We start from the raw sequence: 53956 nt of genomic DNA on the forward strand, positions 1-53956 counted from the left end.
CTCGCTCGCCATGTCGACCGACGCCTTTGCCGCCGCCGTCGGCAAGGGCGCGGCGCTGCACAAGCCGCAATGGCGCGAAGCGCTGCGCACCGGCCTGATCTTCGGGGCGATCGAATCGATCACCCCGCTGATCGGCTGGGCCCTGGGCCGCGTGGCCGCGCCCTATGTGGAAGCGTGGGATCACTGGATTGCGTTCAGCCTGCTCGGCATCATCGGTTTGCTGATGATGCGCAATGCCCTGTCCGACAACGATGAAGAAGAGGAACCGGCGCGCAGCCACTCCTTCTGGGTGCTGGCCATCACCGGCTTTGCCACCAGCATCGACGCCATGGTGGTCGGCGCCGGCCTGGCCTTGCTGGGCGCCAACATTCTCGTCACCGCCGCCGCCATCGGCTTTTCCACCTTTGTGATGGTTACCCTCGGCGTGATGCTGGGCCGCGTGCTGGGCACGGTGGCCGGGAAGCGTGCCGAACTGCTCGGTGGGCTGATCCTGATCGTGATCGGCTGTCTGATCCTGTACGAGCATCTGGGTCATCCTGCCGCCTGAGCCTTAATGTACGCAAACGCACACAACCGGCCGGGCAGGCGTGCTAGATTCATGTCTGGATCGAACATGCGAGGAGACCATTATGGAAACGCTGGAACTGCTGTTTGCGTCCCTGGTCAGGGAAACTGCGCAAGCAATACGGGACAGCCACGTGCCGTTTGCCATCAAGGATGATGAGGCTGCATGTTTTGCCTGGATGGATACGCATCCGATTTCCGGCTATGTGCAGGAAGCGTATCGCGAGATAGAGGAAACGGCCTTGCAGATCCGCGCGATACGCGCGGGATAAGTGTGGCGACTTGTTTCCTGCTATGCGCCTTGCGGCGCAAGCAGGCAGTTTCACGCGGCCTGGCGCGATCGCAAGCGGCCAGGCCAGGTCATCCTCAACCATTCTCAGCGCATCGGCGCGCTGTCCGCCAGGCGCCAGCCGATGGACAAGGCGACTTGCTGCGCCTCTTTTTCGTTGCTGCAATCATCATAATCGCAGGTGTCCTCATACGCGCCGCAGGCAAGATTCTGGCTGATAAACGAACCTACCCAGCGGCCGTCGCGGCGCTGGGAAGCGGTTGCGCTGATCGTGAATCCTTTGTGGATGGTGGGATTTTCCAAAGACATCATCATAGTTCCTCCGCTTAAAAGACGTCAGCCACCTGACTTGCGTCCAGTGTGCCGCATCGCAGCATCATGGTCTGTACGCTTGACCACACTGGCCGCATCGCCGATTGAATCGGGTATCATCGCGCCATGTGCGGACGATTCGATCAAAACGACACGGCGCGGGTGCAGGCCTCGCATTTCGGCTGGACCGATGCGGTCTTTGACAGCCAGGCCCAGCCGCAGCTGAACGTGTCGCCCGGTACCTGCCGGCCTGTGCTGCACGTTGATCAAGGCGTGCGCCGAGTCGACGATGTGTTCTGGGGCTACCGCCCTGCCTGGGCCGCCGCTGCGCCGGCGCCGGGCAAGAAGCAAATCCCGATCGCCATCAACGCCCGCCTGGAAAAACTGGGCGGCAGCTACTGGAAGCGGCTGCTGCGCGGCGGGCGCGGCATCGTCTGCGTGCACGGCTGGTATGAGTGGAGCGGAGAAAAGGGGGCCAGACAGCCCTGGCATATCCACCGAAAAGACCGCGAACCGCTGTTCCTGCTGGTGCTGGCCCACTTCGGCCCGTTCCGGCAGCACCGCGAGGAATCGGGTTTCGTGCTGGTGACGGCCGACAGCCTGGGCGGCATGGTCGATATCCATGACCGGCGTCCCGTGGCCGTCAGCGTGGCAGATGCGCAGCGCTGGCTGGCGCCCGAGTTGACGCCCGACGAGGCGCTGCACCTGGCGCGCACCGGCATGCTGGACGCCGGCCTGTTTGAATGGCATGCGCTCGACAAGCCGCTGATGCCATCGGCGCGCGTCAAAAAGACGCCGGCGCCACCGGCCGAACAGGCCTCGTTCGACTGGAATGCCGACTGATCCTTGCCGCTTACTGCGCCAGGCGCCGCCACAAGGCCTCGACCGGGCCTTGCCTGAAACGCGCCAGCCACCAGCGACTGATCAATATCTGCCCCGCCATGATGGCCAGCGCCAGGCCCAGCATCTCGACCGGGCGCAAGCGTGCGCCCCAGGCCAGTCCCCAGCCATGCAACAAGAAGGTGCCGAGCACCGATTGCGTCAGATAGTTGGAGAGCGCGAGGCGGCCGACCGGCGCCAGCTGCCGCGTCAGCGCCGCCATCATGGCGGGCCCGGCCAGCATCAGCGACGCCACATAGCCGGCCGCCAGCAACGGTCCGCCCGCATACAGCAGCAGCTCAAACAACATGCTGTTCCACTGCGTCTGATATGGCTCAATTGTCTGGCGCAGCATCGCCGTGGCGGCCAGCAGGTTGAACGGCAAGCCCAGGCCCAACCCCACCGCGCAGACGCGCAGCCACACCTGGCGATGGCGCCGTGGCTCCGTCAGCCAGCCCAGGCGCACGGACAGGATACCCAGCAAGAACAGTACGATGATATGCGGCAGCATGACGACGACGAACAGCATCTGCATGCCATAGTCGCGCACGCGCAAGGCCGCCACCGCCTGCAGGCTACCCTGGGTGTAGATGGCGTAGCGGCCGGCAAATTCCTGCAGCTGGCGCGTGGTGTCCGCCGCCGTGATGGCCGGGCTGACCGGATACAGCAAGGCCATGAACAACAGGAAGCCGCCGGCCAGCAGCCAGGCCAGGTTGCGGATGCGGGCAAGTCGGCCTGGCGCCAGCCGCAGGATCAGCATGCCGCCCAGCGCGTAGGAGGCAAGCACGTCGCCGCTCCAGATAAAAAAGCCGTGTATGAGGCCGAACAGCAGCAGCCAGCGCAGGCGCCGCCGGTAGGCCGCTTGCGCTGCCGGCCAGCTGTCCAGCTGCCGCCGCAGCGAGCGCGTATGCAGCGCAAAGCCGGCGCCGAACAGAAAGGCGAAGATGGGATAGAACTTGAACTCGGCAAACGCCGCCACCAGGAAAATGGCGGCCTGGTCCTGCCATGGCGCATGCGCAGGCAAGGTGCCATAGCGCACTGACAAAGTGCCCCAGGCGTAGCCCCAGATATTGACCAGCAGGATGCCAAACACGGCGATGCCACGCAGCACATCGAGTTGCGCCAGCCTGCCCGGCGGCGAGTTCATCGGCTGGCGCGCGCCAGGGTCGGATAGTCCTGCACCTGCAAGCTAAAGCCGGTGTCGTTCGAGCTCAGGCGCGCATGACCGCCAAACGGCAAGGTGACGCGGCGGCGGATATGGCCGAACTCCAGGCCCGTCAGCACCGGCACCGGCAGGCGCTCGCGCACATAGGCGAGCATGGCGTCGAAATCATAGCCATTGTCTTGCGGACTCAATTTATAGGCAGAAAAGTCGCCCAGCAGCACAGCTTGCTGGCGACCAATCACGCCCGCATGCAGCAGTTGCAGCAGCATGCGCTCGACCCGGTACGGGTGCTCGTTGACGTCTTCGAGGAACAAGATGCCGCCCTCGATGCCGGGGAAATACGGCGTGCCAAGCAGATGCACCAGCATGGCCAGGTTGCCGCCCCACAGTTTGCCGCGCACATCAACCTGTGGATTGCCTGCAGCCACACCGGTTACCGTATGCGTGGGCCCTAGCAGGCAGGACCATAGCTGGTCGAGCGTGAACTGTTCCGGCTCGTCGCGCAGGAAATCGTCACAGATCATGGGACCGGCAAAGCTGGCGCGGCCCGTTCTGGCCATCAGGCCCATGTGAAAGGCCGTGAAGTCGCTGTAGCCGACAAACAATTTGCCGCTGTCGGCCATGGCCTGGAAATCGATCTCGGGCAGGATGCGGCTGATGCCATAGCTGCCGCGCAGGGCCAGCACCACCTGCACGTCGGGGTCCCGGGCGGCGGCGGTCAGTTGCGCCAGTCGCCCAGCTTCCGTGCCGCCGAAGCGCTGGAACTTGTGCGCGGGATCATAGTAATTATGGACAGTGGCGCCTTGCGATTGCAGACGGACAATGGCGCGCGCCAGCGCCGCCTCGTCGGGCGCGTAGCCGCCGGGTGCCACGATGGCGATGCCGATTTCAGGAGGATTCAATAGTATGTTACCGGACAGGGTGAGGAATGTTCTGCTCAGGCAAGCTGCGAGCGCATCTGTGGCACCATCTTACCGTGCAGATGAACATCGATCAAGGCGAGGATGCGCTCGATCAGCTGCGGCGGCAAGTCGTGGCCCATGCCTTCAATCACTTCCAGCCGCGCGCCCGGTATCAGCGAGGCCGTATCGACGCCGCAGGCGAGCGGGATCAAGGGGTCGGCCGCGCCGTGGATCACGAGCGTGGGACAGCTAATGGTGGGCAACAAGGCCACCCGATCGCCCGAGGCGCCGACGGCCACCATCTGGCGCACCACGCCATCGGGACAGTAGGCGCGGGCCAGGGCCAGCCCGATACGCTGGTGCAGCAGCTTGTCGGTCACCGGATAGGCGGGGCTGCCCAGGGCGCGCACGGTGGCCACCATCTGCGTCACCAGGTCGGCCTGGCTGGCGTGGGCCTTCGGGCGTTTCATCAGGGCGTTGCGCGCCAGCTTGCTCGGGCCGGGCAAGCCGCGCCGGCCGCTGCTCGACATGATGGACACCAGGCTCATCACCCGCTGCGGCGCACGCGCCGCCATCACCTGCGCGATCATGCCGCCCATCGACACGCCGATCAGGTGCGCCTGGGCCACGCCCAGGGCCGACAGCAGGCCCAGCGCATCTTCCGCCATGTCATCGAGGGTATACGAACTTTTCAGGGGCCAGCCTATTCTGGTTTTCAGATAGGCCAGCGGCAGGCTGGGTTTGCCCGCATGCGTCATCTTGCTCGACAGGCCGACGTCGCGGTTGTCGAAGCGGATCACGCGAAAACCTTGTTCGACGATGCCATCGATAAAGTCATCAGGCCAGGCGACCAGTTGCATGCCCAGTCCCATGATGAACAGCACGCAGGGATCTTGCGGATCGCCATGGCTTTCGTAAGCGATATTGAGGCCGTTGGCCTTGGTGGTTGCCATGATTGCCTTTCCGGTCAACGGCCGCGAGCATCAGCGCCGCAGCCGTGCAATGAGCATAGCATTTTATGGCTGGAGCGGCATTACCTGACGCGCGGCAGGCTGGCGGCCAGCAGTTCGCTGGCGAAGAAGAAATACTATTTTAATAATAATGACTGCCATTTGTGAATGGCAAAACGTCTGGCACGGAGCTTATTTGCCGGCTCGACACCAAAAGTTACCTTGAACAGATACGCATGGTCAGGGTTTTACGTTATCGTGAGCGACAATCCATGGATAGGGAGTTTTTCTTGAATAAACGTTTCATGCAGTATGCAATGGCGCTGGCCGGTTTGCTGATCGGCGGCGCCGCCTTCGCGGCCGACACCTTCAGTCCAGTCGTGACCGGCGCAGTCAGTTACAGTGGCGACGAATGGCAGGTGGCCACCACGTCAGCCGGGCGCCCGGTAACCTTCCTTGGCGGCGGCCGTTTCAAAGTCGGTGGCGGCGTATTGTGGCAGTCCAGCCAGTATCCGGTGCAGGCCTCGGCGCTGGTCAACTACCATTACGATCCGCGGGCGGGCGGCAGCGGCAGCGCGAAATTTTCACGCATTCCCCTGGAAGCCATGGTCTATTACACGGGCCTGGAAACAGTACGCTTCGGCGTGGGACTCAGTTACGTGCTTGCGCCGAAGGTGACGGCGAGCGTCGATGGCGCTGAACAGAGCATCAGGTTCAAGAACGCGCTTGGTCGCTCGTTCGAGATCGGCTACGCCCTGACGCCCAGGCTGTGGACCAATCTGCGTCTGAGCTCGGAAAAATACAAGGCAAAGGTTGCCGGTGCGGCGCAGGACGCCGACGTCTCGTCGCTGTCGGTCAACCTCTCTTACCTGTTCTGACGGCTGGTCAGCGCCTCGGCCCTGAAGTCCTGCCGGGTTTCAGGGCTGGTGCACGGCGGCCAGCTTGCGCGCCTCGGCCTGGGTCCGGCGGCGCTCGACAAAAAAGGCCCGCAAAAACGCGCCGCATTCGTCCGCCAGCACACCGCCCACGATGGCGCTCTGGTGGTTCAGCGCCGGCTGTGCGAACAGATTGACGACCGAGCCGCAGGCGCCCGTCTTCGGGTCGGCCGCGCCGAACACCACGCGCGACAAGCGCGCATGCAGCATGGCGCCCGAGCACATCACGCAAGGTTCCAGCGTGACATACAATTCACAGCCGGGCAGCCGGTAGTTGCCCAGCTTTTCGGCCGCCGCGCGCAAGGCCATAATTTCCGCATGGGCGGTCGGATCATGCCGGCCGATGGGCTGGTTGTAGCCCACCGCGATCACGACGCCATCCTTGACGACGACGGCGCCAACCGGCACTTCGCCCAGGTCCCAGGCATGCCGCGCCTGGGACAAAGCCAGGCGCATGAAGTGTTCATCCGTGTCCGGCACCGGCGTATCAGTCATCGGTCACTTCAGCCCAGCAATTCGGGGTTTCATGCAGCACCAGTTTATGCAGATGCAAGCCGGTACCGAAATGGTCGGTAAAAGCGGCTTTCAGGATCTCGAAGGCGATGCGCGCCAGGTTTTCCACGGTGGGAATACGGTCGATGACGACGGTTTTATGGTCGGGCAGGCTGGCCAGGAAGTCGCGCACGGCCGTATCCTTTTCATAGACCAGGAAGGCGTGATCCCAGACATCGACCAGGTGCTGCTTGGCCAGGGTCTTGACGTCGGAAAAGTCCATGATCATGCCGTTGTCGGAATTGCCTTCCGCTTCGATGACCTTACCGACCAGGGTGATTTCCACCGTGTAACGATGGCCGTGCAGGTTGCGGCACTGGCTTTTGTGATCGGGAATGCGGTGGCCTGCGTCGAATTCGAGCTTGCGTGTGATAGTGAGCATAGTTTTTTGTTAAGGTATTTGCAGGAGTTTGTGGGTTTGCAGGCTCAGCTTCCATTTCGGATTGCTTTTGCACGTCTCGATGGCCAGCTTCATGTTTTGTGCGGCCAGCAGGCCGTCCATGGCTTGCACATAAAAGTTGTCGAAGTCCAGCTGCTCATAGGCCGCCAGGTCTTGCTGGAACTGCGGAATCACCACCTTGATTTCGTTGCCCTTGTGCACCACCAACGTGGAGCCCATCTTCGGGCTGACGCAGATCCAGTCCACGCCGTCGGGCACCGGCAAGGTGCCATTGGTCTCGATGGCAATGGTAAAGCCGACCGCATGCATGGCATCGATCAGCGCGGTATCGAGCTGCAACAGCGGTTCGCCGCCCGTAAACACCACGTATTTGCTGGCCGTGTGGCTGGCCGGCCACAGGCTGTCGATCAGCGCGGCCAGTTCCTGCGGCGTCCTGAACTTGCCGCCCAGTTCGCCATCGGTGCCGACGAAGTCCGTATCGCAGAACTGGCACACGGCGCTGGCGCGGTCGCTTTCGCGGCCGGTCCACAGGTTGCAGCCAGAAAAGCGGCAAAACACGGCGGGACGACCCGCATGCGCACCTTCTCCCTGCAGGGTGTAAAAAATCTCTTTGATGCTATAAGTCACTGTATTTCCTAAGAGCGGGCCGGCGTCCGCGCATGGGCGGGCAAACCTGGCCTGGGCCGCAAAAGCCGATTGACAACCCTCTATTATATCCGCGCGAGGCGCTCTCCGTGTAAAAGCCGTGCTTGCCATGGCCTGGACGCGGAAACAACACTCACGACCTTGCAGTGCAGCATTTTGCGCCCGGTTTGCGCTGGCGCAAGCCCCGCCGATCCCGGCAACGGTATTTTCAGTTATCAATATTGCCGAATGGAAAACACATTGCGTCCGGGGAGAGCCATGCCTGCCGCCAGCGAATCAGCGCATTACCTTGTCAACCTGCTCAGCATCTGCGCCGGGCTGCTGGGCGTGATCGCCCTGCTGCTGCTGTGGCGCCTGCGTGGCCTGTACGCGCAAATGCAGAATGATCAGTTGTCGCTCCAGCAGGCAGAACACGCGCTGCAGCTTGCCCGGCGCCAGATTGAGCAGATGCGCTCTGACAGGCAACACATCCAGGATCAGGAGCGCCGCCGCCTGGGCCGCGATTTGCACGACGACCTGGGCCAGTATCTGCTGACACTCAAAATGGATGTCGCGAACTTGCAAGCCAATACTGGCGGCGGTACGACCCGCCTGGTCCAGACCTTGCAGTTCATGGCCAGCAATATCGACCAGAGCATCGCGGCCCTGCGCTGCGTGATCGCCGGCCTGCGCCCGCCCGCGCTGGACCAAGGTCCGCAAGCCGCCCTGCATCAACTGCTGGCCGATTTCACGCGCGCCACCGGCATTCCCGTCAAACACGCCTTCGTGCTGGCCGACGCGCACCTGGCCAGCCTGGACCTGGTAGAGACCGTGCTGTACCACGCACTACAGGAGGCGCTGGCCAATATCGCGCGCCATGCGCAGGCAACGCAGGTGCATGTGCGCCTGCAATGCCAGGGCGCCTTGCTGCAACTGTACATCGCCGATAACGGCATCGGCATGAAGGATGTGACTGCGCGCAAGGGCTTTGGGCTGGCCGGCATGGAAGAACGCTTGCGCGACGTGGGCGGCGTACTGCGCATGGGTAGCCGGCCCGGTCGTGGCACGACGTTGCAGCTGTCGCTGCCGATGAAGGCCAAGCCCGGCGCGGCACCGGCGCGAGTCGCCTGACTATTGCTATTTATTGCCATTTGTCAATAACTATTGCCTGCCGCACTCCATCATGTACTCCTGCCCACTCCCGTTCACCATCTCTCGCAAGGAAACATCCATGCCGGACTCCCACGCAAACATGCACGCGGCGCCAACTGCTGACGCCGCCTCGCATGACTTTGCTGTCAAGATGATGCAATTGCTGGTCGTGCCGACCTTTGTACTTGATGCCGCTGGCAAGGTGATGATCTGGAACCGCGCCTGCGAACAGCTGACGGGCGTGCCGGCGGCCGAAGTAATCGGCGGCAACCAGCACTGGCGCTGCTTTTATGCCCAGCAGCGACCCACCCTGGCCGACTTGCTGCTCGCCGGGCACGCCAGCGCGCCGTACTCTCCGGCCGGCACTCACGCCTGCCGCAGCGGTACCGGCGACAATCTGTGCGCCGAAAACTGGTGCGACATGCCGCGCACGGGCCGGCGCCGCTATCTGGCGGTGGACGCCAGCCCCATCTATGGCAAGCACGGCGAGCTCGCCGCCGTGGTGGAAACCCTGCGCGACATGACGGACGAAAAACGCGCGCAAGCCGCGCTCGAACGCCTGGCCACGCACGACAGCCTGACGGGCCTGGCCAACCGCCGCTGTTTCGACGACACCGTGCACGCCGAATGGCAACGCGCCCAGCGCCAGCAGCTGCCCCTGTCGTTGCTGATGGTCGACGTCGATAATTTCAAGCAATACAACGACAGCCATGGCCACCTGCGGGGCGACGACTGCCTGCGCAAGGTGGCCGGCGCCGTCGCCAGCGAAATGCGCAGCAACGACCTGGTGGCGCGCTACGGCGGCGAGGAATTTGCCGTGATCCTGCCGAACCAGTCATTGAAGGGCGCCGCCATCGTTGCCGAGCGCATCCGTCACCGCGTGGAACGCCTGCAACTGCCGCGCGAACATGCAGGCGGACTTTACGTGACGGTCAGCATCGGCGCCGCCACCGCCCTGCCCGGCCCCGGCACGCAACTGGCGCAACTGATCCATACGGCAGAAAGCGCCCTGTACCGGGCCAAGCACCTGGGACGCAATCGGATCAGCTTGCCGGAGGTGGCAAGCTGCTGAAGCACCACAAGACCAAATTTGGTGTATATTTGGTCCTGTCGATTTCTCAATATCAGGGGAGCCAGCATGGAAGCCACCGAACGCATCAAACCCATCTCGTATTTGAAAGCCCATACTACCGACATCGTCAGCGGTTTCGATGGCGGCCAGCACGATCCCATCATCATCACGCAAAATGGCGAAGCCAAGATGGTGGTGCTGTCCATGCACGCCTACCAGGAAAACAAGCGCCATTTGCGGCAATTGCGTGAACAGCACGCGTTCATGAAGCTGATCGCCATGGGCAATGCAGAGATCGCGCGTGGCGACGTCTTGACGGAAGAAGCATTCCTGGCCCGGCTCGACCAGGATTGAGATGACCCGCATCGTCATCTTGAAAAGTGCCGAGCTCGACTTCAGGGACCTATGCAGTGACTTCAAGATCCATCATGGCGCGTCGGCCTATGCCAGGTTCAAGGCCGCCTTCAAGACCTTGCTGGCAGACCTGAAACAGTTTCCCGACAGCGGCGCACCCATCGAAGAAGCGCGGCAGGTCGGGCTGCTGATACGGCAACGCCTGTGCGAGCAGGTACGCGTGGTGTATCACCATGACAAGGCCAGCGAGACCATTTATATCCGCATGTTCCTGCCGACGCAGCGCAACTTCCTCGAACACCTTACCAACCGCATTCTGCGTCCCGGATTCTGATACCCCACTTCCCCTATGCACGACAGTCCGATTATTCCAAGCGGCGGCGGTGTTTGCCAGGTAAAACCGGCCTGGCGCCAGTTGCCACCGACCGGCCGCTTGTGTGTGCGAGATAATGTCGCAAGCAGCGGCAGGCAGGCGACAGGATCGTTATTCCCAGGCCAACGGCGTGCCGGCCGCCAACTGCGGCCGTGCGGGCCGTCCCCGGGCCGGGCCGGCCCTGACGGCGGCGGAGACGGACCCGCCCATGTCGCGCAACTTGAAGATCGACAGCACCTGGCTCAGCTGACCGGCCTGGTCGCGCAACGATTCGGCTGCCGCCGAGGCCTCTTCCACCAGCGCCGAGTTTTGCTGGGTCATGCCGTCGATGCTGGCGATGGCCAGGCCGATGCTCTCGATGCCCCCGGTTTGCTCCCTGCTGGCGGCGGTGATGTCGGACATGATAGTGGCCACTTTCTTGACGGACTCGACAATGTCCCCCATGGTCGCGCCGGCCTCGTCGACGAGCCTGGAGCCGATGCCGATCTTGGACACCGAGTCGCCGATCAGTTCCTTGATCTCCTTGGCAGCGCTGGCGCTGCGCTGCGCCAGGTTGCGCACCTCGCTGGCGACCACGGCAAAGCCTCGCCCCTGCTCACCGGCGCGCGCCGCCTCGACCGCCGCGTTCAGCGCCAGGATATTGGTCTGGAATGCGATGCCGTCGATGACGGCGATGATCTCGACGATTTTCCTGGACGAGCCGTTGATCGCGCCCATGGTCGCGACCACCTGCTGCACCAGGTCGCCACCCTTGGTGGCGATGGTCGAGGCGGTCAAGGCCAGCGAGTTGGCCTGGTTGGCATTGTCGGCGTTTTCGCGCACCGTCACCGTCAGCGTCTGCATCGAGCGCGATGTCTGGTCCACGCTGCCGGCCTGCGACTCCGTGCGCGCCGCCAGGTCGGCATTGCCGGCGGCAATTTCTTCGCTGGCCACATTGATGGTTTCGGCCGAGCTCTTGATCTCGGCGACCATGCCGCCGAGCTTTTCGCGCATCTCCTTCAACGCCAGCAACAGGCTGCCAGTGTCCTTGGGATCGGTCTCGATATGCATCGATAAATCGCCGTCGGCGACCGCGCGGGCAATCTCGCGGGTATATTCCGGCTCGCCGCCCAGTTGCTGCCAGATCGTGCGCACCACGAAGAATGACGCGCCGGAGAGGGTGGCGATGACTACCAGCGCCACCACGATGCTGCTGTAGAGGACGCGGCCAACCACGGTATCGCTTTGCACGATGCCGGCGCTGAAGCGCTTGCGTGCGTCCTCATTGGTTTTGACCAGGTCGGCGTTGAGCGCTTTGAGCGCGCTTTGCATGCTGGCCACCGCAGCCTGCGGGTCGCCCTCCTCGATCTCTAGCATGATGCGCGCCGAGCGCAGCGCCGGCGTGAGATAGGCTTCAAACTCGGCGCCGAGGCGCTCCGCTCCGGCACCCTGGCCGCCGAGTTCGCCGATTTTTTTCAAATTGGCGCGCACCTTGGCGGCCTGTTGCGGGATCTGTGACAGGCGGTTCTTGTCCCCCTCGGCAACGGCGTCGCGCAAGCCGTCGGCGATGGCGCCGATGTCGAGCGTGAGCGTCTTGGTGGCGTCGAGCACCGGGTAATCGACACTTTCGGTATTGTGGATCGACTTGCGCGCATCGAGTACCAGCGAGGTGCTGACCGCCAGTCCCAGCGCGAAAACGACCGTGGAAATCACCGGCAAGGCCCAAATTTTGGTTTTGATGCTCATCGAGAGCCTCTTCTGGAAATAACGGGGTTCTTCAATATCGCGCGCGGCAGTTGCGCCGCGCGCGGCTGGCATTACTTGACAGTCAGCAGGACTTTCACCGTGGCGTCGACGGCGCTCCTGTCGATGTAGCCGATCAGATTCGGATTGCCAGCCACCGCCGCCTTGACGGCGGCGCTGTCGCCGGCCTCCTTGGGCGCCTGGCCCTTGCCGGTGAAAATCTGCTTGGCCCAGTACGCTTTCATCTGGGCGGCGGTCTTGCTGGACACCTTGGTGTAGAACTGGTCGCGCAAGGGCGAGCCATCGGCCTGGTCGACCGGGGTTGCCGGTCCGCTTCCGGGCAGCGCGGAGTTCTTGCCAAGGAAAATATCGGACGCCTGCTCCTCGGTCAGCGCGGTGGCGGCGTTCTTGGCCGAAACGATGACGACCACCTCGGCCGAGGCGGACTGCGCCAGCAGCGCCAGGCCGGCGGCGATGATGGCGGTGTGGATTTTTTTAACCATGTACATGACGCCCCCCTTCAGAAGACAAAATCAACCGCGAGGCCGAGCAGCCGGAAATTGCTGCTGTCGAGCCCTGGTCGTGCCCTGATGAAATAACCGGCGCTGCCAGTCACCGGCCGGATCTGGTCGAACTGGAGCTTGACAGCGATGTTTTTCATGGCGTCCCAACGTACGCCGAGCGTGTCGGTGCGCTGGTCGTAGGTGGTCAGCCCCACGTCGACGTTGGTGGACCAGCTCCTGGCATGGATGGCGTAGGGCGTGAAGTTGCCCAGCCGGTAGCCGCCCATCACGTAGGCGCCTTTGACGGTCGGCGTGATCCCGGGCAGCTTGACGCTGGTATATTCACCCTGGACGAACCAGGTGCCCGGATCGTAGCTGGCGCCGGTCGCCACCGAGCGCTGTGCCACATCCAATATCGTGCCCCCGCCCAGGTCGAATGTGACCGTCGACTGCATATAGCTGGCGCGCACGGTCCAGGCGCCGAACTCGACGGAGTTGGCGAGGCCTCGCGCACGGCGGATTTTATTGGTCGGCAGTTCCTGGCCGGCGCCGTCGATGGTTTTGATGTCGGTCCTGCCGGTAAACAACTGCAAAGTGTTGATGACGCCGCCAAAACGGCTGCGGTAAGTCAGGTCCACGCCGTCGAGGTTGGTCATCGGGGTATCGCTGTAGATCTCTACCGGCGGCCGTATCCAGGGATTGGCATAGCCTACCAGGCGCGTGTCGGACGCCAGGAACGTGGCCAGCGCTGTGCGTCCCACGCGCACCTTGAAGTCCGGCGTGAACGCGTATTGCAGGTTGGCCCATTCGAACCTTGGCTCGAACGTGTTGTCGCTGCGCGCTGCGGACACCAGCTGCACCACAGCGGTCAACTGGTCGCTGATCCTGGCGCTGACCTGGGCGCCGAGCTTGGTGTCGGTGTTGATGTCCCAGCTGCGCGAGACGCCGGGGCCGGACGGTTGGTACAGGGTGCTGACATAATCGCCCTTCTTCGACGACGAGTGCGTCGCGCCGACGGTACCGAAGCCGCTGTATGAAAACATGCTGTCCGCGTCCTGGGCATGCACCGCCCCCATCGCCAGCATCAGCGCCAGCGGCAGCGCCTTGACGGCACCGTCATGCAAGCGGGGTTTCCCATTGTTCATCTTCTTCATTTCTTTCTCCGTTGTCTGACCCGTGGCTTGAGCCAGGGACGTTATGGTTGTTTTTCCGGCGTCAGCAAGCAGCGCCCTGCTTTTTCGATAAAAAATAACAACAATTCATGATCAGGTATTACTGTAAGTTCCAAAAAGAAACATTAACGTCGGTGCCGTGTTTCGCCGCCTGCTACCCAAAATAAACGGGATCCTGTTTGCGGTGCCGCAGCGGCAGGCGGCTACTTTATCGACAGCAACACTTTCACGGTCGCGTCGACGGCGTCCCTGTCGACGTAGCCGACGATGTTCGGATTGGCCGCCACCAGGGCCTTGACGGCCGCGCTGTCGCCAACCTCCTTGGGCGCCTGGCCCTTGCCGGAGAAGATCTGCTTGGACCAATAGGCTTTCATTTGCGCGCTGGTCTTGCTCGACACCTTCGTATAAAACTGGCTGCGCACGGCGGACCCTTCGCTCTGGTCGACCGGGACGGCCATGCCGCCTCCGGGCAGCGCATTGATCTTGCCGAGGAAGATGTCGGACGCCTGCTCCTCGGTCAGCGCCGTCGCGGCACTCCTGGCAGAAACAATGACGACCGCCTCGGCCCACGCGCACGGCGACAGCAGCACCAGGCCGGCGGCGATGATGACGGCGTGGATATTTTTATGCATAAACATGACTCCCCTTAAGAAAACGAAATTGACCGCCAGACCGGGCAGACGGACATTACTGCCGCCGAGTCCGGGTCGTGCCTTGACGAAATGACCGGCCATGCCAGGCACCGGGCGTCTCTGGTCGGCCTTGAGCCAGGCAGCGATATGTTTCATGACGTGCCAGCGCACGCCGTGCAGCAATTCCATCAAAAATTCAAAAATAAATACATACAATTAACTAAATAAATATAAACGTTTTTTTGTTTAAATCATGATATTTGATAAGCATAAACAAATCCAGTATTTCTTTGAATTTGTTGTTTTTGTGAAATACCGGTACAGCGCGGGCAGCGGCAACATGCATAACCCGGTTGAACCGGCATCGGCATACGGCGGCCAGCAACTGGCCTGCCCTTTCCACACCACCTGGCATGCGGGTCCGCACCAGGCGGTTCGAGTAGTTGAGGTGATGAGAGACGGGGCACGCCGAGGAGATGTCAGGTCGGCCCGATTTGCATTTCAGGAGAACAAGGTGCAGAATTGCCATATTGATCACATTACGGTGACCGCCCCTACCCTGGAAGCAGGTGCGCGCTTCGTGCGGCAGGCGCTCGGTGTCGCGCCGCAGCCTGGCGGCCAGCATTTGCGCATGGGCACGCACAATCTGCTGCTGCGCCTGGGCAGCAGCCTGTTTCTCGAAGTCATCGCACCCGACCCCACGCTGTCCAGGCCCATCAGGCCGCGCTGGTTCGGACTGGACGATTTGCTGCCCGATGCGGCGCCGCGACTGGCCACCTGGGTGGTGCGCACCAGTAATATCAAGGAAAGCAGCGCCGCGTGCCCGGAAGTGCTGGGGACGATAGCCCCCATGCACCGCGGCGCGCTGGACTGGCTGATCACGATCCCGGAAGACGGTGCACTGCCCTTGGATGGCGTGGGTCCTGCGCTGATCGAGTGGGCGCAGGCGGCGCACCCGGCGGCCGGGCTGCAGGACCATGGTCTGTCACTGGGCAAGCTGGAGCTGTTTCATGCCGAACCGCAGCGCATTGCGCGGCTGTTATCCAACCTTGCCCTGGAGGGACAAGTCGAGGTGCACGCGACCAGGGACGGCCAGGCCGCGCATCTGGCCGCGCAAATCCATACCCCGCAAGGGCCGCGCTGGCTGTAACCGCGTTTGCATAGTCAGGCACCGGGCTCGCCGTGTAAACATTCCCAGGCCGCGTCTTCGATGTCCTCGATAACGTTGCCGGCCTCGTCCGTCACCGTAAACCGCTGCTGGCAACTGCCCAGGCTGGCTGCACCATCCAGGCTCAACTTCGGTTCTGAGTTCATTGCAGTGGCCTGCAAAGGTGGCGCCATCCATGTTGTCCCCTGGCTGCCTACTCGAAGGGATTGTCGACCGACTTCACCTCAGGCGGCGGCAGCTGCCTGGGCAGTTCGCGCTTTTCCAGTTCCGCCACGATGTCGCCCAGCAGCTTTTGCAGCTGTTTGGCCAGCGCCAGGCCTTGCTGGTCCAGGGTCAGGTCGAGATCGCCGCTGAGGCTGATGCGGTCGAGGCGGTTTTCAATCGAAAGACCGCCGAGATGGAGCACATCGCTTTCATTGGCGTAAGGGACGAATTTTTTTGCACACATGGCATGGCCTTATTTGACTTATTTGACTTATTTGACTTATTTGACTTATTTGACTTATTTGACTTATTTGAACTTCTTGCTGTTAATCTTGGGCAAGCTCAGCACGCGCAGCTTCTGCTGGCGCGTCAGCGACGGTAACAAATTGATGCCGAGCTTGTCTTCCAGTTGGGCGATGCTCAGCACTTCATAGTCTTTGGTATCCGTGTTGGCAATGAAGTAGGCGGCACCGGCGCCCTGGCGCGGGCTGTAGACGGCCTTGTACAAGTGGCTGGGCACGATCACCCGGCCTACCTTGCGCAAGTTGCCGCCGATAAAGGCCGGCCCCGTGATTACATACAGGGCGCCCTCTTTTTTGGCCATCTTGCGCACGGCGCCTTCGATGCCGGCCCACACATAGCGGTTGTTGCGCGCATCTTGCGGCACCATATTGGCCAGCGTAAAGCTGTCCTGCTGGCTGCGCCGGTCGGGCATGTCGCCGTTGGGCGCCATATGGCCGCGGTCAAAACCGCTGCGCGCGTAGTCGGCCAGTTCGGCGCGCTGGCCGGTAGCCAGGCGGGGTTCGGCATGGAAGGAGTTTTCACGCGAGAGATCCTGCGCCGCTTGGACATTGCTGGCAGTGAGGTGCTCGGCCGACCATAACGGGGTGCGCGTGACACCGGAATGCATGACGCCAAAAACGGTATAGCACAGCTCGGTGGTCGAGACGTCCAGCTTGGGATTGGTGATTTCGGGCGGCTGTCCATCGACATAATGTGCGGGACAAGCGGCGGCCCAGGCCGGGTTCGCGGCCAGCGCTGTCGCCAGCAGGCCGCACGCCAGGCCGAGCCTGGCGATGGTAGATTGAATCATGATTGCCTGGTTTTAAATTCTTGCAAAGCAGCATTCTAGCGGACGCGAGCCGGCCCCGACAAACGACATCTCCAGCCGTGCGCGCTTCTGCTAAGATTGAACCGATTTGCTGGTATCCCTCTCAAGCACTGGAGCGCATATGATCAAGAAAACCTTGCTGCTGATTGCCATCTTCGTTGCCGGGGTGCTCGGCTTTGCCACCACCAAGCCGGACACCTTCAGCGTACAGCGTGAAGTGAGCATCAAGGCGCCGCCGCAAAAGATCGCCGCGCTGCTCACCGATTTCCGCCAGTGGCCGGCCTGGTCGCCATGGGAAAAGCTCGACCCCGGCATGGCGCGCACCTACAGCGGCGCGGCCAGCGGCCAGGGCGCGCGCTATGCATGGCAAGGCAATGACAAGGTGGGTGCCGGCCGCATGGAAATCGTCGAAGCGGCGGCTGCCGAACGCACCGTCATCGAGCTCGATTTCCTGCAGCCCTACGTCAGCCACAACACCACCATCTTCACCCTCAAGCGTGACGGCGACGCTACGCGGGTGAACTGGACCATGACCGGTCCCAGCCCTTATGTCAGCAAGGTGATGAATGTGTTTGTCAGCATGGACACCATGATCGGCAAGGATTTCGACAAGGGATTGAGCAATTTGAAGGCGGTGGCGGAACAATAATTGGCCGCCGCCACGGGACGATCAGAACTGCTCGATCCAGGCCGCCAGGTGATCGGGCGTGAGCGCCGGTTCGGCCTGCATCACCTTGCCCTGCAAGCCCTGCTCGCCGGCGTCGACCTGCAGCGACCAGCCGCGCCGCGCCAGCCACAGCAGGCTGGCCAGCCAGAAAGCATGAATGGCCGAGACCGGCTTGCCGGTCGGCGTTTCCAGAAATTCCGTCAACAAACGGCTGTCGAGAAACAGCACCGTGCCGCCCGCCTCGCGCATCGCTGCGCCGAACACGGGCAGCAACAGGTCGACGGTCTGCGCTACGCCGCGCCCGGGATGGGCCAGCTCCAGCGCCTCGAGCTGGCGCCGCACGTCGGCGCCAAAGGCGGTGCTGCGGAACGCTTCCGAGGCAACCAGATCGGCATAGTCCATCAGCAGCCAGTCCGGTTCGGGCGGTGTCACGCCGGCCGTCAATGCCGCCGACAGATACGCTTCCACCGGCAGTTGCTGTTCCGGCCCGGCCAGGCTGGCGCACAGGCCGTACAGGCAGCCGATGCGGTTGGCGATGGCCTGGCGCTGGCGCACCAGCATCTTTTCGCGCAACAACTGGGCATGCTCGTGGCGCAGCTGGGCCAGCGCCAGCGCCTGCTTCAATTCCATGCGCAGCGCCGCGATATCCCAAGGTTTCTGGATATAGCGGTGGATCTGTCCCTGGTTGACGGCTTCGACCGTATGCTCCATCTCGGAATAGGCGGTGGTCAGAATCCGCACGATATGCGGATAGCGGTCCCAGGCATAAGACAGCAATTCATTGCCGTAGGCGCCAGGCATGCGCTGGTCCGACACCAGCACGGCGATATGGGCAGCGTGGTCGTCGAGCACGCGCTTGCCCTCCTCGACCGACATGGCGGTCAGGACATGGGCCAGCGGCGACATGGCGCGCTGAAAATACTTGAGGGCATTGGCCTCGTCATCGACGTACAGTATCGTCGGCAAGGCTTGCGCCGGCTCGCGCTGGGCCGGTATAGGCAGGGAGGCGTCAATCATGCTCGTTCCTTATAGGTACTGGAAAATTCAGGGTGACGGTGGTGGAACTGCCATGCTCGGTGGCGACCTCGATGGTACCGCCAAACGACTGCATCATGCGTTTGCAGAAAATCAGGTTCCAGCCTGGCTCTTGCCGGCCGCTGCTGGCCAGCGGGTCGCGCAGCAGATCCCCGGCCCTGGCGCCGTCGGCGCCGCCATCGGTATTGCCGCGCACGCTGATGCGCCGCTCGGCCAGCGTCAGCACGATGGCCGGGCCAGCATGGTGCTCGAGCGCGCGCAAGGCGTGGCCGAGCACCGAGGACAGGATCAGCGAGACGCAATGGGGCGACTCGGCAATCGTGAAGTCGCCCGCTTGCGCCACCGTGATGCAGGCGCGCTGCTGCGGCGTCATCGGGTAGCCGTCGAGCAGGCCGGCCAGCAATTGGCGCGCGCTGGTTCCTGCGCCGGTCCCGGTCCCGGTCCCGGTACCGGTCCGCCGCGGCGGCACGCCCGGGCCGCTGCCGGCCAGGCGCACCGTGTCGACAAAGCTGGCCAGCACCGCCAGGCAATAGCGGGCGTTGTCATGCATCAGCGCCGCCGCTTCGGCGATCGCGGCCTCGTCGCCATGCAATGAACTGGCGCGCCGTTCGATGCCGCGCGCAAAATTGGCCACCGCCGCCAGCGGCGTATTGAGCTCATGTTCCAGGAAGGCCAGTGATTCGTCGATCGCGCTCAGGCCCAGGCGCCGCGCCGCGCGGGCGCGCCCGGCCTGCACGGCAAGTTCCAAAGCGCCCAGCAGTTGCGCCGTTGCCAAGGGTTTTTCCAGCAGGCGAAACAACGAGCCGGCATTGATCAGTTCCAGCAGCACCTGCTTGTCGGCATAGGCGGTGACCAGCATGCAGACGATATGCGGGTGCTGGCGCTCGACTTCCGGCAGCAGCTCGCTGCCGGGACGCCCCGGCATGCGGTAGTCGGTCACCAGCACGTCGATGCCGCCGCCGCATTCGTCCAGCAAGGCCAGCGCGTCGTCGACGCTGGCGGCCGTCAGCACGCGGTAGCGCGGCGTCACAAGACGGGCAAAATACTTGCGCGCCAGTTCCTCGTCGTCCACATACAGCACCGTGGCGCGGCTGTCGGGCTCCATGCTAGCGGCCCTCCCAGTCGGAGCGCTGCAGGTCGAAATTCATGCTGGCCCAGGAGCCGAACACACTTTCGGCCGACAAGGTGCCGCCGTGGCGCTTGATCACGCCATAGCTGATGCTCAGGCCCAGGCCCAGCCCCTTGCCCACTTCGCGGGTGGTAAAAAAGGGCTCGAACACGCGCGTCAGGTGTTGCGGTTCGATGCCGGGGCCGTTGTCGCGCACGCTGACATGCAGGCGCTCGGCTATCCATCGGGCACTGATGCGAATTTCGAACGGCGGCACATTGCGCTTGCGCATCGACAACACGGCGTTGCCCAACAGGTTGATCAACACGCCGACGATGGCCGCCTCGTCGCCGCGCACCAGCGTGTCTTCGGGCAGCGCCTGGCTGATGTCGACATTCTTGGTTTCATGGCCGACCAGGCGGATGGCCGATTCGAGCGCGCGCTGGAACTGGAAGTGGCCGCGCTCCAACTCGTCGCCGCTCTTGCGGTAGGCGAAGGTCTTCAGGTCCGAGACGATATGCTGGACCCGCTGCATGCCCTGCTTGGCGTCGACCAGGCATTCGTTGATCAGCGCGTTCTGCCGCGCGGCCGGTTCCTCCATGGCGACGTCGATCGCCATCATGCAGAAATTGACGGGATTGTTGACTTCATGCAGCAAGCCGGCGGCCAGGGTGCCGATGGCGGCCATCTTTTCCTGCTGCAGCATCTGGCCCTTGATGTCGGCCAGGTCCTTGTTGGTTTCTTCCAGTTGCAAGTTCTTTTGCGCCACTTCGGCCTTGAGCTGGAACAACATGAAGCGCGCACGCTCGTTAAAGTAGGTAAACACGGCGCTGATGCTGGCCGACATCGCCAGGAACAGGCAGTTGACGACGAATGCGGGCGACAAGGGCGCGGCGCGCGCATGCCAGGCGCAAGCGGCCACGTACAGCAGGCAGGAAATGGTGCCGAACACCATGTTCTGCCACAGGCCGAAGGCCAGCACGATGCCCGAGGAATAGATCGCCAGGGTCATGCCCACGTAATAGATCGAGTCCGCGCCTTCGGTCATGGCGATCATCCAGGCAATCATCAGTTGCGGCAGCAGCAGCCAGGCGAACGTCATCCACTGTATGCGCTCCTGCGCCCAGCGCGTGCGCATGGCCAGCGCCACGCAAAAGATCAGGGCCGCCACCAGCACGCGCGCGCCGGTAAACGGGCCCTGCATGGCCGGGTACAGCGCCGAATCGAGCCCCATGCCCAGCAAAATCAGCACGATGCCGGTGTACGCCCCGCCGCGGCTGAATTCGAGCCGGAAGTCGCGCAACACGGCCGAGTAGCCGGCATGCAAGCCCGGGCGGTCCATCACGGAATGCTCACTTCCGCAAAGACATTGACGCCGGTGGCGTCGACATAGATATGGCGCTCGACCGCGTATTCGGGCAGCAGGGCCGACAAGGTGGCCTCATTGCGGTAGATCAGATGCCACTCCAGCAGGTGTTCCATGCCGAACTTGCCGGGATTGTTTTCATGCACATTGGTGACCAGCAAGCGTCCGCCCGGCCCCACGCGCGACGCAAAATGCATCAGCAGGCGCGCGCAGACCTTGTCGGACAAATAATCGAACAGGCCGGCGCAATAGACGGCGTCGAAATCGCCGCCCGTGCCCGCCTGCGCCGGGCCATGGCGCCGCTTGAGCAGGTTGTGGACCGAGTCGTGCACGTATTCGATGACGGCCGGACGGCCCGTGCGCTGCATGATGGTGTCGAGGCGTGCGCGGGTCCAGTCCAGCGTTTCGCCGCTGAAGTCGACCAGCTCGAACGACAGCCACTGCGCATCGATGCAGGTGTCGAGAAAGCGCTGCACCTCGACGGCCGGACCGCAGCCGACGTTCAGCACGCGAAACACGCGGCCGGCGGCGCGCGCCTCGGCCGCTTTCTGCGCCAGGAAGTCGGTCAGGATATCGATGCGGTTGCGGTGCGCGGTGGCCACCGCCGCCTGCAAAAACGCCGCATTGACGATCTGGAAATAGGTGCTGGGACCCTGGCGCGGATCGTCGAGCAACTGGTTGACCATCTGGTAGTCGCCCGCATAGCCGAGCGGCTTGGTAAAGGTGCGAAACACGAAGGGTGCCCGCAAGATCAGCGGATGCAAGGCGGCCTGGGCAAACGCACGATGGGCCGGCGCCTGTTCGTCTGGCACTTGCGCAGCGGCCGCTTCCAGTTGCCGCAGATACAGCTGGGTTTGTTCCATCAGCGGCTGCGCCAGTTCATCGAAAATATCGGTGCGCAGGCGGCCGTTTTCTTTCGGCAGCGAGTCCGACAGGTCGACCTGCTCGACCCAGCGCGCCACCTCGGACAAGAACGCGCGCATTTCGTTGACGACGATCTGGTAGTCGCGGCTGATGCGCGAACGCTCGGTCCAACCCGTCACAAAGGCGATCGATTCGCGGCCGATGGCGCCCTTCACCACCACCACGTCGCTGAGCTCGCGCCATTCATCGATCAGCGTCACCGAAACGATGGCGGTCAGGCCCGTGTTGACGCTGCTGATCACCACCGCCTTGCCCACATACGCGCTCTTGGCGCCCATGCGCACGGTCAGCTCGTTGAGCACTTCGCTCACCTGCACGATCGAATAGGGATTGTAGATTTCCATCACCAGCGAGTTGCGCTGCAGATTGAAAATCGTACCGCGCACCGCTTCACCCTGGGTGTTGCGGAAACTGACGACGGGATCGATTTGCGATTGTGAATACACGATTGAACATTATCAAGTTGTCGGTTGCCAAAGGCTATCCTTGCTCGGGATGCGCCTGTGACCGCACAGGGTTGGTGGCCGGCTTGGCCGTTTTCCAGCGTCTGTTCTCGCTCTTGTCGAGTGTACTATGGATGTAGCCGGAAGGGCAATTGTTGGCGATGGCCGCTATCTGGAGACCGACACTGCGTTTATCCCGCGACAAACAAGCCGAGCGCCCGGCGCAGCAATTGCGGCGTCTGCCCGGTTCAGCGCTTGAACGAGCGGCGAAAATTGGTGGCGTCGTGAAAGCCAGGACAGGCCGCCACCGCGTCGTTGTCGTAGCCATGGGCCTGGAACAGATAGATGGCCTGATGGGCGCGTACCTGGTCGAGCTCGGCCTGGAAATGCGTGCCGTGGCGCGGCAGAGGCGCGCCGGGCAGTTCAGGCGGGCGCCGCAGCGCGCAACGGCGTTTCCACGGCGCGGCTCAGTTCGGCCAGTACCACTTCGGGCACGCCATCGGTCATCGAGCAGGCATGGCGCAGGCTCAGCCGCACTTCCCCGTCCCTGGCACAGTGGCGCATCTGGCCAACCATAAAGCACAGGTGGCGCGCCACTTCGACCGCGTCCGCGCGCGACACCCCGGGCATCAGCACGGCAAAGCGGTCGCCCGCATAGCGGCACAGCAAGTCGTCATTGCGCAAATTCAGCAGCAGCATATGGCCGACCGCCTGCAGCACGCGGTCGCCTTCGGCGTGGCCGTGTTCGCGGTTAATCAAGTGAAACTGGTCGATATCGAGCAGCACCAGCGCGCAGTCGAGGCCGGGCCGGCGTTCCTGCTCCAGCCGGATCTGCGTGCGCAGATAGCTGGCGTCGGCCAGCTCGGTGATGCGGTCAAACGCGCGGTGGTCGCGAAACAGGCGCTCGCGCTTCTGCAGGAGTTCGTTCAGGCGAAACTGCTCGTGGCGCCAGTAATACATGCCCACCGTGACGAGCAGCATGCCGATCGGTATCAGCGCTTCGAGCCAGTTGTCCCACAGCGCCTGCTTGTCGATGGCAAAGAATTCATCGAGACAATCGGCCCAGGAGCCCAGCATGATGGCGCACAGGCCACCGGCCAGCAGCCGCGTCACCAGCCCGCGCGGACGGCTGCTGAGTGTAAACAGGAACCAGACACCCGCCATCACGGCCGTGCCGCCTTCGCAGACGATGTCCATCCATTTCCACGCGTGAAACGGCTTGGGCACGCCGAGGGTCGAATACAACAGGAAAAACATGGGCAGCGCCAGCGCGGCGGTGACGAGACTGTTGCGGTGAAGTTGCAGCATAGTATTACCCTTCTTGACAAGTGCGACCACGATACCGGCCAGCCGTGACCGCACGATGACATCGATATCAGGTGGCCGGGCCAGGTGCAAACGGCTCACGGCGACCATGAAACAGGCAGCAAAAACACGCTGCTGGCGGCATGGCCCGTACTGCGGCTTTGCAGACGGGCGTCAGTGCGGTGTTGAAAATGCTGCGCGCGGATTTGCAGGTGATGGCATGGACCTCGCCCATGTAGCCGGCGCCGCTCAGGTCGTTGCGGATGCTCATGGTGTCTGTCGTGAGCCTGTGTCAAGGCTCAGGCCTGCTGGCGCCATTGTTTGTCGTCCAGCGCCGCGTCCAGGCGCGCCTGCGGCCACTGTTCGTCCAGCGCCTGCAACAGGATCTGCTGCTGGGTGGCGGGCGCCATGCCGCCGACCGGCGGGTCGCGGTCGAGGTTGCAGGGAAAGGCATAGCCTTCGGCGCAGGCGGCGATCGCATGGACTGCGTCCTCGCGCGCCTGGCCTTGCTCTCGCAGCGCCAGCAGCGCCGGGTACAGGGCCTGGCTCATGGCCTTGCGGTCCAGCGTTTCCATGGCGCGGCCGAACGGCGACGACACCTGCAGCAGATTGGCCATGCGGCGGATATCGTTTGAGCGGTTGTGGCCGGCCGCATGGAACAGCGCCGGGTTGAAGAACACGGCATCGCCCTTTTCAAGCGGCAACTGCACCTTGTGCTGATCGAAATAGTCGCGGAAAGCGCTCTGGTGGTACGCCAGGTAGCCGGCTCGGTACAGCTGCGAATACGGCAGGTACAGGGTCGGACCCGATTCCAGAGGCATGTCGCAATGGGCGACGGCGCCCTGCAGGGTCAAGGCGGCCGACATCTGCTGCACATGCGCCGGATAGGCCGTGCTGCTCGCTTCGCTCTGGAAACCGAGGTGATAGTCGCAGTGGGCCGATTGCGCAGCCCCGCCCGGATTGACCACATTGACCTGCGCCGTCATCTGGTAGCCCGGCCCCAGCCAGGCCTGGCTGATCCAGGCCAGCACGGGGTTGCCGTAATAGCGGGCAAAGGCCACCGGGTCGCGCAGGCAGAGTTTTTGCTGGGCGTTCCAGATGCGGTCATTGGCGCCCGGTTTGGCAAAATGGTCGCCACTGGCGCTGCCGCTGGCATGCTGTTCGGCGATCAGCTCGCGAAACACGGCGCTCACTTGCTCCAGGTTGGCCAGGTCCGCCACGGCGCGCCTGAGCACGATCACGCCGGGGCCACTCAACAATGCCCTGCCCCATTCGGCCTGCAGGGCTTGCAGCGCGGCGGGCTCCGCGCCAAGGCCGCGCACGCTATCGCCGTCGTAGACAGGGACCTTGGACCGCACTGCAGCTGCATGCGGGTAATCGGCGGCATCGGTCTGCCGGCTGGCGAGACGGTGGAATTCGTCAAGGTCGCAGTCCTGCCTGGACAGCCAGTATGGCTGCGACAGCGCGCTGGCGGCAGTGTGTTCGTACATGAAGGCCTCCTGTGTTTTCGTTTTTTGAATGTACTATGAGTATAGGCAGGAAAACCCGCAATTTTGATCCGAAAACCCCTCAGGAAACCGTCAATCATGGCCCACCGCTTTCCCTTGAAAGTCGTCGCGCTGCAAGCCGGCGTGAGCCTCGCCACCGTCGAGCGCGTCGTCAAGGGAGGCGCGGGCGTACACGCCTCCACCGTGCGCCGCGTGCTGCAGGCACAGGAGGAACTGGCCCGGCAGAGCGCGCAGGTGGGATTGTCTGGCAAGAAATTCATGATCGATGTGCTGATGGTGGCGCCGCAGCGCTTTACCGAGTCGGTGCGCCAGGCGCTGGAAGCGGAACTGCCCGCGCTGCACCCGGCCGTGCTGCGCGCGCGTTTTCACCTGCATGAAACGCTGGACCCGGAGCGCATCGTCGAGCTGCTTGAACGCATCCGCAAGAACGGCAGCAACGGCGTGCTGCTCAAGGCGCCTGATTTGCCGCAGGTAGCCGACGCCGTCGCAAAATTGGCCAGCGCCGGCATCCCGGTGGTGACCCTGGTGACCGACCTGCCCGGCTCACGGCGCAGCACTTACGTCGGCATGGACAACCGCGCCGCCGGCGCAACGGCAGCGTACCTGCTCGGCCAGTGGCTGAGCGGCGCAAAAAAACAGCAGGTGCTGGTGACGCTGAGCAGCAACCGCTACCACGGCGAGGAAGAGCGGGAGCTCGGCTTTCGCCGCGCGCTGCGCGAACGTCATCGGCACTTGCGCATCGTGGAGGTGAGCGAAGGCCATGGCATCGATGGCGCCACGGGGCCGCTGGTACGCCAGGCGCTGCGGGAACACCCCGGCCTTGTCGGCGTATATTCGATAGGCGGCGGCAATGCGGCCATCGTCGCAGCGTTCGCGCAAGCCGGCAGGCGCTGCCACGTATTTATCGGCCACGACCTCGACGCGGACAACCTGGCGCTGCTGCACGCCGGCGCCATCCATGCCGTGCTGCACCACGACCTGGGCCAGGACATGCGCCGCGCCTGCCAGGATATCCTGCGCGCGCAAGGTGCCTTGCCTCCCTTGAAGCATGCGCCATCGCTGTCGGCGATCCAGGTTGTCACGCCGTACAATTTGCCCGCACTCACTGCACGGCCTTGAACGCTACTGTCCCGGCGGCGGCTGCCACAGCTCGACCTTGTTGCCCTCCGGGTCGAGCACCCAGCCGAACTTGCCGTAGTCCGATTCTTCGGCCGCGCCCAGCACCTGGCAGCCCTCGGCCCGCAAGGCCTGCAGCAGGGCGTCGAGGTCGTCGACCCGGTAATTGATCATGAAGGGGGACGTGCCTGGTGCATAGGGGTTGCCCTGGGCTGGTGCAAGACTCCAGATCGTCGCGCCGTTGGCAGGCTGGCCGTCGCCGCCGAGATTGCTGAAAGCGGCGGCGCCCCAGGCCTGCACATCGATGCCGAGATGGGTTCGATACCAGGCGCCCAGGGTTTCCGGGTCGCTCGCCTGGAAAAAGATACCGCCGATGCCGGTGACTCTTTTCATGGGATGTCCTGATAAAAAGTGGTTTTCCGCAGAAAGTCTATACGAACGACATCCTTGCAAATCAATCCCCTTGCGGCAGAAATGGCTCAAACCGGCGCCAGCGCCGAAAATCCGCCGTCGCAATCAGCCAATACAGCCCCGGCCGTATTAAAATCACGCCCCATGACTTCGCCCGCTGCCACCTCCCCCATCCCCGACAGCATCCTGCTGCCCTCCCTGGCCGTACTGGGAGGGCAGATTTCCGTCAACTTGGGGGCGGCGGTGGCGAAGCAGCTGTTTCCGGTGATCGGCGTCGAAGGCATCACGGCCTACCGGGTGGGGTTTTCGGCGCTGTTCCTGCTGGCCGTGTTCCGGCCCTGGCGTTTTGCACTGACGCGCAGGGATGTACTCAATTTGCTGGTCTACGGTTCCGTGCTGGGACTGATGAACTTGCTGATCTACCGCGCATTTGCGCTGATCCCGATCGGCATCGCGGTGGCCATCGAGGTAACAGGGCCGCTGGCGGTGGCGATGCTGTCGTCGCGCCGGCCACGCGACCTGCTGGCGGTCGCTTGCGCCGTGTTCGGCCTGTATCTGCTGCTGCCGCTCAAGGGCAGTCCGGGCAGCCTGAACCCGGTCGGCGTGGCCTATGCGCTGGGCGCCGCCAGCTGCTGGGCGCTGTATATCGTCTTCGGCAAGCGCGCCTCTTCCCTGCATGGTGGCCAGGCGGTGGCCTGGGGCATGACGGTGGCGGCCATGCTGACGGTGCCCATCGGCGCGGCCTATGCGGGCACGGCCCTGCTGTCGTCGTCGCTGGCCCTGATGGGACTGGCAATCGCCATGCTGTCGAGCGCACTGCCCTACACCCTGGAAATCTTTGCCCTGCGCCGCTTGCCGCAGGGCGTATTCGGCATGTTCAGCAGCGCCGCGCCGGCTGTCAGCGCATTGGCGGCCATGGCGGTGCTGGGCGAGCACCTGAGCCTGGTCCAGTGGCTGGCGATTGCCTGCATCGTGCTGGCGTCGGCAATGGCGGCGCTGGGGGCGCAGTCCAGGCGCTGACCGGTGCAATTGCGGAGCAAGGGCAGCCATGCACGCTACCTCTGTAAAATAGCTCATCGCCATTCACGCATCAACGCCGCTACCAGCCATGATCCCTTTTTCAATCACGTCCGCATTCGTCCGTATTGCCCTGGGCCTGGCGACGGTTTTACTTGCCAGCCAGGCAGGCGCCGCACCAGCGACCGCACCCGCCGCCCTGAAAGGCGACGCCGTCGCTGGCAAAAGGGCGTTTTACAGATGCGCCTCCTGCCATCAGGTAGGCCCGTCCGCACGCGCGGGGTTCGGCCCCAGGCTGACGGGCGTGATTGGCCGCAAGGCGGGCACAACGCCGGACTACCGCTACTCGCCGGCCATGAAAAACGCCAATATCGTGTGGACCGAACAGAACCTGGCCAGCTTCCTGAAAGCGCCCAGCGATTTTATTCCTGGCAATAATATGCGCTTCTGGGGCATTGGCAATACCCAGCAGGTGGCCGATTTGCTGGCCTATCTGCGCACGCAATAATCGCACGCTCTCTCACGCGCGACCTGGGCCATCTGCCCAGCGGGGCCAAGTTCACGGCTTCGCGGGCAGCTTGCTGGCGCATACATAGATCGAGTACACGGCCGCAATTCCCACCAGCACATAGACGGCGCGCGCGGCCGTGGTCATGTCGCCCAGCAGGCGGGCCACCACATCGATACCGAACAGCCCCACCAGGCCCCAGTTCAGCCCGCCGATCACCAGCAGCACCATCGCTATCCAGTCCAGCGTGTTCAAGCGTGCGGGCGTGCTGGCTTCGCGCGCCCCGGTTTCCGTCCCTGTTTGTATATTCGCCATCGCAGCCTCCTGTAAAGTCTGAAAACCCGACCTTGCCACCGCACGACAGGCCAGGACTGGAGTGTAGACGCGGCACGCAGGATGGGCATTCAGAACATGCCGCAGGAATCAGTAGGACGAATCCTGATTTGGCATCAGCAACCAGGCAGGTGCTTGTACATGACGGTGGTGGCGTCCAGCCGGCCGCCCTCGGGCGCCAGCGCGTAGCCGGGAATCACACCGGCAATCCTGTAGCCCAGCGATTCATATAACGGTTCGGCATGGTCGTGGGTGCGCGTGTCGAGCGTCAGCAACTGGCGCGGCAAGGCGCGCGCCCGCGCTTCCACCGCCAGCATCAGCTGGCGCGCAATGCCGCGTCGCCGGCACGCGGGGTGGACCAGCAGCTTGCGCACGTCGGCCCGGTGCGCCTGGTTGGCCGGCGTATCCCAGTCCAGCTGCACGGCGCCGGCAATCGCGCCATTGCGCTCGGCCACCAGCAACAGCCGCGTGCCGCGCGCAACGGCAGGCTGGACATTGTTGATCCAGAAAGCCTCGCTGTCGTCGCTACTGAAGGGCAGGATAAAGCCGATGCTGGCGCCGTCGTGCACGCAGGCATGCAGCAAGGCCGACAATTGCGGCAGGCGGGCGGCAATGGCGTCGGCGTCCAGGGTGACAAGTTGCATGGCGTCCTCACAAGGGATTACACGATAAACAGGAAATAGCGGGCGCCGCTGTCAAGAGGCGTATCGAAGGCGCTGGGGCCGGAGAGCTGGTAGCGCAGGCAGTCGCCGGGCAGCAGGTCGTGGCGCTGGCCGTCAACTGTCACCGCCAGCCGGCCATCGTGCAGCAGCAGGTGGTGTTCCATGCCGGGCCGGGGCGAAGTGGCGTAAGCGATATGAACATCAGCGTCGAGTTCGCATTCGAGCGCTTCGCCGGCCAGCGCCTGCGAGGGCGGCGACACGGAACGGCGGCGAAAACCCGTTTGCGGGTCGTTCCAGACGGGCTGGTCCGCGCGCCGCAGCAGCGGCGGAAAATCGTCTTCCACCATGCGCAGCAGGCGCGACATGGTCAAGCCGTACACCGCGCACAAGCGGCCCAGCACGCTGGTGGTCGGGCTGACCTCGGCGTTTTCCAGCCGCGACAAGGTGGCACGGCTGACCTGGCTTTGCACGGCCAACTGGTCGAGCGACCAGCCCTGCTCCACCCGCAACTGGCGCAGGCGCTGGGCCAGGCGTTGCTCCGTGTCGCGTCCTGATGCGCTCAAATTTTCCATATTAGGGAATATATCCCATAAATGGAAATATCTCAACTATCGCGCCATCAGCATGGCTGGCGGCAATGGCATGACCCGCAGTTGCACAAAACTTCGTACAATAGGGGCCGCTTGATTTTTTTGATACAGGTATCCCATGCATTTCTCGAACTGGCTGCTGTTTTGCGGCGTCGCCCTGCTTGTCACGTTTTCGCCCGGCCCAGCCGTGCTGTTGGCCATCTCGAACGCGATCGCCGTCGGCCCGCGCCGCGCCATGGTCAGCAGCCTGGGCAATGGCGTGGGACTATTCATTATTTCCGGCGTGGCCATGGCCGGCATGGGGGTGGTGCTGGCCACGTCCGCCACCGCCTTTATGCTGCTCAAACTGGCCGGCGCCTTGTACCTGGTCTACCTGGGCATCAAGCAATGGCGCAGCAAGACCAGCATTGTCGCCACAGCCGATGTCTCCCAAGCACCGCGCGCGGCCAATCCGAATTCAAACGCGAAACTGTTCCGCCAGGGCCTCACCGTCGCCTTGACCAATCCGAAAGCCATCCTGTTTTTCTCGGCGCTGTTCCCGCAATTTATTACCCAGGGCGAGCCGGTGGCGCTGCAGTTTGCCGTACTGACGACCTCGTTTGTCGCCTGCGCCATGCTGGCCCATCTGTTCTACGCCACCCTGGCGCGCCTGCTGAAAAGCCAGCTGGCCAGCCCCGGCCGCGCCAAGCTGTTCAACCGTATCTCGGGCGGCGCTTTTGTGCTGCTGGGCCTGAGCTTGCTGCGGCTGCGCAGCAAGACCGCATGAGGCAACTCAGGCGATGATGGCGGCGATGCGCTGATCGATTGCCAACGCCAGCTTCTGGATATGGTAGCCGTCGACAAAGCCGTGATGGGCCTGTACCGAAAACGGCACCGCCATGCGCCCGTCGCCAGCCGCAGCAAACTTGCCCCAACTGATGCACGGAATATCGGCGTCGCCATGGCGGTAGACGGGGTGCTCGATGGCGCGCAGCTCCAGCCACGGCAGGCTGGTAATAAAGATATTGTGGCGCTGCTCGCGCACGCTGGTCCCTTCGCCCGTGTTGATCAGTTTGGATGACGTTTCGGCGATGCGCTTGGCGTCCAGGCTGCGGGCGATAAACAGGTCCAGCTGGTCCGTCATCTCGAAGCGCGTGTAGTTCAGGTTGTCGTCGCCATTGATGACGGTATAGGAAGCGGGAAAGTCATCGATTTTGATGACCTCGCCGTCCAGGATGCGGTACATGAAGTTGTCGTTCTGCTTGACCGTGTTCAGCACGCAATACAGGAAAAAGTGAAACACGGGAATCCCGCGTTCCTTGCACCAGGGCCGGAAGTCCGGCACGTCGAGCCGGAAATTGATATTGACCAGCGGGTTTTCAAACGCGCTGAACAGCTCGTAGCGGTCACGTCGCTTTTCAAAATTTTTCATGCGGCGAGTGTAGACGATGCGCGTGCTGGCCGGCAAGTATCGCCGTCAAGCCTGCAAATCCCGCTGCACCCGCCAGGCCAGCGGCAAGGTCAGCAGCAGCAAGGCGGCCAGCGCCAGCAGCGCCGCCGGCACGCTGGTGGCGTCGCCTAGCGCGCCGAACAGCACTGGCGACAAGGCGCCGCCGCCAATACTGCCTGTATAGAACAGCGCAAACGCCTGTTCGCGCCTGCCGGGCGCGGCCAGTTCGGGCACCATGCCATACAGCACCGACGAAGTGCCATTGAGCGCCAGGCCCAGCAAGGGCAGCATGGCCATGATGGCGCCCAAGGGCAGCCACAGCGCCAGCACGATCAATAGCGCCGTCATCGATTCGGTCAGCCACACGGTTTTCATCATGCCGATGCGCGCGCCCAGATAGCCGCACAGCAGCTTGCCGAAGGCGCCGCCGACGAACAGCAGCGACAGCGCCAGGCCGATGCCCGCCGTGCCGGCGCCCTTGCTTTTCAACAGGAATGGCAAAAAGGTAAGAAAGCCCATGCGCACGGCGCTGTCCAGCGTGCCGGTGGCCAGCAACGCATGAAAGCCGCCGCGCGCCTCCTTGCCGGCGATTGGTTTGCGCACGGCGCCCTGGCTGGCCGACACCTCGCCAGGCTTGGGCAGCAGCCGCCACAGCAAGGCAGCGGCGGCCAGGCCCAGCAGCCCCAGCAGCCCGACGCTGGCCTGCCAGCTGCATACCAATAACAGCAAGCCCACCAGCGCGGGGATCAACGTCTTGCCGATATCGCCGGCAAAATTGTAGTGTGACAGCGCCTCTTTCACACCGCCACCGGCTTCGTGCGTATCGGTCACGATGGACGAGGCCAGCGGATGCTGGACGCTGGCGCCCAGGCCGCCGAGCACCAGCGCGAGCAGCAATACCGCCAGGCCACCGGCCTGCCCCGCGAGCAAGTAGGCCACGCCCGCCAGCGCCGTGCCGGCCACCAGCAGGCGTTCGCGGCCCCAGCGTCTGGCCAGGCGGCTGGCCAGCAACTGGAAACCGGCCATGGTGCCCGAATACGATGCGCGCAACAGTCCCACCATGGCATAGCTGATGGCAAACTGGCTCTGCCAGATCGGCAGCAGGACATAGATTACGTCCGTCATGCCGTCGTGCACGGCATGCGCGCCGCAGGCGGCGAACAGGGACCGGCGGCGCATGGATTTTTCGGCGCCGGAGACAGGTGGAAACGTAGGCAGTGGAGCAAGCGCGGCGGGCGTATCGGTCATGGCCAGGCAGGAAGAAAAGCAGTGACTTGCCAGTCTACACCCTGCCCGGCGATGACGCCACGATGGGCGATTATTTTGCCATGGCGTCCTTCTTCATGTCGTCCTTTTTCATCTCGTCCTTTTTCATTTCATCTTTTTTCATTTCATCTTTTTTCATCATGCCGTCCTTGGCCATGTGATCCTTCTTCATGTGCTTCTTGCCCATAGGCTTGTCCATGCCGTCCTTGTGCATGGCGTCGGCCGAGGCGTCTTTTGCCATCGGATCTTTCTTCATGGCGTCCTGGGCCAAGGCGGCGCCCGACATGAAGATGGCGGTGGCGATAATGGCGGTGATGGTGGTTTTCATGATAGTCCTTGTCTGGAGATTGGATGGGCGGATGCCCGGTTTTACTACGGTACTGCTGAAAATCTGTCAGGAACCGCCAAACCAGTTGTAACCCTGGTCTTCCCAATACCCTCCCGGATAGGTATTGGTGACGAAAATGGCCTGTACATGCTTGGGATTTTTGTAGCCCAGCTTGGTCGGCATGCGCAGCTTCATGGGATAGCCATACTCGGGCGGCAGGGGCTGGCCATCCCAGCTCAGCGCCATGATGGTTTGCGGATGGCGGGCCGTCGCCATATCGATGCTGGTAAAGTAATCGTCGGCGCACTTGAAACCGATATATTTCGCCGTCTTGTCGGCGCCGACCAGGTCGAGGAAATGGGCGAACGGCACGCCGCCCCATTTGCCGATGGCGCTCCAGCCTTCCACGCAGATATGGCGCGTAACCTGCGTCTGCTGCGGCAAGGCGCGCAGTTGCGGCAGGCTCCACGGCTTTTTGTCCGCCACCAGGCCGCTCAATTCCAGGCGCCATGCGTCGCCGTCGACCTGTTCCACTTCGTCCAGACCGTAATAGGCATTGAATGGAAACGGCCGTGTGATCATGGAATCGGGATAGGTCGGCGCCAGCCTGGACGGGTCGAACAGCCAGCCCTGCGCCCTGTCATTGAAGCGCGACACCACCGCCAGGGCCGCTTCCACGCTGGCTTGGTCGCCGATATTGCAGCCCGTTAGCAGGGACAAGCCGCCCAGGCTCAGGCTGCGCTGCAGGAACTGCCGCCGCGACGGCTGGGCAACCTGGCGCAGGGCGTCGGCCAGCATGGCCTGGCCCTGATGGTGCACGATAATGTTTTTTTTCATGATATGTTCCTTTAGCGGCCGCGCAGCATGGCCAGCAAGGTGCGCGGCACCAGCGCCACCATCACCAGATGCACCACCACAAAGCCCACCAGCGCCGCCATGGCGAAAAAATGCACGCGCCGCGCGCTCTCGTAGCCGCCCAGCAGTTCGCGCAGCAGGGGGAGCTGCACCGATTTCCAGAGCACCAGGCCCGACAGCACCAGCGCGATGCAATCGAGCATGACGAACAGGTAGGCGGCGCGCTGCACCATGTTGTAATGGCGAGGATCGGCATGGGCCAGCTTGCCCCGCAGCGCGGCGGCCAGGTCCCGCAGCAGCTCCCTTGGCGACAAGGGAAAGAACTGGCGACGCAACCGGCCGCTGACGATATTGATGAGCAGATACAGCGCACCATTGGCCACCAGCAGCCACATGGCGGCGAAATGCCATTGAAGGGCGCCACCGAGCCAGCCACCCAGGGTCACCGCGCGCGGCAATTCAAACGGCAAGAACGGCGCCGCGTTATAAATGCGCCAGCCGCTGGTGGCCAGCAGCACCACGGCCACCGCGTTGAGCCAGTGCGTCAGGCGCAGCCAGACGGGATGAATCACGCCCCCGGATGCGACATGGGAGGCGATCACAGCGTCCCCCGCGCGCACGGCGCCATGCCGACGGCTTGCAGGATGGCGCTGCCTTCGGCTTGCTGGACAAAGGCGACCGCCTGCAGCCGGTCCTGGTGCCAGCCAGGTGGCAGGCTCACTTCGCGGCGCAGGCTGGCGCGGCCCTGGGCCAGCGGCACCGGCCCCAGCCACAGCCGCACGGCTGCGTCATGGCGCAGGGTGGCGCCGCGGTTTTCGCCGCGCAGCACCTGCGAGACGATGCCGCTTTCGCTGACGGCCAGGTACAGCTTGCCGCCCGTACGGCCATCGACGGCGGCCGCATGCGCTTCGAGCAGCAGCTTGCCGTCCTGAGCCGGCATGGCCGACAGGCGCAGATTGACGGCTGCCGGTGTCGCATTGATGCGGGCAATTGCCGCAGGCAACTGCGCATCCCAGCCGCGCACCTCCTTGCCGCCGACAAAAAACTGCGGCGTGTACGCCACGTGGCGCGGCTGGTCGCGCAGCAGTTCGGCCTGGCGCGCGTCGAACGGCGGCTGCGCCAGCGGATCGGCCCAGCCAATCTGGTCCCAGTACGTGACGTGCAGCGCCAGCGGCACCACCAGGCTGGCAGCGCCCGCTTCCTTGCGCAAGGCGTTCAGGCGCTGGTCGGCGGGCGGGCAGCTGGAGCAGCCTTCGCTGCTGTACAGCTCCACCAGTGCCGCCGTCCGGGCGCCGCTGCTCACTTCGCAGCGCGCACCGGCTGCAGCCTGCGCCCAGGACGGCGCCGCCATGGACGACAGGAGGACGGGGATGAATGTTGCTGCCAGGCGGTACTTGATATTCATGATGAGTAACCGTTATAGTAGAAAAGGAAGCGTGCTTACCCGTCAATTCGCCATGGCAGCTCGATTGGTTACAGGCCCCATCGATTATTTTTAAAAATATTTTTCACTGCCTGTCACCAAAGGCCTTCATGCAACGAATACCTGTCAGTGAACAACTGCATGGCACCGAGCTGCGCCTGCATGGCCTGATGCTGCGCGGGCTCGATGGCGATGCGCAGGCGTATCGCAGCTTTCTGCAGGCAACCAGCAACCATTTGCGCGCCTTTTTGCGCCGGCGCTTGCAGCGTTGGCCCGATGAGGTGGAAGACCTGGTGCAGGAATGTTTGCTGGCCATCCACAACCAGCGGCTGACCTACGATACGGGCGTGCCGCTGACGTCGTGGATCCATGCGATCGCCCGCTACAAGCTGATCGACTGGCTGCGCCGGCATGCGCGGCGCGATGCGCTGCACACGCCGTATGATGAGGACGACGATGCACAGGCGCTGTTTTCCAGCGCCGATGCCGACGCGATGGAGGCCAGCCGCGACCTGGCCAAATTGCTGGCCACCTTGCCGGCGCAGCAGCGCGACGCCATCGTGCATACCAAGCTCGACGGCTGGTCGGTGCGCGATACGGCCAGCGCCATGCGGATATCGGAAGCGAGCGTCAAGGTAGCCGTGCACCGTGGCCTGAAGGCGCTGGCAGCCAATTTGAGAACGGATACGAGATGAAAACCGATGACTTGATCGCCATGCTGGCCAGCGGACCCGACGTGGCCGCCGCAGCGCCGCCGGGCGCGCGCTGGCGTACTGCCGCCACCCTGGGCGCGGGCCTTTTGGCCAGCGTGGCCCTGATGGCGACCCTGCTCGGGGTGCGGCCCAACCTGGCGCAACTGGCGTTGCAAGCGGATTTCTTGATCAAGGTGGCGTTTGTCGCCGGCGTCTGCCTGGCGGCCTGGCATGCCAGCCGCCGCCTGGGACTGCCTGGTGCCAATACCGGTACCCTGCTTGCCTGGCTGGCCGTGCCCCTGCTGCTGATGTGGCTCCTGGGCGCCATCACCGTCGCCACGGCGGCGCCGGAACAACGCGCCGAACTGTTCTGGGGCACCACCTGGCGCAGCTGCCCTTTGCTGATCGCCCTGCTGTCGCTGCCGATGCTGCCCGCCGTGCTGCGCGCCATGCGCCAGCTGGCGCCCACGCGGCTGCGCCTGGCGGGCGCGGCCGCCGGCTTTGCCGCCGGTGGCACGGCCGCCCTCGTCTATTGCCTGCATTGCCCGGAAATGGCCGCCAGCTTTATCGGCTTCTGGTATGTGCTGGGCATGCTGGTGCCGGCCGTCATCGGCGCCCTGCTGGGACCAAAAGTGCTGGCCTGGTAAGCACGGCCAAACAGGCTGACGTTCGGCGACCGGCGCTGGAACAAGCGCACCGCGCCATGCTGAACTAAGCGCCAGCACTGACACGATCATGCAATTTAAAGCCACCAACCACCCTGGCTAAATCGTCAGCTTGTTCTTGCAAGGATAGCGCAGCGGCAGTCGCCTGTTCAACCAATGCCGCGTTTTGCTGAGTAGTCTGGTCCATTATTGCGATGGCTCTGCCAATTTCGCCTATACCCGCACTTTGCTCCTGGCTCGATGCACTGATTTGGCCGACAATATCGGCCACGCGACGCGCGCTGGAGACGACCTCCGCCATTGTGCCACCTGCTTTTTTAACTAATTGGCTACCGGCATCTACCGCGCTGACCGAAGTATTAATGAGCACCTTGATTTCCCTGGCAGCGGTAGCACTACGCTGAGCCAAACTGCGCACCTCGGCAGCAACCACGGCAAATCCGCGCCCCTGCTCCCCGGCTCGGGCAGCTTCGACAGCCGCGTTGAGCGCGAGAATATTGGTCTGGAACGCAATCCCGTCAATTACGCTGATGATCTCCACGATCTCACGGGCCGATGCATTGATGGCACCCATGGTATCGACCACCTCTGCAACGATGGTGCCACCCTGAGCCGCAATGTCAGACGCGCAAACTGCCAGCTGGTTGGCCTGGCGGGCATTGTCAGCATTGTGTTTAACGGTGGAGGTCAATTGCTCCATTGCCGATGCAGTTTCCTCCAATGATCCAGCCTGCTGTTCAGTACGTCCAGAGCATAGGTTTATACACAAATCACCCCGCTTCGTCGCGTAGCGCTTTGATGGTGAGTGCAGCCACGCGCACATCCTGAATGCCCTGCCAGATTGTCTTGACGCCCGGATCGCCGTCGCCTTTTCGTCCAAGGAAACCGCCGACGCGCGCGATCAAGCGCACCACATCGTTAAGTGTCGGAGGCTGATCCGGCCGTCGCTCCTTCGTGAGCAGGTAAGCGCCACGGATTTCATCCGGGTCGAAGAACAGGCTGGCGTCGAGATCCGGGCAGATGCGCCCGATGCGCATCAGATAGGAGACGCGCCACGCCACGACCATGAACAGCGCCAGCGCGCGTTCCAGATTGTCGATGTGGGAGAGCTGCATCGCCTCAACCTTGCAGGCGTTCTTCAACACATGGAAGAACATCTCAATTTCCCAACGCGCGCGGTACCAGTCGATCAACTCGATTACCGCATCAACGGTGGTGGCGGTTCGATTGGTGAGCAAGCGCCATTCGATCGGCTCGATGCCGGCGGGCGCATCTATCTCGCGCGCGATCACGCATGTCGCCGTGATCTTGACGCCACGCCGCGCCGGCAGTTCCACGCGCCTGGTCCAGAGTTGCTGGCGTACCTTGCGGCCCTTCTGTTTGCCGCGTGCGCCGATGACGAAGCTGATTTCTCCCACCGGCGCGCCATCGAGCGTGTGCGCCCACAATTTCTCGCCGTCGGGCAGCGCCCGGTCAGTCTTCGCGCGCACCAGCCAGTCGGCCGGCGTGCCGCAGTCCTGGGCGTAGGTCATCAGCTCGATCATATCGGCCTCGCGGTCGGCCACGTACACCAGTCGCGTCGCCGGCATCTCGGCGGCCATCTCGGCGATCCGCCCGTAGCCTTCGATCCAGCGGCCACTTTCCTTGATGCCCGGTCGAACGCCATTGCCATCGATCTTTTCGCGCGCCCACATCCAGGCATCAATCACCCCCAGCGGCAACCGTTCCGGTGTGACGGCATACGTCGGATGGACATACATGCCGCGCTGGACTTCATAGCTGAGCGGACCGAGACCTTCGATCTGCTGCCCGTTAAAATTGAGTTCGGTCGTATCCTGCAAGCACAGGATGACGGGATGTTCGCCCATGCGCTGCTGCGTCTTGGCCCAGTGCGGCACCATGATGTCACGCCATTCGACGGCGTCGTTCTCGAGAAATCGGTATGTGGCGATCGTCTCGGCCCAGCCGTTGCACGACTTGGAAATGCTGGACGACGGCTTGTCGGCAAACCGCGCCACGATCTTCCTGGCGCGACTGTCGAGGCGAGCGTCCCCAAGGTCTATGTCAGCAAATTCCACGGCAGTCCAGTGCGTCGATTCAGTCATTTTTCGCGAGCCAAAAGACGAGAGTAAACCTGAAAAATCAATAGTTTACAACTGCTCCCGCAAGTGCTTGAATGTAAACGGATTTTTCCGCCCGGCTGTTGTCGATCAAGCAAGCTTGGCGGGCTGGCGCGGAGATGTGTATAAACTTATGCGTCCAGAGAGGTCCGAATTGCCACTGGCGATCTCGCCAGAGGACGTTTTGACGGAGTCGCTGGCATCACGTATCTGCCGCACAGTGTTCGCTATTTTCTCGATAAACCTATTGAATGAACTGGCGATATGGGCGAGCTCATCGTTACCGTGGGCGTCGACACGACGGGTCAAATCTCCCTCGCCGGTGGCAATATTCTCCAACGCATCGCGTATTGTCCCAAGCCGTTTGAGTAAACTACTAATGGTGAAGGTTAATAGAAGCGCGGCAATAATAATTGCCGCGATAGTTGCAATGGTCGACGTAGCCAGCAGTGCGCGAATAGAATGTGTCGCCTCATCATAGTTCAGGGCGACGGCCAGTGACCAGTCCGTACCCTCAATTGGATTTACATACAATAAGTGTCGTACGCTATTAATTTCGATTTCGCCCCCCTGTCCCGATGAAGCGAGAGTGTCGACTGTCAGAGCCGAATCAATTGCCGAGATCGGTTTTAGGGTCAGATCCTTATTTGGGTGCGTGATGATAATGCCACTCTTATTGACAAGGAATGCGAAACTATTGGGAGTCGGCTTGATTCCGGCGACATTGCGCACCACGCTGGCGACATCAACATCTGATCCGAGCACAGCCTGGAGCTCACCCCTCTCACCTATCAGAGGTTCCGCAAACGTAAGCACCAGTTTGCCCGTAGTGCTGGCAACATAAGGTGCTGTCAAAACAGGTTTGCCAGCCGCAACTGCTTGCTTGTACCATGGACGAGAAGTGGCATCATAATTTGCGGGCGTGGCACGTGGTGTCAAAATATGTTTATCGGGATAGCCAATGTAGGCGTTCTCAAATTCACCGGCTTCCTTGGCCTCAATAACAGCAGATAGCGGATCCGATTGTTTGAATGCCTGTTTCATCGCCCCGGTGATGGCACGCTTGCTGCGTACCCACTCGGAAATGTTATTAGCGTGGGCGGCTGTCAGTTGGCGCATCTGGATACGTAGAGCGTCAAGTGTGCTCCCTCTGACACTGATGATAGTTGCGGCGCTTAATGCGATCATGGAAATTACCACAATCAACGCACAGATGACGATGAGCTTGGTGCGTAATGAGGACAGCATCTTATATCTCCCTATGAGCGGAATACCTGAACAGGCTGGGTGCGTGCAGGCCAGGACCGATGATGGCCTTGCAGTGGACCATCGTCGTCTCGACAAGTGAGCGCTGGCCGTAGCCGGTTTCCTCTTGCCAGCCGATCCGTCTCCGCGCCGCCATCACGGCAAGGTGCTGGTCCTGCGGAGACGGAAGACGGTCGGCGGTGGCGCACCATCATGGGCGCCATCGGCCGTGACGCTGCCATGACCATCCCGGTGTCGGCGTCCACCACCAGATGCAATTTTCTCCAGGTACGCCGGGCTTTCATGACATGTTTTTATTGCAACTATTTACCTGATTGCTCTGGCATCCATGCACCGACGGCTTTTTGATATCTCCGTCAGAATTTGTAGCGCATGCCGACGACGACACCGGTCTGGTTGGTTCCCGGGGTAACCGTGCCATAACCATTCACGCCAAGTGCGGAGCCGTTTTTGTTCCTGGCAAAAGCCGCCGTTGCATACAGGTCGACGCGCTTTGACAAGAAATAGTCTGCCCACAACACAGCCATCAAAGGATCGGCGCCGCTGGCATGCACATCCTGGTGGTAGGCCGCTACCGTCAGCACGAGCGCTTGGCTGGCGGTGTATTGGGCGCCAGCCCAGGCAAGGCCCGCAGAGCCGGCTTGGGACGCGTTTGCGGCGAGGATCGGATTGACTGGCAGGAACTGGCTGGAGGCGCGCAGGTAGCGATATCCGGCAAATCCTTTGAATGGGCCGGCGACATACGACACGGCGGCAGTCGATCGCCTTTCGGTGGCCATATCGGTCGCCACGGTGTTACTGTTGCGCTGTTCGTATGAGACGCTCAAGCCGAGCGGCCCGGCGGCATAGGTCAGTGCGCCGCTGTAAAAGCGCCCGCTGGGCGATGCCCCCGGGATTTCGTTTCCATAGCCTGTGTCGTAGCGCGTGCTGTACATGGCTTGTACGGTGAATGCCTGGAACCGGCCGGCGTATTTGACCGAATTGTCGATTCTGTTTGCAGTGGCAGTGTCGAAGCTCAAGATCGAATAGCGTGAATTGGTTGCCATTGGATCGAAAAGGACCGCCTGTTCGTAGAGCAGCGACATCTGCCGTCCGAGCGTCAACTGCTGTCCGCTGGCGTTGAACCCGACCAGCGCCTGACGTCCGAACAGGCGAGTGGTGGTGGCAGGACTGCTCCCGAGGCCGCGTGTCGACTGGGCGCTGGTTCCATCGTCGAGGTTAAAGCCGCTCTCCAGAACAAACAAAGTTCTCAGACCTTCGCCGATGCTCTCCTCGCCCTTCACCCCCCACCGCGAACCGGAGCTGTTTCCCGAAACCACACTGGTCTGGGTTCCGCCAGCGCTCGTTTTGTCGAGGTGTTCGATACCGATGTCCGCGATACCGTACAAGGTGACGTTGCCCTGCGCCCGCGCGCCATGTGCCGCCACCGAGAGCGTGGCGCAGACCAGGATGGCCAGGCTTGCGCGCACGTCGCTTCTCGTTAATTTGATGTATTTCAAAATTATCTCCTTGTTATTTTTTTCGGCACCTGGCATGCCGGCCCGATAGGCATCGCACCTGACGCGTGCCAGCTCTTTTTGCTTGGCGAAAGCGGGTTCCTGGAGGCCCGTTGAATGGCGGCTCTCCTGTCAGTTCCGCTGATTCGAACGGGCCGTTTCGTGTGTGGGGGGTGCCAGGCCTTGCAGCTGCCCGTGGCCTGGCGCCTGTCAGCTTCCCGCGGCGAGTTCTGCGGTGATCCGCAGGAACTGGTCGATGTCGGCTACCGAGTGGCAGTGCAGGGGCGAGATCCGGATGGCGCCCTCGATACCGAATGATGCGAGCATTCTTTGGGAGTACAGACTGCTCTGGACGCGTTCATAGACGATGATGCCGCGCTTTTCGTACTCCCGCACCGCCTCGGCCGGCGTGTAGCGAGCGAGCGAGATCGCGACAATGAGGTCGCGCGTGGCCAGATCGGGGTGATCGAGATGCACGGTCACGCCGTCGATGACGCGCAGGCCCGGCACATCCTCGCTGCCATCGAGAAGCCGCCCCAGGAGCGCGCGTTCATGCAGCTCGATCCGGCGCATGCCCTCGACGAAGCAGTCCCGGCGTACGCTACTGTCGGCAAACTGCCGTCCCAGCCAGCAGACATAGTCAACAATTGCCGTCACGACGGCGAACTGCGCCGGCGCCGGACTGCCGAGGGTCCAGACAGCCTCCCCCTTTGCGGCCAGTTTGTGATGGGGCAGGCGCGCCATACGGTCGGACAGCCACGTCATGCCTGAACCGCGGCAGCCGAAGAACTTGTACGGTGCGATGTTCATGGCGTCGACCGGGGTCTTTTCGACGTCGATGATGCCGTGCGGCGCATGCTGCACGGCATCGACAACAATGTACAGGTCCGGCTTTATTTCCCTTGCGCGCCGTACGATCTGCTCAATGTCCAACTTCGCCCCCGAGATGTTCGAGGCATAGATCACGCTGAGAAGACAGGTCTGGTCGTCCACCAGAGCGACGATGGCGTCGACGTCGATCCCGCCCGTTGCCGCGTTGCTTGGCGCTACACGCAATTGCTTTCCGGCGCGGGCCGCATAGTACGACGCGGCATCGAACGCTGAAGGGTGTTCGAGCACCGTGGTCACGATGTTGCCACCCTCGACGTTTTCGGCAATCGCCCTGATCACATCGAACATCGCGCCTGAGGCGGTCAGCGAGGCGAACACCGCACCGCTGCGGGCGTTGAAGATCAGCCGCACATCGTCAGCGCCTTCGGCCTCGATGTCTTGCAGATGGCGCGCAACGTTGTGCACACGCTCGCTGCAGTCGGGTATCGCGTCGACCATCGCCAACCGTTCGACGGCCGACTTGAGCCTGAACGAGCCGCCAGCGTTGTCCATGAAAACGCGGTGCTTGCCGGTATAGTCCTGGTCGACGAAGTAAAAGCGTTGTTTGATTTCCCGTTGTAATTGTTCCGGGAACAGGGTAGTGGTCTTGTCCATAAAATTCGTCCGCATGTTGGGTTATTCAAAAAAAGTGGGGCATGGCCAGCGCCCCGGTTATTTGGCGTCCAGTGAAACAAGGTAGTCACGCGCTTTTTCAGCGTCGTACACGCCCTCCCACTTTGCTATGACCAGTGGCGCCAGCGCGTTACCGATCACGTTCAACGTGGTACGTCCCATATCGAGCAGCCTGTCTATGCCGGCAATGAACGCCAGTCCCTCGATCGGCAGCCCGGCGCTGGCGAGCGTGGCCAGCAGGATGACGAACATGAAGCCAGGTACGCCTGCGGCGCCCTTCGAGGTAACGACCATGGTCAGCGTCAGCGAGATTTGTTCCGCCCACCCGAGCTCGATCCCATAGAGCTGTGCAACGAACAGCGTACCGATGCCCAGATAAATGGAGGCGCCGTCGAGATTGAACGAGTAGCCGGTCGGCACGACGAACGTCGTGATGGCCTTGGGCGCGCCGAAACGCTCCATCTTCGTCATCAACTGGGGCAGGACCGTCGCCGAACTGCAGGTCGTAAAAGCGATGATCAGCTCGTCCTTGATGACCTTTAACAGCGCGAAAAAATTAATCCCGCAAAGTTTCGCAGTGGAGCCGAGCACCACGATCGCGAAGATGAAGATGGCCAGATAGGTGGTGCCGATCAGTTTCAGCAGTGGCAGCAGAGAGGCGAAGCCGAAATTGGCGACTGTTACGGCGATCAGGGCGGCGACACCGATCGGCGCGTATCGCATGACCATGTTCGTAACCCGAAACATGGCATCGGAAATACCCTTGAGCGTATTGAGTACGGGGAGCCTCAGTTCTTCCGGCGCCCCTTGCAGGCCCAAACCGAACAGCACGGAAAAGAAAATGATGGGAAGCAGGTCTCCACGTGCCATCGACGCGATGACGTTTTCCGGAATAATGCCCATGAGCATCGCCATCAGTCCATGGTGCGCGCCGGCCTGCTCGGCGCCGTGCCGGAACTTCGAGATGTCGGCGTGCCCCAATTGCGACATGTCCGTGCCCACGCCCGGTTGCAGCAAGTTGCCGATCACCAGTCCCAGGACGATCGCAATGGTCGTGATGATCTCGAAATATACCAGCGTTTTGACACCTATCCGGCCCAGGGCCTTGGCGTCGCCAACGCCGGCGATCCCCACCACCATGCTGGTGAATACGACAGGAACGACGATCATCTTGATGAGGCGGATAAAGATGTCGCCGGCCGGCTGCAGGTAATCGGTGACGATGCCAGTGCGCAAGGCCGGATAATAATTGAGCATGGCGCCGATGGCGACACCGATCACCAGACCGATGGCGATCTGGAAGGCGAGTCCGACCTTCGGCTTTTGCATGCCGGGCCGGGGTAACGTGGAAGCGTTTGCTAACGTCATGGGATTGTCTCCAAAGTTCCGCTTTCAGTGATTCAGCGGCTATTGATTTAAGTGTTGTTCTATCGCAGTTCGCTACATGCCTGGGCAATGCATACACGCCCCCGCGACTATGTCGCGTTACGACCTCCCCTATGGGAGGCTTGTCATCTCCAAAAGTGATTGTTGTATTGCGAATGAGATACGATAGAACGTGCGATAGTTGCGCACAAGCGATTTATTGTTATCTGATAACATCACTTATTTTCATGTGAGGCGTAATGATCACGTTCAAGCAAGTCGAGGCCTTGTGCTCGATTGTGGAGCTCGGGTCCTTTGAGGCCGCGGCGCACAAGCTCAATACCACCCAGTCAGCGATTTCGAAGCGCATCAAGGAGCTGGAAAGTACATTCAACCTGGAGGTTTTCGACCGCCATCGCCGCAGTGCCCGGTTGACGGAGAAGGGCGAGGAGCTCTACCTTTACGCGAAGGAACTTCTCGACAAGCGCGACCAGATCGTCGAGCGCGTGAGCGCGAAGGAGGTGCTGGTGCGCCGCCTGCGTCTGGGCGTCACCGAACTGACCGCATTGACATGGCTTCCGCAGCTCATCGGCGCGATCAAGCGGGAATATCCCAGGGTCATCGTCGATGCAGAGGTCGAACTTAGCGCGACGCTGCGCGACAGACTCGCCGAGGGCAGCATCGATTTGATCATCGCCCCTACCACGGCAGCGACCAGCGAGGCGCATGTGTCGACCCGCCTGGCGTCGGTCGATAACGTGTGGATGTGCGCGCCGGAACTGCTACCGGAAAACAGGCAAATTCCGCTCGCCGATATCGCACAGTTTACGCTGCTGACGCAGGGGCGGGCGTCTGGAACCGGCCTGATCTACAGCCGATTCTTGCAGGAACACGGCGTGCACATTCAGCGGGCCCCGACCAGCAACAACCTGTTGGCGCAAATTGGCCTGACGGTATCCGGACTGGGCGTCAGTTACCTGCCGCAGGCGTGCCTTGGCCACCTGGTCACGGATGGGCTGCTCGGCATTATCGAGACGGTGCCGCCCCTTCCTCCCGTCGAATACAGCGCGCTGTACCGATCGGGCCACACTTATTCGCTGACGAAAGAGGTCGCCAGGCTTGCCGTCCAGTGCTGCGATTTCGGGACCCTGCTTTTGCAGCCACGCAGATCCAGACCCACCAGGTAGCCGGCGATATGGCGCGTTGCAGCCGACGCGGCAAACGCGGCGCTTGGGAACAAGATCGGCAGCGCCGGCCACCGGCAGGCCAGCGTGAGAATCCACGCAGTGGGCCGGGCTTGGGCTACAATACGAACAATTCTCAATCGCATCAAAGCCCGGCCCAGCGCTCGTGGCTTGCCCAGGAAGCCCCATGGTCCACCCCGAACTGGAACTACATCTGCAAATCGAAGTGCTTTACAGCAATCATCACGGCTGGCTGCAGGGCTGGCTGCGCGGCAAGCTGGGTAGCGCCTTTGATGCGGCCGACCTGGCGCACGACACTTATTTGCGCATCCTGGCGCGGGGCCGCGCGCCCCGGCCCGAGCAATCGCGCCAGCATCTGGCGCAGATCGCCAATGGGCTGATGATCGACCTGTTCCGCCGCCGCCATATCGAAGCGGCCTATATGGAGGCGTTGGCGCACCTGCCGCCGGCCGCCGCCCCAAACCCGGAGCTGCGCGCGCTGATTATCGAAGCCTTGACGCAAATCGACGCCATCCTCGCCAGCCTGCCGGCCAGGGTGCGCGAGGCTTTTCTGCTGTGCAAGGTCGAAGGACTCGACTACCGCGAAATCGCCCAACGCCTGGATGTCTCCGTGTCGTCGGTGGAAAAATACATGGTGCGCGCCCTGCTGGCCTGCGCCGCGCAGGGGGCATGAGCGCCACGCCGATCGCGCCCGCCACGCTGCGGCGCGCCGCCGAATGGATGGCGCGCTTGTGGTCCGGCGATGCCAGCGAAGCCGACACCGCCGCCTGCGCCGCCTGGCGCGCCGCCCACCCCGAACACGAACGGGCCTGGGCCAGGCTGCAGCGCTTCGAGCAGCGGTTCGACACCATTCCGCGCGAGGTGGCGCGCGGCGCGCTGTCCGGTGCACCACGCGACCGGGACCGGGGCCGGGACCGGAACCAGGACCAGGACCGCCGGCGCGTGCTGCAAGTGCTGGGGATTGTCGCCAGCGGCGGCGGCGCGGCCTTGCTGGCGCACGAAACGGGCTTCTGGCAGCGGACAACGGCTGACTACAGCACGGCCGTCGGCGAAACGCGCGCCATCGTGCTGGCCGACGGCAGCCGGGTCGTGCTCGATACGGCCAGCGCCATCGATGTGCTCCATGGCGCCAGCGAACGGCGCATCGTGCTGCGCGCCGGCGCCATTCTGGTCGAGAGCGCGCCCGACAAGGCCGCCAGCCACCGCCCGCTGCTGGTGCAAACCGCGCAAGGCACGGCCACCGCGCTGGGCACGCGTTTTATGGTGCGCTCGTTTGAAAACGTCAGCGAGGTGGCCGTGTTCGAAGGCATGGTCGAACTGCGCCCGCTGCATGAAGCGGCAGCCGCCGTGCGCCTGCCGGCAGGAATGCGCGGCAGTTATTCGCGCCACGCCGCGCAGGCGAACGACAAGGCCGACGACAGCGCTGCAGCCTGGACCCAGGGCAGCCTGGTGGCCGAACGCATGCGCCTGGCCGACCTCCTGGGCGAACTGGCGCGCTACCGCCACGGCGTGCTGCGCTGCGACGAGCGCGTCGCCGGCCTGCGCGTGACGGGCGTGTACTCGCTGCGCGATATCGACCGCTCGCTGGCCAACCTGGCCCTGAGCCTGCCGGTGGAGCTGGCGTACCGCACCCGTTTCTGGGTCACGGTGCGCCCGCGCCGGGTTGCTTCCACGCTTTGATGGTTCATTTCCTGAAAAAAAATCCGAAATAAAATTGAAAATCGTTGAGGGTTTTCTGTTCTCGTTCGGAAATACAAGGAACAACACCAATCAACCGACCAAGGATGTCCACCATGACCCACCGCCTGCAATCGCCTGCCCCCTTCATGCGTCCCACCACCCTCGCCCTTGCCCTCCACGCCATGTTCCTCACCGGCGCGCTGGGCTTCGCCGCCACGCATGCGCAGGCACAAACGGTCGCCGACACCGAAGGCAAGCGCCAGTACGCGATCGCCGCCGGCCCGCTGGAACGGGCGCTGACCAGTTTTGCCAGCGCCGCCGGCGTGGAATTGTCGGCCGACGCGCAGCTATTGCAAGGCAAGCGCAGCGCCGGCCTGGCTGGCAGCTACACGGTGCGCCAGGGTTTTGACGCGCTGCTGCGCGGCCATGGCCTGCGCCTGGTGGCCGGCGCCAATGGCGCCTACGCGCTGCAAGCGCAAGCCCCGTCTGACTCTTCAACCCAGGCCGCAGCGCCGGCGGAGGCCATCGGCGCCACCCTGCCGGCCATTACCGTCACCGGCACTGCCGAACGCGAAACGGCCACCGGCCCGGTGCGCGGCTATGTGGCGCGCAGAAGCGGCTCGGCCACCAAGACCGATACCGCCCTGAATGAAAACCCGCAATCGGTGTCGGTCGTCACGGCCGACGAAATCAGCGACCGCAACGCCGAGTCGCTCGACGAAACGCTGCGCTACACGGCCGGCGTCACGCCCAACCAGCGCCCGCTGGGCAGCGACGACTCCTCGCTCTTGCGCGGCTTTACCATCGAGACGGCCGGCCTCCTGCAGGACGGCTTGCGCAATTCGGGCCGCACCTTTGGCGCCTCGATCGAGCCGTATGGCCTGGAACGGCTGGAAGTGCTGCGCGGCCCCGCCTCGGTGCTGTACGGCCAGATACCGCCGGGCGGCGTCGTCAACGCCGTCAGCAAGCGCCCCAGCCTCGATGCGGTGCGCGAAGTGGGCCTGGAGTACGGCAGCTACCAGCGCCGCCAGCTGAAAGCCGACATGGGCGGCGCGCTTGATGAGCAAGGCGCGTGGACCTATCGCCTGGTGATGCTGGGCCGCGAAGCGGGCACGCGCCTGGACCACGACCGCGACAACCGCCTGTATTTTGCGCCGTCGCTGCGCTGGCAGATCGGTGCCGGTACCCGTTTGACCCTGCTGGCGCGCCATGAGCGCGACAACCAGCAGTATGCGTTCCCCAACCAGCTATCGGCACCCGGCCCGCGCGGCCAGGTCGACCCCAGGGTCAATCTGATGGGCTATGACAACCGCTTCAAGCGCAGCAACACCATGACCGGCTATGAGTTCGAGCACCAGTTCAGCGATACCTGGTCGCTGCGCCAGAATCTGCGCTACACGCGCCTGAACAACGAGCGCACCGACGTCTTTCCGCTGGGCCTGAATGCCGATGCCACGGTCAATCGCTACTTCCGCCCCGTCGATACGGAGTCGAACAGCCTGTTTGCCGACACCCAGCTGCAGGCGCGCTTTGCCACCGGCGCGCTGTCGCACCTGGTCCTGCTGGGCGCGGACTATGCGAATATCCGCAACCGCGACGACTATATCTACAAGGTCGGCTTTATCACGCCGCTCGACCTGTACCACCCGGTGTACGCACCGCAGCAAAAACAGCCCGGCTCCAACCCGACGCAGGCGCGCGCGCCATCGCGCCAGCTGGGACTGTACGCCCAGGACCAGCTGAAATGGGAGCGCTGGGTGGTTACGGCCGGCCTGCGCCACGACAGGGCGGCGCAGTCGCAAACCACCACAAGTGTGCTCACCGGCGCCGTGCGGCCCGATTACGACCAGTCGCCATCGGCCACCACCGGCCGCCTCGGCGCCGTTTATCTGTTCGACAATGGCTGGGCGCCGTATGTCAGCTACGCCACCTCGTTTTCGCCGGAACTGGGCACGGCCGTCGGCGGCGGCGCCCTGAAACCGTCGCGCGGCAAGCAGTTTGAAGCGGGCGTGCGCTATGAGCCGGTGGGCCAGCGCGCCAGCTACACGGCCGCCATCTTCGACCTGGTGCGCGACAACGTCTCGACCGCCGCCGCCGGTAATCCTGGCTTGCTGGTCCAGACGGGCAAGGTCGAGGCGCGCGGCCTGGAGCTGGAAGCGCGCACCGAGTTCGCCAGCCGCTTGAGCCTGGTTGCGCAATACACCTACCTGGCCACCGACATCAGGCAAAGCAACAATGGCGACCAGGGCCTGCAGCAGCAAGGCGCGCCGCGCCACAGCGCCTCGGCCTGGGCAAGGCAGTCGTTCACGGTGGCCGACACCCTGCCCGCCTACGCGGCGCTGGGCATGCGCTTTATCGGCGCCATGCGCTCGAACTCCGATGGCGACAGCCTCAATCTGCGCAACGGCGGCATGACGCAGTGGGATGCGGCATTGGGCATCACGCGCGGCGCGTGGAGCATCACGGCCAACGTCAACAACCTGCTCAACAAGCAGACCCTGTTCGACTGCGGCTACCTGCCCGGCCTGTGCTACCGCAGCGCCGAACGCACGGCCAATATCAGCGCCATGTACAAGTTCTGATGCGCGTGGCGTTACGCCCGGCGCTGGCGGCCATGCACCGCTACGCCGGCCTGCTGCTGGCCGGTTTCCTGCTCGTTATCGGGCTGACGGGCAGCGTGCTGGCCTGGACCGACGAACTGGAAGGCGCGTTGATGCCGGCCGTGTTCCGCGTCACGCCGCCCACGCCAAGCGCCATGCCGTTCGAGCCGCTGCTGCTGCGCGAACGCATCGCGGCGCGGTTTCCACAGGCGCAGGTGGTGTACGCGCCGCTGTCGGCGGCGCCTGGCCGCAGCATGGTGTTCTATCTGCGCGCGGCAGGCGAGGCGCCGCTGGCGCATGACGAAGTGTTTGTCGATCCGTACAGCGGTGCGGTGCTGGGCCAGCGCAAATGGGGCGAGATCGGCCAGGGACTGATCAACCTGCTGCCCTTTGTCGAACGGCTGCACTATGCGCTGGCGCTGGGCGACACAGGCCTGCTGGTGTTCGGCCTGGTCGCCATGATCTGGACCGTGGACTGTTTTATCGGCGCCGCCCTGACCTTCCCGGCGCACGTCAAAAAACGCACGCCGGGCGGCAAGCCATGGCTGGCGCGCTGGCGCCCGTCCTGGCTGCTGCGCCGCCATGGCGGCAGCTACAAGCTGGTGTTCGACCTGCACCGTGCCGGCGGCCTGTGGCTATGGGCCATGCTGCTGGTGTTTGCCTGGAGCGGCGTCGCCTTCAATCTGTACGGCGCCTATGCGGCCGTGATGAACCCGTTTTTTGCGCACCAGCCGGCCGAGGAAATCGTCGGCCGCCACCGGGCCGCACCCGGACCGCACCTGACCTGGCAGGCAGCGCGCAGCCAGGGCCGCAGTTTGATGAACGCACTGGCGCACCAGCAAAGCTTCACGATTGTCGAAGAAAACGCGCTGGCCTGGGAACCTGGCCTGGGCGTGTACAGCTACAAGGTGCGCAGCAGCCGCGACGTGCGCGAGCACAAGGGCTTGACCACGGTCTTTTTTGACGCCGCCAGCGGCAAGCTGCTGGCCAGCTGGCTGCCGACGGGCGCGGCCAGCGGCGACACCATCCGCAGCTGGATCAGCGCGCTGCATATGGCGTCGATGTGGGGCTGGCCGTTCAAGCTGTTCATCTGCGCCATGGGGCTGGCGGTGGCGATCCTCGGCATCACGGGCGTGCTGGTGTGGCGGCGCAAGCGGCAGGGCCAGGCGCGCAGGAAATCAGCCGGTTCGTGATCACGCCTTGGCTGGCCGCATCCGAGCCTGCAAGCTGTCCCCGGTTTGCTTTTTCTCAAATGCATGTTGTCGCCAGTTTTTATGATGTCAGGACGGGCTTGCGAATTTGTCCCATGCAATGGACGCGACAACTTGCTTGCTGAATTCAAAAACTGTGCTTTTCTGAGCAGTACCTCCTTTTCGAGGAATCACCGTGGACCAGACCGACAGCGGGGCCAGGCCGGCCAGGCGCATGATCCCCGCCAAGCGCGATGCGCTGCCGTATATCCTGCTGTCCATCTGGCTGGCCGGCATGCTGGCCGTGCTCGGCGGCGCCCTGTTTCCACCGTATTACCATGCCGTGCCGGCCCTGCTGTGGAGCCTGGGCTTTTGCGTCAGCGGCATGCTGCTCGGTTTCCTGTTCGGCATCCCGCGCAGCCTGCCATCGGGCACCGTCAATATGCCGCCAGCCGAGGAACGCAGCAATGGCAAGCGGCGCAGCGGCGATGAACCGGGCGCCATGGAAACGGCGGCCGGCGCCAGCAATACCATGTTTCTCGGCACTCCCTCGCCGATGGAAATCAATTCCAACCTGGTGGAAGTGTCGGACTGGCTGACCAAGATCATCGTCGGCGTCGGCCTGATCGAACTGAAAAGCCTGCCCGCCACGGCGCAGGGCGTGGCGGCCTATATCGCGCCCAGCCTGGCCATCGAAACGGACACGGCCAGGGCGGTGGTCGGTGGCGTGATGCTGTTCTTTTCCGTGCATGGCTTTTTGATCGGCTACCTGCTCACGCGCATTTACCTGTCCATCATGCTCAAGCGGGCAGACAGCCTGGTCAAGAATGAGTCGGTGCGGCTGGAAAGCGGCAAGGAAATCGAAGTGACGGAACTGAGCCGCCTGCAGCAAAAGTCGCTGGAAGACCTGCAGGAAGCCGTCACCCGGCTGCTGCTGGCGCGCACCGCCGGCGATGGCGAGCCGGCCGTGGCGTCACTGGCGGGCTTGCCGACGGCGCAAAAGCCGTCCGTGCGCGTGCTGTGGCTGGACGACCATCCGCGCAACAACACCTTGTTGGTGGAGCAGCTGGCGCGCGAAAACATCAAAGTCGACCTGGCGCAATCGCTGGCGCAAGCCTTGAGCCTGCTGCAAAAGAACCAGTACGCCCTATTGATCACCGACATGGCGCGCCTGGAAGGCGGCCAGCGCGTCAAGGACGCCGGCGTGCGCACGGTACGCGATGTGCGGCAGGCCATGCCGGAACTGCCCATCCTCGTCTATTGCAACAAAGATACAATGGCCAGCTACGGCAAGCAAGCCGAAGCGGCTGGCGCGCGCTTTGTCACCACCTCGGGCACCAGCTTGCTGGCGGCCGTGAACAAGCTGATCCATACAGCTTGAGGCATTGCCGGCCGCCCCGCTCAGGCATCGAGCACGGCCGCGTCCCATGCATGCACCGTCTGCCGCTGCTCGCCCAGGCCGGCGATCGACAGCGCCATGGTGTCGCCCGCACGCAAAAATTGCGGCGTGGGTTTGAGGCCCATGCCCACGCCCGGCGGCGTGCCGGTGGAGATGATGTCGCCCGGTTCCAGGGTCATGAAACGGCTGACATAGCTGATCAGCTCGGCAACCGTGAAAATCATGGTGGCCGTCGAGCCGTTCTGCACGCGCCGGCCGTTCACTTCCAGGCTCAGTGCCAGTTGCTGCGGGTCGCCCACTTCGTCGGGCGTCACCAGCCACGGGCCAACCGGGCCGAAAGTGTCGCAACCCTTGCCCTTGTCCCAGGTGCCGCCCCGCTCCAGCTGGTATTCGCGCTCGGACACGTCGTTGACGACGCAATAGCCGGCCACGTGTTCCAGCGCCTGCGCCACCTCGACATAGCGGGCGCGCGTGCCGATCACCACGCCCAGCTCGACTTCCCAATCGGTCTTGACGGAGTCGCGCGGCATCACGACCGGGTCGTTCGGGCCCTGGATGGCCGAGACGGCCTTGGCAAACAAAATAGGTTCGGCCGGTATCGGCATGCCGGCCTCGGCCGCGTGATCGGCGTAGTTCAGGCCGATGCAGATAAACTTGCCGCAACCGACCCAGGGCGTGCCGATGCGCGCGCCGGCGGCGATCACGGGCAAGGTCGACAGGTCCAGTGCGCGCAGCCTGGCCAGGCCCGCCGGCGCCAGCACGCTGGCGTCGATGTCGTTGACGATGCCGGCCAGCGAACGGATCTGGCCGTCGGCGTCGAGGATGGCGGCCTGTTCCTGGCCCTTGCTGCCGGTACGCAGTAATTTCATCGGTGATTTCCTTGTTGGTGAGGGTTGAAGTCAGTAGGTTCAAGCACGTGCACCCGCTGCTCTGGCAGGCCCGGCACTTCGCAGCGCAGGGCCCATAGCGAGCCGGCCAGGCGTTCGCCCGCTTGCCGCCCGGCGCCAGCCGAGGTCACGAACAGCGTGCGCAGGTCGTGGCCGCCAAAGGTGGCGGTGGTGATATTGGTGACGGGCATCTCGACCACGCGGTCGATGCGCCCGTCCGGGGCGATGCGGACGATGCATTTGCCGAAAAAACGGCAGTTCCACAGATAGCCCTCGGCATCGATGACGGAGCCATCGGGCAGGCCACGCTCCCAGCCGCCGAAAAACGGCCGTCGATTGCTTAGCGGCATGTTGCCATCGTCAAAGTCAAACGCCCAGATCATGTTGTCGAGCGTGTCGGCCGTATAAAAGGTGGCCCCTGCCGGGCTCCAGCAGATGGTATTGGCGATGCCGATGCCGTCGAGGTGCACGCTGGCCGCGCCATCGGGGCGGATACGGAACAGCTTGCCGTCGCGCCCGCCCGCTTCGCCCGGCTCGCCGTCCGCAGCCACATTGTTGC

Annotated in this window: 61 protein-coding genes and 1 pseudogene (2 of these 62 running past the window's edge); 22 read left to right on the forward strand and 40 right to left on the reverse strand. The window is 63.1% G+C overall.

What is annotated here, in order from left to right; genetic code table 11:
- Window positions 1–547 carry the 3' portion of a manganese efflux pump MntP gene (mntP, locus tag CD932_RS17210; protein ID WP_094444012.1) on the forward strand. 26 nt of this gene lie to the left of the window's left edge, so only the last 547 of its 573 coding nucleotides appear in the window; its start codon lies beyond the left edge, outside the window; the stop codon is at window positions 545–547.
- Window positions 548–629: 82 nt separating this feature from the next.
- Window positions 630–836, forward strand: coding sequence for a hypothetical protein (locus CD932_RS17215; RefSeq protein ID WP_094444013.1), 207 nt, complete (start codon window positions 630–632; stop codon window positions 834–836).
- A gap of 104 nt (window positions 837–940) precedes the next feature.
- On the opposite strand, the gene CD932_RS17220 is transcribed toward CD932_RS17215, so the two are convergent.
- The gene (locus tag CD932_RS17220) at window positions 941–1156 is read right to left on the reverse strand and encodes a hypothetical protein (RefSeq protein WP_141213280.1); all 216 of its coding nucleotides are present in this window, start codon (window positions 1154–1156) and stop codon (window positions 941–943) included.
- 135 nt (window positions 1157–1291) lie between these two features.
- Between CD932_RS17220 and CD932_RS17225 the strand changes: the two genes are divergently transcribed.
- Entirely contained in the window at window positions 1292–2008 is a 717-nt protein-coding gene (locus tag CD932_RS17225; protein WP_094444015.1) for an SOS response-associated peptidase family protein, read from the forward strand.
- 10 nt (window positions 2009–2018) lie between these two features.
- Here the strand turns inward: CD932_RS17225 and CD932_RS17230 are convergent, their stop codons facing one another.
- From CD932_RS17230 to CD932_RS17240, 3 genes are read right to left on the reverse strand one after another with little or no spacing between them, the layout of a single operon-like run.
- The gene (locus tag CD932_RS17230; protein WP_094444016.1) at window positions 2019–3191 is read right to left on the reverse strand and encodes a DUF418 domain-containing protein; all 1173 of its coding nucleotides are present in this window, start codon (window positions 3189–3191) and stop codon (window positions 2019–2021) included.
- Window positions 3188–4111 (reverse strand): muramoyltetrapeptide carboxypeptidase, encoded by a 924-nt coding sequence (gene ldcA / locus CD932_RS17235; protein ID WP_094444017.1) that lies wholly within the window; start codon window positions 4109–4111, stop codon window positions 3188–3190. Before ldcA ends, CD932_RS17230 begins: the two co-directional genes overlap by 4 nt.
- Window positions 4112–4146: 35 nt before the next feature.
- The gene (locus tag CD932_RS17240; RefSeq protein ID WP_094444018.1) at window positions 4147–5064 is read right to left on the reverse strand and encodes an alpha/beta fold hydrolase; all 918 of its coding nucleotides are present in this window, start codon (window positions 5062–5064) and stop codon (window positions 4147–4149) included.
- 287 nt (window positions 5065–5351) lie between these two features.
- Between CD932_RS17240 and CD932_RS17245 the strand changes: the two genes are divergently transcribed.
- Complete coding sequence (locus CD932_RS17245; RefSeq protein WP_141213281.1) at window positions 5352–5939, forward strand: hypothetical protein; 588 nt, start codon at window positions 5352–5354, stop codon at window positions 5937–5939.
- A gap of 39 nt (window positions 5940–5978) precedes the next feature.
- Here CD932_RS17245 and tadA read toward each other — a convergent pair whose 3' ends face one another.
- From tadA to queE, 3 genes are read right to left on the reverse strand one after another with little or no spacing between them, the layout of a single operon-like run.
- A complete protein-coding gene (gene tadA, locus CD932_RS17250; protein ID WP_094444020.1) occupies window positions 5979–6491 on the reverse strand; it encodes a tRNA adenosine(34) deaminase TadA in 513 nt (170 codons plus the stop codon).
- On the reverse strand, window positions 6484–6930 hold the full coding sequence (queD, locus tag CD932_RS17255; protein ID WP_035819191.1) for a 6-carboxytetrahydropterin synthase QueD: 447 nt from the start codon (window positions 6928–6930) through the stop codon (window positions 6484–6486). The genes tadA and queD overlap by 8 nt, the downstream gene beginning before the upstream one ends.
- A 9-nt stretch (window positions 6931–6939) precedes the next feature.
- A complete protein-coding gene (queE, locus tag CD932_RS17260) occupies window positions 6940–7575 on the reverse strand; it encodes a 7-carboxy-7-deazaguanine synthase (RefSeq protein WP_094444021.1) in 636 nt (211 codons plus the stop codon).
- Window positions 7576–7851: 276 nt separating this feature from the next.
- On the opposite strand from queE, the gene CD932_RS17265 reads away from it, so the two are divergent.
- The 4 genes from CD932_RS17265 (at window position 7852) to CD932_RS17280 (ending at window position 10484) form a co-directional block, all read left to right on the forward strand.
- Window positions 7852–8703 (forward strand): sensor histidine kinase, encoded by an 852-nt coding sequence (locus CD932_RS17265; RefSeq protein WP_176461022.1) that lies wholly within the window; start codon window positions 7852–7854, stop codon window positions 8701–8703.
- Between the two features lie 100 nt (window positions 8704–8803).
- A complete protein-coding gene (locus CD932_RS17270) occupies window positions 8804–9796 on the forward strand; it encodes a diguanylate cyclase (RefSeq protein WP_094444023.1) in 993 nt (330 codons plus the stop codon).
- 66 nt (window positions 9797–9862) lie between these two features.
- A complete protein-coding gene (locus CD932_RS17275) occupies window positions 9863–10150 on the forward strand; it encodes a type II toxin-antitoxin system Phd/YefM family antitoxin (protein WP_094444024.1) in 288 nt (95 codons plus the stop codon).
- A 1-nt stretch (window position 10151) separates the two neighbouring features.
- Window positions 10152–10484 carry a type II toxin-antitoxin system RelE/ParE family toxin gene (locus CD932_RS17280; protein WP_094444025.1) on the forward strand — a complete coding sequence of 111 codons (333 nt, stop codon included), beginning with the start codon at window positions 10152–10154 and terminating at the stop codon, window positions 10482–10484.
- Window positions 10485–10634: 150 nt separating this feature from the next.
- Here CD932_RS17280 and CD932_RS17285 read toward each other — a convergent pair whose 3' ends face one another.
- From CD932_RS17285 to CD932_RS28900, 5 genes are all read right to left on the reverse strand, one after another.
- Window positions 10635–12248, reverse strand: coding sequence for a methyl-accepting chemotaxis protein (locus tag CD932_RS17285; protein WP_094444026.1), 1614 nt, complete (start codon window positions 12246–12248; stop codon window positions 10635–10637).
- Between the two features lie 71 nt (window positions 12249–12319).
- Complete coding sequence (locus tag CD932_RS17290; protein WP_369679842.1) at window positions 12320–12754, reverse strand: phosphate ABC transporter substrate-binding protein; 435 nt, start codon at window positions 12752–12754, stop codon at window positions 12320–12322.
- Window positions 12755–12765: 11 nt separating this feature from the next.
- A complete protein-coding gene (locus CD932_RS17295; RefSeq protein WP_094444027.1) occupies window positions 12766–13902 on the reverse strand; it encodes a hypothetical protein in 1137 nt (378 codons plus the stop codon).
- 221 nt (window positions 13903–14123) lie between these two features.
- Window positions 14124–14741 (reverse strand): hypothetical protein, encoded by a 618-nt coding sequence (locus tag CD932_RS17300; protein WP_254926646.1) that lies wholly within the window; start codon window positions 14739–14741, stop codon window positions 14124–14126.
- A gap of 31 nt (window positions 14742–14772) precedes the next feature.
- Window positions 14773–15081, reverse strand: a complete 309-nt coding sequence (locus CD932_RS28900) for a hypothetical protein (protein WP_176460996.1) — start codon at window positions 15079–15081, stop codon at window positions 14773–14775.
- On the opposite strand from CD932_RS28900, the gene CD932_RS17305 reads away from it, so the two are divergent.
- Window positions 15067–15702, forward strand: coding sequence for a VOC family protein (locus tag CD932_RS17305; RefSeq protein ID WP_254926681.1), 636 nt, complete (start codon window positions 15067–15069; stop codon window positions 15700–15702). The genes CD932_RS28900 and CD932_RS17305 overlap by 15 nt on opposite strands.
- A 14-nt stretch (window positions 15703–15716) precedes the next feature.
- On the opposite strand, the gene CD932_RS28905 is transcribed toward CD932_RS17305, so the two are convergent.
- The 3 genes from CD932_RS28905 to CD932_RS17315 all read right to left on the reverse strand — a co-directional run bounded on the left by CD932_RS28905 (window position 15717) and on the right by CD932_RS17315 (window position 17017).
- Window positions 15717–15866 (reverse strand): hypothetical protein, encoded by a 150-nt coding sequence (locus tag CD932_RS28905; protein ID WP_176461023.1) that lies wholly within the window; start codon window positions 15864–15866, stop codon window positions 15717–15719.
- A 47-nt stretch (window positions 15867–15913) separates the two neighbouring features.
- The gene (locus tag CD932_RS17310) at window positions 15914–16168 is read right to left on the reverse strand and encodes a hypothetical protein (protein WP_094444029.1); all 255 of its coding nucleotides are present in this window, start codon (window positions 16166–16168) and stop codon (window positions 15914–15916) included.
- A 63-nt stretch (window positions 16169–16231) separates the two neighbouring features.
- Window positions 16232–17017: a DNA/RNA non-specific endonuclease gene (locus CD932_RS17315; RefSeq protein WP_094444030.1), complete on the reverse strand. Its 786-nt coding sequence runs from the start codon at window positions 17015–17017 to the stop codon at window positions 16232–16234.
- A gap of 139 nt (window positions 17018–17156) precedes the next feature.
- Here CD932_RS17315 and CD932_RS17320 point away from each other — a divergent pair, with 139 nt between their 5' ends.
- Window positions 17157–17684 carry an SRPBCC family protein gene (locus tag CD932_RS17320; protein ID WP_094444031.1) on the forward strand — a complete coding sequence of 176 codons (528 nt, stop codon included), beginning with the start codon at window positions 17157–17159 and terminating at the stop codon, window positions 17682–17684.
- 21 nt (window positions 17685–17705) lie between these two features.
- Here the strand turns inward: CD932_RS17320 and CD932_RS17325 are convergent, their stop codons facing one another.
- From CD932_RS17325 to CD932_RS17355, 7 genes are all read right to left on the reverse strand, one after another.
- The gene (locus CD932_RS17325; RefSeq protein WP_094444032.1) at window positions 17706–18719 is read right to left on the reverse strand and encodes a response regulator; all 1014 of its coding nucleotides are present in this window, start codon (window positions 18717–18719) and stop codon (window positions 17706–17708) included.
- Window positions 18712–19842, reverse strand: coding sequence for a response regulator (locus tag CD932_RS17330; protein WP_094444033.1), 1131 nt, complete (start codon window positions 19840–19842; stop codon window positions 18712–18714). The genes CD932_RS17325 and CD932_RS17330 overlap by 8 nt, the downstream gene beginning before the upstream one ends.
- 1 nt (window position 19843) lies before the next feature.
- Entirely contained in the window at window positions 19844–21187 is a 1344-nt protein-coding gene (locus CD932_RS17335; protein ID WP_094444034.1) for a sensor histidine kinase, read from the reverse strand.
- Complete coding sequence (locus tag CD932_RS17340; protein ID WP_094444035.1) at window positions 21187–22581, reverse strand: class I SAM-dependent methyltransferase; 1395 nt, start codon at window positions 22579–22581, stop codon at window positions 21187–21189. Before CD932_RS17340 ends, CD932_RS17335 begins: the two co-directional genes overlap by 1 nt.
- A gap of 420 nt (window positions 22582–23001) precedes the next feature.
- Entirely contained in the window at window positions 23002–23886 is an 885-nt protein-coding gene (locus CD932_RS17345; protein WP_094444036.1) for a GGDEF domain-containing protein, read from the reverse strand.
- Window positions 23887–23953: 67 nt separating this feature from the next.
- Window positions 23954–24154, reverse strand: coding sequence for a hypothetical protein (locus CD932_RS17350; protein WP_094444037.1), 201 nt, complete (start codon window positions 24152–24154; stop codon window positions 23954–23956).
- A gap of 28 nt (window positions 24155–24182) precedes the next feature.
- Window positions 24183–25373, reverse strand: a complete 1191-nt coding sequence (locus CD932_RS17355) for a phytanoyl-CoA dioxygenase family protein (RefSeq protein ID WP_094444038.1) — start codon at window positions 25371–25373, stop codon at window positions 24183–24185.
- Window positions 25374–25469: 96 nt separating this feature from the next.
- Between CD932_RS17355 and CD932_RS17360 the strand changes: the two genes are divergently transcribed.
- On the forward strand, window positions 25470–26510 hold the full coding sequence (locus CD932_RS17360; protein ID WP_094444039.1) for a LacI family DNA-binding transcriptional regulator: 1041 nt from the start codon (window positions 25470–25472) through the stop codon (window positions 26508–26510).
- A 3-nt stretch (window positions 26511–26513) separates the two neighbouring features.
- Here the strand turns inward: CD932_RS17360 and CD932_RS17365 are convergent, their stop codons facing one another.
- Entirely contained in the window at window positions 26514–26900 is a 387-nt protein-coding gene (locus tag CD932_RS17365) for a VOC family protein (protein WP_094444040.1), read from the reverse strand.
- Between the two features lie 162 nt (window positions 26901–27062).
- Between CD932_RS17365 and CD932_RS17370 the strand changes: the two genes are divergently transcribed.
- Together CD932_RS17370 and CD932_RS17375 are read left to right on the forward strand one after the other, a co-directional pair.
- Entirely contained in the window at window positions 27063–27938 is an 876-nt protein-coding gene (locus tag CD932_RS17370) for an EamA family transporter (protein WP_176461024.1), read from the forward strand.
- Between the two features lie 88 nt (window positions 27939–28026).
- Window positions 28027–28443, forward strand: a complete 417-nt coding sequence (locus tag CD932_RS17375) for a cytochrome c family protein (RefSeq protein ID WP_094444041.1) — start codon at window positions 28027–28029, stop codon at window positions 28441–28443.
- Between the two features lie 51 nt (window positions 28444–28494).
- Here CD932_RS17375 and CD932_RS17380 read toward each other — a convergent pair whose 3' ends face one another.
- From CD932_RS17380 to CD932_RS17390, 3 genes are all read right to left on the reverse strand, one after another.
- Window positions 28495–28758, reverse strand: a complete 264-nt coding sequence (locus CD932_RS17380; protein WP_094444042.1) for a DUF378 domain-containing protein — start codon at window positions 28756–28758, stop codon at window positions 28495–28497.
- A gap of 134 nt (window positions 28759–28892) precedes the next feature.
- A complete protein-coding gene (locus CD932_RS17385; RefSeq protein ID WP_094444043.1) occupies window positions 28893–29420 on the reverse strand; it encodes a GNAT family N-acetyltransferase in 528 nt (175 codons plus the stop codon).
- 17 nt (window positions 29421–29437) lie between these two features.
- Window positions 29438–30010 (reverse strand): helix-turn-helix domain-containing protein, encoded by a 573-nt coding sequence (locus tag CD932_RS17390; RefSeq protein ID WP_094444044.1) that lies wholly within the window; start codon window positions 30008–30010, stop codon window positions 29438–29440.
- 136 nt (window positions 30011–30146) lie between these two features.
- Here CD932_RS17390 and CD932_RS17395 point away from each other — a divergent pair, with 136 nt between their 5' ends.
- On the forward strand, window positions 30147–30794 hold the full coding sequence (locus tag CD932_RS17395) for a LysE family translocator (protein WP_094444045.1): 648 nt from the start codon (window positions 30147–30149) through the stop codon (window positions 30792–30794).
- A 6-nt stretch (window positions 30795–30800) separates the two neighbouring features.
- Here CD932_RS17395 and CD932_RS17400 read toward each other — a convergent pair whose 3' ends face one another.
- The 6 genes from CD932_RS17400 to CD932_RS17425 form a co-directional block, all read right to left on the reverse strand.
- Window positions 30801–31439 (reverse strand): CatA-like O-acetyltransferase, encoded by a 639-nt coding sequence (locus tag CD932_RS17400; protein WP_094444459.1) that lies wholly within the window; start codon window positions 31437–31439, stop codon window positions 30801–30803.
- Window positions 31440–31484: 45 nt separating this feature from the next.
- Complete coding sequence (locus CD932_RS17405) at window positions 31485–32636, reverse strand: MFS transporter (RefSeq protein ID WP_254926647.1); 1152 nt, start codon at window positions 32634–32636, stop codon at window positions 31485–31487.
- A gap of 139 nt (window positions 32637–32775) precedes the next feature.
- Window positions 32776–33051 carry a pentapeptide MXKDX repeat protein gene (locus tag CD932_RS17410; protein WP_094444047.1) on the reverse strand — a complete coding sequence of 92 codons (276 nt, stop codon included), beginning with the start codon at window positions 33049–33051 and terminating at the stop codon, window positions 32776–32778.
- A 66-nt stretch (window positions 33052–33117) separates the two neighbouring features.
- A complete protein-coding gene (locus CD932_RS17415) occupies window positions 33118–33888 on the reverse strand; it encodes a molybdopterin-dependent oxidoreductase (RefSeq protein ID WP_094444048.1) in 771 nt (256 codons plus the stop codon).
- Between the two features lie 11 nt (window positions 33889–33899).
- Window positions 33900–34508, reverse strand: a complete 609-nt coding sequence (locus CD932_RS17420; RefSeq protein WP_254926648.1) for a cytochrome b/b6 domain-containing protein — start codon at window positions 34506–34508, stop codon at window positions 33900–33902.
- Complete coding sequence (locus CD932_RS17425; RefSeq protein ID WP_094444049.1) at window positions 34505–35311, reverse strand: DUF1223 domain-containing protein; 807 nt, start codon at window positions 35309–35311, stop codon at window positions 34505–34507. The genes CD932_RS17420 and CD932_RS17425 overlap by 4 nt, the downstream gene beginning before the upstream one ends.
- Before the next feature lie 128 nt (window positions 35312–35439).
- On the opposite strand from CD932_RS17425, the gene CD932_RS17430 reads away from it, so the two are divergent.
- Both CD932_RS17430 and CD932_RS17435 read left to right on the forward strand, forming a co-directional pair.
- Complete coding sequence (locus CD932_RS17430) at window positions 35440–36024, forward strand: sigma-70 family RNA polymerase sigma factor (protein ID WP_094444050.1); 585 nt, start codon at window positions 35440–35442, stop codon at window positions 36022–36024.
- Window positions 36021–36668 carry an NrsF family protein gene (locus CD932_RS17435; protein WP_094444051.1) on the forward strand — a complete coding sequence of 216 codons (648 nt, stop codon included), beginning with the start codon at window positions 36021–36023 and terminating at the stop codon, window positions 36666–36668. The genes CD932_RS17430 and CD932_RS17435 overlap by 4 nt, the downstream gene beginning before the upstream one ends.
- 64 nt (window positions 36669–36732) lie before the next feature.
- Here the strand turns inward: CD932_RS17435 and CD932_RS17440 are convergent.
- From CD932_RS17440 to CD932_RS17465, 6 genes and pseudogenes are all read right to left on the reverse strand, one after another.
- Window positions 36733–37431, reverse strand: a pseudogene (locus tag CD932_RS17440) (methyl-accepting chemotaxis protein); the annotation flags it as partial.
- Window positions 37432–37456: 25 nt separating this feature from the next.
- Window positions 37457–38791, reverse strand: a complete 1335-nt coding sequence (locus CD932_RS17445) for an IS4 family transposase (RefSeq protein WP_094444053.1) — start codon at window positions 38789–38791, stop codon at window positions 37457–37459.
- Between the two features lie 105 nt (window positions 38792–38896).
- On the reverse strand, window positions 38897–40054 hold the full coding sequence (locus CD932_RS17450; protein ID WP_094444054.1) for a methyl-accepting chemotaxis protein: 1158 nt from the start codon (window positions 40052–40054) through the stop codon (window positions 38897–38899).
- A gap of 374 nt (window positions 40055–40428) precedes the next feature.
- Window positions 40429–41571, reverse strand: a complete 1143-nt coding sequence (locus tag CD932_RS17455) for a porin (RefSeq protein ID WP_254926649.1) — start codon at window positions 41569–41571, stop codon at window positions 40429–40431.
- A 207-nt stretch (window positions 41572–41778) separates the two neighbouring features.
- Window positions 41779–43053 carry an aminotransferase class V-fold PLP-dependent enzyme gene (locus CD932_RS17460; protein ID WP_094444056.1) on the reverse strand — a complete coding sequence of 425 codons (1275 nt, stop codon included), beginning with the start codon at window positions 43051–43053 and terminating at the stop codon, window positions 41779–41781.
- A 57-nt stretch (window positions 43054–43110) separates the two neighbouring features.
- Window positions 43111–44439, reverse strand: coding sequence for a cation:dicarboxylate symporter family transporter (locus CD932_RS17465; RefSeq protein WP_254926650.1), 1329 nt, complete (start codon window positions 44437–44439; stop codon window positions 43111–43113).
- Window positions 44440–44696: 257 nt separating this feature from the next.
- Here CD932_RS17465 and CD932_RS17470 point away from each other — a divergent pair, with 257 nt between their 5' ends.
- The 6 genes from CD932_RS17470 to CD932_RS17495 all read left to right on the forward strand — a co-directional run bounded on the left by CD932_RS17470 (window position 44697) and on the right by CD932_RS17495 (window position 52492).
- The gene (locus CD932_RS17470; RefSeq protein WP_094444058.1) at window positions 44697–45623 is read left to right on the forward strand and encodes a LysR family transcriptional regulator; all 927 of its coding nucleotides are present in this window, start codon (window positions 44697–44699) and stop codon (window positions 45621–45623) included.
- A 184-nt stretch (window positions 45624–45807) separates the two neighbouring features.
- Window positions 45808–46314: a sigma-70 family RNA polymerase sigma factor gene (locus CD932_RS17475; protein WP_094444059.1), complete on the forward strand. Its 507-nt coding sequence runs from the start codon at window positions 45808–45810 to the stop codon at window positions 46312–46314.
- Entirely contained in the window at window positions 46311–47321 is a 1011-nt protein-coding gene (locus CD932_RS17480; protein WP_254926651.1) for a FecR domain-containing protein, read from the forward strand. The genes CD932_RS17475 and CD932_RS17480 overlap by 4 nt, the downstream gene beginning before the upstream one ends.
- A 113-nt stretch (window positions 47322–47434) precedes the next feature.
- A complete protein-coding gene (locus CD932_RS17485) occupies window positions 47435–49903 on the forward strand; it encodes a TonB-dependent siderophore receptor (protein WP_176461025.1) in 2469 nt (822 codons plus the stop codon).
- Window positions 49903–51114 carry a PepSY domain-containing protein gene (locus CD932_RS17490; protein WP_217907307.1) on the forward strand — a complete coding sequence of 404 codons (1212 nt, stop codon included), beginning with the start codon at window positions 49903–49905 and terminating at the stop codon, window positions 51112–51114. Before CD932_RS17485 ends, CD932_RS17490 begins: the two co-directional genes overlap by 1 nt.
- Window positions 51115–51307: 193 nt before the next feature.
- Window positions 51308–52492: a response regulator gene (locus CD932_RS17495; protein ID WP_094444061.1), complete on the forward strand. Its 1185-nt coding sequence runs from the start codon at window positions 51308–51310 to the stop codon at window positions 52490–52492.
- 20 nt (window positions 52493–52512) lie between these two features.
- On the opposite strand, the gene CD932_RS17500 is transcribed toward CD932_RS17495, so the two are convergent.
- Both CD932_RS17500 and CD932_RS17505 read right to left on the reverse strand, forming a co-directional pair.
- Window positions 52513–53379, reverse strand: coding sequence for a fumarylacetoacetate hydrolase family protein (locus CD932_RS17500; protein WP_094444062.1), 867 nt, complete (start codon window positions 53377–53379; stop codon window positions 52513–52515).
- A protein-coding gene (locus CD932_RS17505) for an SMP-30/gluconolactonase/LRE family protein (protein ID WP_094444063.1) crosses the window boundary here: on the reverse strand, window positions 53376–53956 show its 3' portion. It continues 358 nt past the right edge of the window; 581 of the gene's 939 nt are visible here — the last part of the coding sequence; its start codon lies off the right edge, out of view; it ends in the stop codon at window positions 53376–53378. The genes CD932_RS17500 and CD932_RS17505 overlap by 4 nt, the downstream gene beginning before the upstream one ends.

It is taken from the genome of Janthinobacterium sp. PC23-8, from assembly GCF_002250505.1.
Lineage (GTDB): Bacteria > Pseudomonadota > Gammaproteobacteria > Burkholderiales > Burkholderiaceae_D > Janthinobacterium.

What these genes read in the sequence shown, in the direction of transcription:
- CD932_RS17215 (WP_094444013.1), top strand. Translation starts at nt 630, where the DNA reads ATGGAAACGCTGGAACTGCTGTTTGCGTCCCTGGTCAGGGAAACTGCG.
- CD932_RS17480 (WP_254926651.1), top strand. Translation starts at nt 46,311, where the DNA reads ATGAGCGCCACGCCGATCGCGCCCGCCACGCTGCGGCGCGCCGCCGAA.
- CD932_RS17275 (WP_094444024.1), top strand. Translation starts at nt 9,863, where the DNA reads ATGGAAGCCACCGAACGCATCAAACCCATCTCGTATTTGAAAGCCCAT.
- CD932_RS17485 (WP_176461025.1), top strand. Translation starts at nt 47,435, where the DNA reads ATGACCCACCGCCTGCAATCGCCTGCCCCCTTCATGCGTCCCACCACC.
- CD932_RS17315 (WP_094444030.1), bottom strand. Translation starts at nt 17,017, where the DNA reads ATGATTCAATCTACCATCGCCAGGCTCGGCCTGGCGTGCGGCCTGCTG.
- CD932_RS17285 (WP_094444026.1), bottom strand. Translation starts at nt 12,248, where the DNA reads ATGAGCATCAAAACCAAAATTTGGGCCTTGCCGGTGATTTCCACGGTC.
- CD932_RS17460 (WP_094444056.1), bottom strand. Translation starts at nt 43,053, where the DNA reads ATGGACAAGACCACTACCCTGTTCCCGGAACAATTACAACGGGAAATC.
- tadA (WP_094444020.1), bottom strand. Translation starts at nt 6,491, where the DNA reads ATGACTGATACGCCGGTGCCGGACACGGATGAACACTTCATGCGCCTG.
- CD932_RS17475 (WP_094444059.1), top strand. Translation starts at nt 45,808, where the DNA reads ATGGTCCACCCCGAACTGGAACTACATCTGCAAATCGAAGTGCTTTAC.
- CD932_RS17345 (WP_094444036.1), bottom strand. Translation starts at nt 23,886, where the DNA reads ATGCTGCAACTTCACCGCAACAGTCTCGTCACCGCCGCGCTGGCGCTG.
- CD932_RS17265 (WP_176461022.1), top strand. Translation starts at nt 7,852, where the DNA reads ATGCCTGCCGCCAGCGAATCAGCGCATTACCTTGTCAACCTGCTCAGC.
- CD932_RS17450 (WP_094444054.1), bottom strand. Translation starts at nt 40,054, where the DNA reads ATGCTGTCCTCATTACGCACCAAGCTCATCGTCATCTGTGCGTTGATT.
- CD932_RS17290 (WP_369679842.1), bottom strand. Translation starts at nt 12,754, where the DNA reads ATGTACATGGTTAAAAAAATCCACACCGCCATCATCGCCGCCGGCCTG.
- CD932_RS17500 (WP_094444062.1), bottom strand. Translation starts at nt 53,379, where the DNA reads ATGAAATTACTGCGTACCGGCAGCAAGGGCCAGGAACAGGCCGCCATC.
- CD932_RS17225 (WP_094444015.1), top strand. Translation starts at nt 1,292, where the DNA reads ATGTGCGGACGATTCGATCAAAACGACACGGCGCGGGTGCAGGCCTCG.
- CD932_RS17405 (WP_254926647.1), bottom strand. Translation starts at nt 32,636, where the DNA reads ATGCGCCGCCGGTCCCTGTTCGCCGCCTGCGGCGCGCATGCCGTGCAC.
- CD932_RS17320 (WP_094444031.1), top strand. Translation starts at nt 17,157, where the DNA reads ATGATCAAGAAAACCTTGCTGCTGATTGCCATCTTCGTTGCCGGGGTG.
- CD932_RS17310 (WP_094444029.1), bottom strand. Translation starts at nt 16,168, where the DNA reads ATGTGTGCAAAAAAATTCGTCCCTTACGCCAATGAAAGCGATGTGCTC.
- CD932_RS17425 (WP_094444049.1), bottom strand. Translation starts at nt 35,311, where the DNA reads ATGAATATCAAGTACCGCCTGGCAGCAACATTCATCCCCGTCCTCCTG.
- CD932_RS17380 (WP_094444042.1), bottom strand. Translation starts at nt 28,758, where the DNA reads ATGGCGAATATACAAACAGGGACGGAAACCGGGGCGCGCGAAGCCAGC.
- CD932_RS17400 (WP_094444459.1), bottom strand. Translation starts at nt 31,439, where the DNA reads ATGAAAAATTTTGAAAAGCGACGTGACCGCTACGAGCTGTTCAGCGCG.
- CD932_RS17445 (WP_094444053.1), bottom strand. Translation starts at nt 38,791, where the DNA reads ATGACTGAATCGACGCACTGGACTGCCGTGGAATTTGCTGACATAGAC.
- CD932_RS17430 (WP_094444050.1), top strand. Translation starts at nt 35,440, where the DNA reads ATGCAACGAATACCTGTCAGTGAACAACTGCATGGCACCGAGCTGCGC.
- CD932_RS17335 (WP_094444034.1), bottom strand. Translation starts at nt 21,187, where the DNA reads ATGGACCGCCCGGGCTTGCATGCCGGCTACTCGGCCGTGTTGCGCGAC.
- CD932_RS17365 (WP_094444040.1), bottom strand. Translation starts at nt 26,900, where the DNA reads ATGAAAAGAGTCACCGGCATCGGCGGTATCTTTTTCCAGGCGAGCGAC.
- CD932_RS17230 (WP_094444016.1), bottom strand. Translation starts at nt 3,191, where the DNA reads ATGAACTCGCCGCCGGGCAGGCTGGCGCAACTCGATGTGCTGCGTGGC.
- CD932_RS17360 (WP_094444039.1), top strand. Translation starts at nt 25,470, where the DNA reads ATGGCCCACCGCTTTCCCTTGAAAGTCGTCGCGCTGCAAGCCGGCGTG.
- CD932_RS17300 (WP_254926646.1), bottom strand. Translation starts at nt 14,741, where the DNA reads ATGGAATTGCTGCACGGCGTGCGCTGGCACGTCATGAAACATATCGCT.
- CD932_RS17280 (WP_094444025.1), top strand. Translation starts at nt 10,152, where the DNA reads ATGACCCGCATCGTCATCTTGAAAAGTGCCGAGCTCGACTTCAGGGAC.
- CD932_RS17390 (WP_094444044.1), bottom strand. Translation starts at nt 30,010, where the DNA reads ATGGAAAATTTGAGCGCATCAGGACGCGACACGGAGCAACGCCTGGCC.
- queD (WP_035819191.1), bottom strand. Translation starts at nt 6,930, where the DNA reads ATGCTCACTATCACACGCAAGCTCGAATTCGACGCAGGCCACCGCATT.
- CD932_RS17325 (WP_094444032.1), bottom strand. Translation starts at nt 18,719, where the DNA reads ATGATTGACGCCTCCCTGCCTATACCGGCCCAGCGCGAGCCGGCGCAA.
- CD932_RS28900 (WP_176460996.1), bottom strand. Translation starts at nt 15,081, where the DNA reads ATGGCAATTCTGCACCTTGTTCTCCTGAAATGCAAATCGGGCCGACCT.
- CD932_RS17435 (WP_094444051.1), top strand. Translation starts at nt 36,021, where the DNA reads ATGAAAACCGATGACTTGATCGCCATGCTGGCCAGCGGACCCGACGTG.
- CD932_RS17270 (WP_094444023.1), top strand. Translation starts at nt 8,804, where the DNA reads ATGCCGGACTCCCACGCAAACATGCACGCGGCGCCAACTGCTGACGCC.
- CD932_RS17370 (WP_176461024.1), top strand. Translation starts at nt 27,063, where the DNA reads ATGACTTCGCCCGCTGCCACCTCCCCCATCCCCGACAGCATCCTGCTG.
- CD932_RS17295 (WP_094444027.1), bottom strand. Translation starts at nt 13,902, where the DNA reads ATGAAGAAGATGAACAATGGGAAACCCCGCTTGCATGACGGTGCCGTC.
- CD932_RS17385 (WP_094444043.1), bottom strand. Translation starts at nt 29,420, where the DNA reads ATGCAACTTGTCACCCTGGACGCCGACGCCATTGCCGCCCGCCTGCCG.
- CD932_RS28905 (WP_176461023.1), bottom strand. Translation starts at nt 15,866, where the DNA reads ATGAACTCAGAACCGAAGTTGAGCCTGGATGGTGCAGCCAGCCTGGGC.
- CD932_RS17470 (WP_094444058.1), top strand. Translation starts at nt 44,697, where the DNA reads ATGATCACGTTCAAGCAAGTCGAGGCCTTGTGCTCGATTGTGGAGCTC.
- CD932_RS17465 (WP_254926650.1), bottom strand. Translation starts at nt 44,439, where the DNA reads ATGACGTTAGCAAACGCTTCCACGTTACCCCGGCCCGGCATGCAAAAG.
- CD932_RS17395 (WP_094444045.1), top strand. Translation starts at nt 30,147, where the DNA reads ATGCATTTCTCGAACTGGCTGCTGTTTTGCGGCGTCGCCCTGCTTGTC.
- CD932_RS17330 (WP_094444033.1), bottom strand. Translation starts at nt 19,842, where the DNA reads ATGGAGCCCGACAGCCGCGCCACGGTGCTGTATGTGGACGACGAGGAA.
- CD932_RS17240 (WP_094444018.1), bottom strand. Translation starts at nt 5,064, where the DNA reads ATGGCAACCACCAAGGCCAACGGCCTCAATATCGCTTACGAAAGCCAT.
- CD932_RS17410 (WP_094444047.1), bottom strand. Translation starts at nt 33,051, where the DNA reads ATGAAAACCACCATCACCGCCATTATCGCCACCGCCATCTTCATGTCG.
- CD932_RS17375 (WP_094444041.1), top strand. Translation starts at nt 28,027, where the DNA reads ATGATCCCTTTTTCAATCACGTCCGCATTCGTCCGTATTGCCCTGGGC.
- CD932_RS17490 (WP_217907307.1), top strand. Translation starts at nt 49,903, where the DNA reads ATGCGCGTGGCGTTACGCCCGGCGCTGGCGGCCATGCACCGCTACGCC.
- CD932_RS17355 (WP_094444038.1), bottom strand. Translation starts at nt 25,373, where the DNA reads ATGTACGAACACACTGCCGCCAGCGCGCTGTCGCAGCCATACTGGCTG.
- CD932_RS17415 (WP_094444048.1), bottom strand. Translation starts at nt 33,888, where the DNA reads ATGAAAAAAAACATTATCGTGCACCATCAGGGCCAGGCCATGCTGGCC.
- CD932_RS17350 (WP_094444037.1), bottom strand. Translation starts at nt 24,154, where the DNA reads ATGAGCATCCGCAACGACCTGAGCGGCGCCGGCTACATGGGCGAGGTC.